Annotated in this window: 59 protein-coding genes, 3 tRNA genes and 1 pseudogene; 18 read left to right on the forward strand and 45 right to left on the reverse strand. The window is 68.6% G+C overall.

The annotated features are described in order from the left end of the window. From QM597_RS06675 to QM597_RS06690, 4 genes and pseudogenes are all read left to right on the forward strand, one after another. Positions 1-182, forward strand: a pseudogene (locus QM597_RS06675) (ABC transporter ATP-binding protein); the annotation flags it as partial. Further along, on the forward strand, positions 179-946 hold the full coding sequence (locus tag QM597_RS06680) for an ABC transporter permease subunit (RefSeq protein WP_415004091.1): 768 nt from the start codon (positions 179-181) through the stop codon (positions 944-946). The pseudogene QM597_RS06675 and the gene QM597_RS06680, both read left to right, overlap by 4 nt. Before the next feature lie 141 nt (positions 947-1,087). Continuing rightward, entirely contained in the window at positions 1,088-1,261 is a 174-nt protein-coding gene (locus QM597_RS06685; RefSeq protein WP_415004092.1) for a hypothetical protein, read from the forward strand. Positions 1,262-1,478: 217 nt separating this feature from the next. After that, the gene (locus tag QM597_RS06690; protein WP_415004093.1) at positions 1,479-1,991 is read left to right on the forward strand and encodes a hypothetical protein; all 513 of its coding nucleotides are present in this window, start codon (positions 1,479-1,481) and stop codon (positions 1,989-1,991) included. A gap of 14 nt (positions 1,992-2,005) precedes the next feature. Here QM597_RS06690 and QM597_RS06695 read toward each other — a convergent pair whose 3' ends face one another. After that, positions 2,006-2,128: a hypothetical protein gene (locus tag QM597_RS06695; protein ID WP_415004094.1), complete on the reverse strand. Its 123-nt coding sequence runs from the start codon at positions 2,126-2,128 to the stop codon at positions 2,006-2,008. A gap of 46 nt (positions 2,129-2,174) precedes the next feature. Continuing rightward, positions 2,175-3,353 carry an NAD(P)/FAD-dependent oxidoreductase gene (locus QM597_RS06700; protein ID WP_415004095.1) on the reverse strand — a complete coding sequence of 393 codons (1,179 nt, stop codon included), beginning with the start codon at positions 3,351-3,353 and terminating at the stop codon, positions 2,175-2,177. 75 nt (positions 3,354-3,428) lie between these two features. Here QM597_RS06700 and QM597_RS06705 point away from each other — a divergent pair, with 75 nt between their 5' ends. Next, positions 3,429-3,743, forward strand: coding sequence for a hypothetical protein (locus QM597_RS06705; RefSeq protein WP_415004096.1), 315 nt, complete (start codon positions 3,429-3,431; stop codon positions 3,741-3,743). Positions 3,744-3,927: 184 nt separating this feature from the next. Here QM597_RS06705 and QM597_RS06710 read toward each other — a convergent pair whose 3' ends face one another. Then, positions 3,928-6,036: a DEAD/DEAH box helicase gene (locus QM597_RS06710; protein ID WP_415004097.1), complete on the reverse strand. Its 2,109-nt coding sequence runs from the start codon at positions 6,034-6,036 to the stop codon at positions 3,928-3,930. 240 nt (positions 6,037-6,276) lie between these two features. Between QM597_RS06710 and QM597_RS06715 the strand changes: the two genes are divergently transcribed. Continuing rightward, complete coding sequence (locus QM597_RS06715; protein WP_415004098.1) at positions 6,277-6,897, forward strand: hypothetical protein; 621 nt, start codon at positions 6,277-6,279, stop codon at positions 6,895-6,897. Between the two features lie 37 nt (positions 6,898-6,934). On the opposite strand, the gene QM597_RS06720 is transcribed toward QM597_RS06715, so the two are convergent. Further along, on the reverse strand, positions 6,935-8,092 hold the full coding sequence (locus tag QM597_RS06720; RefSeq protein WP_415004099.1) for a YibE/F family protein: 1,158 nt from the start codon (positions 8,090-8,092) through the stop codon (positions 6,935-6,937). Between the two features lie 43 nt (positions 8,093-8,135). Then, positions 8,136-8,720, reverse strand: coding sequence for a GNAT family N-acetyltransferase (locus QM597_RS06725; protein ID WP_415004100.1), 585 nt, complete (start codon positions 8,718-8,720; stop codon positions 8,136-8,138). A gap of 77 nt (positions 8,721-8,797) precedes the next feature. Here QM597_RS06725 and QM597_RS06730 point away from each other — a divergent pair, with 77 nt between their 5' ends. The 4 genes from QM597_RS06730 to QM597_RS06745 all read left to right on the forward strand — a co-directional run bounded on the left by QM597_RS06730 (position 8,798) and on the right by QM597_RS06745 (position 11,566). After that, positions 8,798-9,310 carry a DoxX family protein gene (locus tag QM597_RS06730; RefSeq protein WP_415004101.1) on the forward strand — a complete coding sequence of 171 codons (513 nt, stop codon included), beginning with the start codon at positions 8,798-8,800 and terminating at the stop codon, positions 9,308-9,310. A 657-nt stretch (positions 9,311-9,967) separates the two neighbouring features. Beyond that, positions 9,968-10,615, forward strand: a complete 648-nt coding sequence (locus QM597_RS06735) for a tyrosine-type recombinase/integrase (protein WP_415004102.1) — start codon at positions 9,968-9,970, stop codon at positions 10,613-10,615. Positions 10,616-10,719: 104 nt separating this feature from the next. Further along, positions 10,720-10,908, forward strand: a complete 189-nt coding sequence (locus tag QM597_RS06740) for a helix-turn-helix domain-containing protein (protein ID WP_415004103.1) — start codon at positions 10,720-10,722, stop codon at positions 10,906-10,908. Further along, complete coding sequence (locus QM597_RS06745) at positions 10,898-11,566, forward strand: hypothetical protein (protein WP_415004104.1); 669 nt, start codon at positions 10,898-10,900, stop codon at positions 11,564-11,566. Before QM597_RS06740 ends, QM597_RS06745 begins: the two co-directional genes overlap by 11 nt. On the opposite strand, the gene QM597_RS06750 is transcribed toward QM597_RS06745, so the two are convergent. Both QM597_RS06750 and QM597_RS06755 read right to left on the reverse strand, forming a co-directional pair. Beyond that, on the reverse strand, positions 11,533-11,745 hold the full coding sequence (locus QM597_RS06750; protein ID WP_415004105.1) for a hypothetical protein: 213 nt from the start codon (positions 11,743-11,745) through the stop codon (positions 11,533-11,535). The genes QM597_RS06745 and QM597_RS06750 overlap by 34 nt on opposite strands. Then, on the reverse strand, positions 11,742-11,891 hold the full coding sequence (locus QM597_RS06755; RefSeq protein ID WP_415004106.1) for a hypothetical protein: 150 nt from the start codon (positions 11,889-11,891) through the stop codon (positions 11,742-11,744). Before QM597_RS06755 ends, QM597_RS06750 begins: the two co-directional genes overlap by 4 nt. Positions 11,892-12,209: 318 nt before the next feature. Here QM597_RS06755 and QM597_RS06760 point away from each other — a divergent pair, with 318 nt between their 5' ends. Further along, positions 12,210-12,623: a hypothetical protein gene (locus QM597_RS06760; protein ID WP_415004107.1), complete on the forward strand. Its 414-nt coding sequence runs from the start codon at positions 12,210-12,212 to the stop codon at positions 12,621-12,623. A 33-nt stretch (positions 12,624-12,656) separates the two neighbouring features. Here QM597_RS06760 and QM597_RS06765 read toward each other — a convergent pair whose 3' ends face one another. From QM597_RS06765 to QM597_RS06860, 20 genes are all read right to left on the reverse strand, one after another. After that, positions 12,657-12,863, reverse strand: coding sequence for a hypothetical protein (locus QM597_RS06765; RefSeq protein ID WP_415004108.1), 207 nt, complete (start codon positions 12,861-12,863; stop codon positions 12,657-12,659). 244 nt (positions 12,864-13,107) lie between these two features. Continuing rightward, on the reverse strand, positions 13,108-13,542 hold the full coding sequence (locus QM597_RS06770; protein WP_415004109.1) for a hypothetical protein: 435 nt from the start codon (positions 13,540-13,542) through the stop codon (positions 13,108-13,110). Then, positions 13,542-14,180 (reverse strand): M23 family metallopeptidase, encoded by a 639-nt coding sequence (locus tag QM597_RS06775; protein WP_415004110.1) that lies wholly within the window; start codon positions 14,178-14,180, stop codon positions 13,542-13,544. Before QM597_RS06775 ends, QM597_RS06770 begins: the two co-directional genes overlap by 1 nt. Before the next feature lie 4 nt (positions 14,181-14,184). Then, entirely contained in the window at positions 14,185-14,580 is a 396-nt protein-coding gene (locus QM597_RS06780; RefSeq protein ID WP_415004111.1) for a hypothetical protein, read from the reverse strand. 12 nt (positions 14,581-14,592) lie between these two features. Beyond that, on the reverse strand, positions 14,593-16,203 hold the full coding sequence (locus tag QM597_RS06785) for a hypothetical protein (protein ID WP_415004112.1): 1,611 nt from the start codon (positions 16,201-16,203) through the stop codon (positions 14,593-14,595). Beyond that, positions 16,200-17,651 (reverse strand): hypothetical protein, encoded by a 1,452-nt coding sequence (locus tag QM597_RS06790; protein WP_415004113.1) that lies wholly within the window; start codon positions 17,649-17,651, stop codon positions 16,200-16,202. Before QM597_RS06790 ends, QM597_RS06785 begins: the two co-directional genes overlap by 4 nt. Positions 17,652-17,780: 129 nt before the next feature. Next, on the reverse strand, positions 17,781-18,095 hold the full coding sequence (locus QM597_RS06795; protein ID WP_415004114.1) for a hypothetical protein: 315 nt from the start codon (positions 18,093-18,095) through the stop codon (positions 17,781-17,783). A 1-nt stretch (position 18,096) separates the two neighbouring features. Further along, positions 18,097-18,480, reverse strand: coding sequence for a hypothetical protein (locus QM597_RS06800; protein ID WP_415004115.1), 384 nt, complete (start codon positions 18,478-18,480; stop codon positions 18,097-18,099). Positions 18,481-18,483: 3 nt separating this feature from the next. Further along, positions 18,484-18,906, reverse strand: a complete 423-nt coding sequence (locus QM597_RS06805) for a hypothetical protein (RefSeq protein ID WP_415004116.1) — start codon at positions 18,904-18,906, stop codon at positions 18,484-18,486. A gap of 10 nt (positions 18,907-18,916) precedes the next feature. Continuing rightward, positions 18,917-19,273, reverse strand: a complete 357-nt coding sequence (locus QM597_RS06810; protein WP_415004117.1) for a hypothetical protein — start codon at positions 19,271-19,273, stop codon at positions 18,917-18,919. A 1-nt stretch (position 19,274) separates the two neighbouring features. Then, positions 19,275-19,673 carry a hypothetical protein gene (locus tag QM597_RS06815; RefSeq protein WP_415004118.1) on the reverse strand — a complete coding sequence of 133 codons (399 nt, stop codon included), beginning with the start codon at positions 19,671-19,673 and terminating at the stop codon, positions 19,275-19,277. A gap of 2 nt (positions 19,674-19,675) precedes the next feature. Next, on the reverse strand, positions 19,676-21,178 hold the full coding sequence (locus tag QM597_RS06820) for a hypothetical protein (protein ID WP_415004119.1): 1,503 nt from the start codon (positions 21,176-21,178) through the stop codon (positions 19,676-19,678). A 3-nt stretch (positions 21,179-21,181) separates the two neighbouring features. Then, the gene (locus QM597_RS06825; RefSeq protein ID WP_415004120.1) at positions 21,182-22,243 is read right to left on the reverse strand and encodes a phage portal protein; all 1,062 of its coding nucleotides are present in this window, start codon (positions 22,241-22,243) and stop codon (positions 21,182-21,184) included. Positions 22,244-22,266: 23 nt separating this feature from the next. Further along, positions 22,267-22,479, reverse strand: a complete 213-nt coding sequence (locus QM597_RS06830; RefSeq protein WP_415004121.1) for a hypothetical protein — start codon at positions 22,477-22,479, stop codon at positions 22,267-22,269. Continuing rightward, positions 22,476-23,795 (reverse strand): hypothetical protein, encoded by a 1,320-nt coding sequence (locus tag QM597_RS06835; RefSeq protein ID WP_415004122.1) that lies wholly within the window; start codon positions 23,793-23,795, stop codon positions 22,476-22,478. The genes QM597_RS06830 and QM597_RS06835 overlap by 4 nt, the downstream gene beginning before the upstream one ends. A gap of 64 nt (positions 23,796-23,859) precedes the next feature. After that, positions 23,860-24,198, reverse strand: a complete 339-nt coding sequence (locus tag QM597_RS06840; RefSeq protein ID WP_415004123.1) for a hypothetical protein — start codon at positions 24,196-24,198, stop codon at positions 23,860-23,862. Next, the gene (locus tag QM597_RS06845) at positions 24,195-24,578 is read right to left on the reverse strand and encodes an HNH endonuclease (protein WP_415004124.1); all 384 of its coding nucleotides are present in this window, start codon (positions 24,576-24,578) and stop codon (positions 24,195-24,197) included. The genes QM597_RS06840 and QM597_RS06845 overlap by 4 nt, the downstream gene beginning before the upstream one ends. Further along, positions 24,571-24,909, reverse strand: coding sequence for a hypothetical protein (locus QM597_RS06850; protein WP_415004125.1), 339 nt, complete (start codon positions 24,907-24,909; stop codon positions 24,571-24,573). The genes QM597_RS06845 and QM597_RS06850 overlap by 8 nt, the downstream gene beginning before the upstream one ends. Positions 24,910-25,408: 499 nt before the next feature. After that, positions 25,409-25,657 carry a hypothetical protein gene (locus QM597_RS06855; RefSeq protein WP_415004126.1) on the reverse strand — a complete coding sequence of 83 codons (249 nt, stop codon included), beginning with the start codon at positions 25,655-25,657 and terminating at the stop codon, positions 25,409-25,411. Beyond that, a complete protein-coding gene (locus QM597_RS06860) occupies positions 25,654-25,878 on the reverse strand; it encodes a hypothetical protein (protein ID WP_415004127.1) in 225 nt (74 codons plus the stop codon). The genes QM597_RS06855 and QM597_RS06860 overlap by 4 nt, the downstream gene beginning before the upstream one ends. A 132-nt stretch (positions 25,879-26,010) precedes the next feature. On the opposite strand from QM597_RS06860, the gene QM597_RS06865 reads away from it, so the two are divergent. After that, the gene (locus tag QM597_RS06865; protein WP_415004161.1) at positions 26,011-26,319 is read left to right on the forward strand and encodes a helix-turn-helix domain-containing protein; all 309 of its coding nucleotides are present in this window, start codon (positions 26,011-26,013) and stop codon (positions 26,317-26,319) included. On the opposite strand, the gene QM597_RS06870 is transcribed toward QM597_RS06865, so the two are convergent. The 12 genes from QM597_RS06870 to QM597_RS06925 form a co-directional block, all read right to left on the reverse strand. Beyond that, positions 26,278-26,350 (reverse strand) — tRNA-Arg (locus QM597_RS06870). The two genes, QM597_RS06865 and QM597_RS06870, sit on opposite strands and share 42 nt — an antisense overlap. A gap of 86 nt (positions 26,351-26,436) precedes the next feature. After that, positions 26,437-27,708 (reverse strand): PucR family transcriptional regulator, encoded by a 1,272-nt coding sequence (locus QM597_RS06875; protein ID WP_415004128.1) that lies wholly within the window; start codon positions 27,706-27,708, stop codon positions 26,437-26,439. 5 nt (positions 27,709-27,713) lie between these two features. Beyond that, positions 27,714-29,126, reverse strand: a complete 1,413-nt coding sequence (locus QM597_RS06880) for a phytoene desaturase family protein (protein ID WP_415004129.1) — start codon at positions 29,124-29,126, stop codon at positions 27,714-27,716. A 31-nt stretch (positions 29,127-29,157) separates the two neighbouring features. Then, the gene (locus QM597_RS06885) at positions 29,158-31,059 is read right to left on the reverse strand and encodes a DUF3556 domain-containing protein (protein ID WP_415004130.1); all 1,902 of its coding nucleotides are present in this window, start codon (positions 31,057-31,059) and stop codon (positions 29,158-29,160) included. Positions 31,060-31,133: 74 nt separating this feature from the next. Then, entirely contained in the window at positions 31,134-32,597 is a 1,464-nt protein-coding gene (locus tag QM597_RS06890) for a class I adenylate-forming enzyme family protein (protein WP_415004131.1), read from the reverse strand. Positions 32,598-33,216: 619 nt separating this feature from the next. Beyond that, a complete protein-coding gene (locus tag QM597_RS06895) occupies positions 33,217-34,413 on the reverse strand; it encodes a hypothetical protein (protein WP_415004132.1) in 1,197 nt (398 codons plus the stop codon). Between the two features lie 44 nt (positions 34,414-34,457). Further along, positions 34,458-35,246 (reverse strand): hypothetical protein, encoded by a 789-nt coding sequence (locus QM597_RS06900; RefSeq protein ID WP_415004133.1) that lies wholly within the window; start codon positions 35,244-35,246, stop codon positions 34,458-34,460. 139 nt (positions 35,247-35,385) lie between these two features. Further along, positions 35,386-35,475: transfer RNA gene (locus tag QM597_RS06905), tRNA-Ser, on the reverse strand. Positions 35,476-35,549: 74 nt separating this feature from the next. Further along, positions 35,550-35,999 carry a hypothetical protein gene (locus tag QM597_RS06910; protein ID WP_415004134.1) on the reverse strand — a complete coding sequence of 150 codons (450 nt, stop codon included), beginning with the start codon at positions 35,997-35,999 and terminating at the stop codon, positions 35,550-35,552. Positions 36,000-36,155: 156 nt separating this feature from the next. After that, a tRNA-Ser gene (locus tag QM597_RS06915) sits at positions 36,156-36,245 on the reverse strand. Positions 36,246-36,301: 56 nt separating this feature from the next. Continuing rightward, positions 36,302-37,354 (reverse strand): hypothetical protein, encoded by a 1,053-nt coding sequence (locus tag QM597_RS06920; RefSeq protein WP_415004135.1) that lies wholly within the window; start codon positions 37,352-37,354, stop codon positions 36,302-36,304. Positions 37,355-37,365: 11 nt separating this feature from the next. Further along, on the reverse strand, positions 37,366-38,148 hold the full coding sequence (locus QM597_RS06925; protein WP_415004136.1) for a carbon-nitrogen hydrolase family protein: 783 nt from the start codon (positions 38,146-38,148) through the stop codon (positions 37,366-37,368). Positions 38,149-38,205: 57 nt separating this feature from the next. Between QM597_RS06925 and QM597_RS06930 the strand changes: the two genes are divergently transcribed. The 3 genes from QM597_RS06930 (at position 38,206) to QM597_RS06940 (ending at position 40,494) form a co-directional block, all read left to right on the forward strand. Beyond that, positions 38,206-39,177 (forward strand): NAD(P)H-quinone oxidoreductase, encoded by a 972-nt coding sequence (locus QM597_RS06930; protein WP_415004137.1) that lies wholly within the window; start codon positions 38,206-38,208, stop codon positions 39,175-39,177. A gap of 225 nt (positions 39,178-39,402) precedes the next feature. Further along, the gene (locus QM597_RS06935; RefSeq protein WP_415004138.1) at positions 39,403-39,921 is read left to right on the forward strand and encodes a bacterial proteasome activator family protein; all 519 of its coding nucleotides are present in this window, start codon (positions 39,403-39,405) and stop codon (positions 39,919-39,921) included. A 42-nt stretch (positions 39,922-39,963) separates the two neighbouring features. Continuing rightward, complete coding sequence (locus QM597_RS06940) at positions 39,964-40,494, forward strand: WhiB family transcriptional regulator (RefSeq protein WP_415004139.1); 531 nt, start codon at positions 39,964-39,966, stop codon at positions 40,492-40,494. Between the two features lie 129 nt (positions 40,495-40,623). Here the strand turns inward: QM597_RS06940 and QM597_RS06945 are convergent, their stop codons facing one another. The 3 genes from QM597_RS06945 to QM597_RS06955 form a co-directional block, all read right to left on the reverse strand. Then, positions 40,624-41,409, reverse strand: a complete 786-nt coding sequence (locus QM597_RS06945) for an HAD family hydrolase (protein ID WP_415004140.1) — start codon at positions 41,407-41,409, stop codon at positions 40,624-40,626. Then, positions 41,406-42,683, reverse strand: a complete 1,278-nt coding sequence (gene serS / locus QM597_RS06950) for a serine--tRNA ligase (protein WP_415004141.1) — start codon at positions 42,681-42,683, stop codon at positions 41,406-41,408. The genes QM597_RS06945 and serS overlap by 4 nt, the downstream gene beginning before the upstream one ends. A 324-nt stretch (positions 42,684-43,007) precedes the next feature. Next, a complete protein-coding gene (locus tag QM597_RS06955) occupies positions 43,008-48,815 on the reverse strand; it encodes a hypothetical protein (protein WP_415004142.1) in 5,808 nt (1,935 codons plus the stop codon). A gap of 524 nt (positions 48,816-49,339) precedes the next feature. On the opposite strand from QM597_RS06955, the gene QM597_RS06960 reads away from it, so the two are divergent. From QM597_RS06960 to QM597_RS06970, 3 genes are all read left to right on the forward strand, one after another. Then, on the forward strand, positions 49,340-49,549 hold the full coding sequence (locus tag QM597_RS06960; protein WP_415004143.1) for a hypothetical protein: 210 nt from the start codon (positions 49,340-49,342) through the stop codon (positions 49,547-49,549). After that, entirely contained in the window at positions 49,540-49,932 is a 393-nt protein-coding gene (locus tag QM597_RS06965) for a hypothetical protein (RefSeq protein WP_415004144.1), read from the forward strand. The genes QM597_RS06960 and QM597_RS06965 overlap by 10 nt, the downstream gene beginning before the upstream one ends. A gap of 199 nt (positions 49,933-50,131) precedes the next feature. Next, positions 50,132-51,742 carry a phosphatase PAP2 family protein gene (locus QM597_RS06970; protein WP_415004145.1) on the forward strand — a complete coding sequence of 537 codons (1,611 nt, stop codon included), beginning with the start codon at positions 50,132-50,134 and terminating at the stop codon, positions 51,740-51,742. A gap of 205 nt (positions 51,743-51,947) precedes the next feature. Here QM597_RS06970 and QM597_RS06975 read toward each other — a convergent pair whose 3' ends face one another. From QM597_RS06975 to QM597_RS06985, 3 genes are read right to left on the reverse strand one after another with little or no spacing between them, the layout of a single operon-like run. Next, the gene (locus QM597_RS06975) at positions 51,948-52,283 is read right to left on the reverse strand and encodes a hypothetical protein (protein ID WP_415004146.1); all 336 of its coding nucleotides are present in this window, start codon (positions 52,281-52,283) and stop codon (positions 51,948-51,950) included. 31 nt (positions 52,284-52,314) lie between these two features. After that, entirely contained in the window at positions 52,315-54,798 is a 2,484-nt protein-coding gene (locus tag QM597_RS06980) for a glycoside hydrolase family 65 protein (protein ID WP_415004147.1), read from the reverse strand. After that, positions 54,795-55,538 (reverse strand): HAD family hydrolase, encoded by a 744-nt coding sequence (locus tag QM597_RS06985; RefSeq protein ID WP_415004148.1) that lies wholly within the window; start codon positions 55,536-55,538, stop codon positions 54,795-54,797. The genes QM597_RS06980 and QM597_RS06985 overlap by 4 nt, the downstream gene beginning before the upstream one ends. Positions 55,539-55,639: the final 101 nt, after the last annotated feature.

Below are 55,639 nucleotides of genomic sequence, written 5' to 3' on the forward strand. Positions count from 1 at the left end.
CCCCCGGCGGCGGCACCGCCGTCCTCGCCGACGCCGATGCCGCCACCGTCGGCCGGGTCGCCTTCGACGCCGGCCTGCCCCTGACCGAACTCCGCTCCGCCGACAGCGCGGGGCTGGAGGAGATGTTCCTCGCGCTCACGGCCGACAGCCAGCGCGACCACCTGGAAGGAGCGGCCGCATGAGCACCGCGACCATCGAACCGATCCCCTTCACCCGTCTGCTGAGCATCGAGCTGCGCAAGATGTTCGACACCCGCTCGGGCTTCTGGCTGATGGCGAGCATCGTCATCCTGTCCGTGCTCGCCAGTGTGGCGACGCTGATCTTCGAGGACCCCGCGCACCTCGTCTACGAGGACTTCGCCACCGCCATCGGCGTCCCGATGTCGATCATCCTGCCGGTGGTGGGTGTCTTGTCGGTCACGAGCGAATGGAGCCAGCGCACCGCCCTGACGACCTTCACGCTCGTCCCGAGCCGAGGGCGGGTCATCGCCGCGAAGTTCGTCAACGTGGTCCTGATCGGCATCGTCTCGATGGTGGTCGCCATCGTCGTCGGTGCCCTCGCCAACCTCGTCGGCAGCGCGATCGCGGGCATCGACCCGGTGTGGGACAGTAGCCTGCGCGAGATGGGTCAGATCGCCCTGGCCGGAGTGGCGGGGATGCTGGTCGGCTTCACCCTCGGCGTCGTGGTGCGCAGTTCCGCAGCGGCCATCGTGGCCTACTTCGTGTTCAAGTTCGTGCTGCCGGGCATCTCCGGTGCACTGGCGAGCGTCCAGCAGTGGTGGTTCGATCACAGCGCCTGGTTCGACCTGAACTCGGCCATGTTCCAGCTGTACGACCAGCACCTGAGCGGGACCGAGTGGGCACAGTTCGGGGTCACCTCGATCATCTGGGTCGTCGTGCCCCTGGCGGTCGGCCTGCGTCTGCTCCTGCGGGCCGAGGTCAAGTAGCGCCGGCCGCGAGCCGACCCACGGTCGGTGCGCGCCTCCCCGTCGGTCCCCCGCAGCAGCGGGCGCGCTGCGGCTCGTCGGAACCGGGCCGTATGGGCCGCCGGGCTAGGGTCGGGACCAGACATCCATCGAGGAGGAATCATGCCGAAGTGCCGCAAGAAGTCCGGCAAGGCCGAGGCCGCCGTGCCGAAGAAGAAGCGCTCGAAGTTCAAGAAGCTCGTCTTCGTCGGCATCCTCGCCGCCGTCGGCGGGGTCGCCTACAGCAAGGTCAAGGAGCAGACCACCGGCCCGGCGTACACGCCGCCCGCAGGCTGAACCGCCGCACGTCGAAGGGTCGCACTCCTGCGAGGGGTGCGGCCCTTCGGCATGCGCAGGGAAGCGCGGCTGAAAGCCGGACACGCAGGCCGCGACGTTTTCCACAAGATCGGCTTCCAGGGGATTTCTTCGTCCACAGGGCGCGAATCCGGACTCGCGTCAGCGCCCGGTGCGCGCTGTGCTGGTCAGACCTCGGTATCGGTCACAGAATGGAGAGATGAGCATGGACCTCGACACCTGGGTCTCCCTGATCGTCGTCATGTCCGGACTCGCCGGACTCGCGGCCTTCATGCACCACAGCACCGAACGGCTGCGCGTCGAATTGACCGGCGAGATCGCGCAGGCGCGGGCCGAGGCGCGCGAGGACAACCAGGCGCTGCGCCGCGAGTTCACCTCGTCCCTCAGCGAGACCCGAACCGACCTCGGCGGACAGATCGACCAGGTTCGGACTGACCTCGGCGGACAGATCGACCAGGTTCGGACTGACCTCACCGGACGCATCGACGGCGTCCGAACCGAACTCACCGAGCGCATCGACGGCGTCCGAACCGACCTCACCGAGCGGATCGACCATGTCCACGCCGAACTGCTCGAACAGATCCAGCAGGTACGCAGCGAGGCGCGGGAGGACGACCGGGCGCTCCGGGCCGAACTCGCCTCACACCTCACGCTGTTGTACGACGCACTCCTGCGGCGGCAGTTCCCCGCCGGCACCGCGCGAGAAGCCTGAGCGACCGGTGACGGTCAGGCGGCGTGACCGGCGCAGCGCTGCTCGTCGGGAACGCCCGCCAGCGCCTCCTCGATGTGTTCACCGCAGCCGACCCACGTGGCCTTGCCGCATTCGCCGCACACGATCTTCTGGCACATGGCTACTCCCTCATTCGCTCAGCCGGTCCGATCCGGCCCGACCAGTCTACGAAGCCGTCGCCGCAGCGAGACTCTCGATCACCTGCGGCCGCCACTGCCCCAGCAGCCGCGGAATGCCGAAGGTCGTCACGGCCACGAGGTGCTCACCGCAGTAGTGGCCGCGCACGCTCTGCGGCTCGACGTCCTCACCGCTCACCCACTCCTCGCGGTCGGCCAGCTCCGGCCGGCCGAAGACCTGCACCTTGAGATCGAACTGATCGGACCAGAAGTAGGGCGGATTGCGCTTGGCTATCGGCCCGCCCGCGATGGTCCGGGCGACGATCGACGCCTGCTCCCCGGCCACCTGCCAGTGCTCGCGGCGCACCGGCTCCCCGAGGACCGGATCGTGCCACGCGGCGATGTCGCCGGCGGCCCAGATGCCCGGCAGCCCCTCGACCCGGCCGAACTCGTCACACTGCACGCCCGCGGTGACGTCGATGCCGGTGCCGGCGAACACTTCGAGGTTCAGCTCGGCACCAAAGCCCGCGACCGCGACATCAGCCGACAGTTCCCGGCCGTCGGCGAGCACCACGATGGCATCCCCGTCGCGCGCCTCCAGCCGCTCGACCCCGACACCGGTGACGAGTTCGACGCCGTGCTCGCGGTGGACCCGCTCGATCCGCCGGCCGCATTCGACGCCGAGGGCACCACCGAGCAGGGTCGGCTGCAGCTCGACGACGGTGACCGCCAGGCCCGCAGTCCGGGCCGTCGCGGCCACCTCCGCGCCGATGAACCCCCCGCCGAGCACAAGCAGCGATCCGGCCTCGGCCAGCGCGGCGCGCAGCGCCCGGGCGTCCTCGCGGGTGCGGAGCGTGAAGATGTCGTGGCCGTCGAGCATCGCCGGGCGGCGGGCGGCCGATCCGGTGGCGACGATGATCGCGTCCGCAGCGACGGTCTCACCGTCATCGAGCGCGACCTCACCGGGCCGGACCAATGCCGCGCGGGCCTCGCGGACAGTCACGTCGAGCGACGCCGGTTCCTCGCCGCGGTACAGGCTGATCCGGGCATCGTCGTACTCGCCGGACAGGTACTGCTTGGACAGCGGCGGGCGGTCGTAGGGGGCTTCGTCGCCGATGACCGTGACCGTTCCGCCGTATCCCGCACCGCGCAGGTCACGGGCCGCGCGCCATCCGGCGACCCCGGCTCCGACGATGACGACCGACTCGGGCTGCTGCTCGTGGCTCACGCCCGACAGTCAAGCACGCGCGCGCCGCGTAGGCTCGGGCGCGAGTTGTCCCCGAACAGGAGCCAGGCCAAAGCCATGTCCCAGAACCTCACGGCCGAGGAGCGCGCCGCCGAACTCGCCTCGCTGGACCGGGTGCGCCGCCGTGTGCTCGCCATCGGCTTCTTCACGGTGGTGATCCACGGCGTGCTCGGCCTGATCGGCGGGGCGCACGTGATCCACGGCGAAGGGCGCACCAGCGGCGCGGTCGTCCTGCTGGTCATGTCGGGCATCGTGGCTCTGCTCATGGTCGGGATCATCCGGGTGATCCTCAAGCGTTCGCCGTTCGCGCCGCTGTGGTTCCTCGTCGGGCTGATCCCCACTGCGGTCGGCGTTACCTGGGTCCTCGGCTGAGAACGTCTGCCAGTAGGCCCCGCTGGCTGAGGCGCGCGGATAAACGCCGGCTGAGGTGCGTAGGCCGCTTGCGGCCGGAGCCTCGAAGCCTGCGGTGGTAGGTCATTTCGAGGTGTGCTGCACTCGCACTGGGGGCACCTCCCGCTTGCGGGGGACAATGACCGGGCCGGCCCGGCGGGATCTCCTAACGGGCCTGGAGGGCCTGGGTGAGCAGCGCGACCAGGGTGTCGAGCTGCAGATCGGCCGAGGACACCTCGGCGTCGGCCCCGTCGAGCGCCCGCGCGGCCAGGCCGGCCTTGCGGTCGATGAGCCGCGCGATGCTCGTGTCGATGGTCTGCGCCGCGATGATGCGCCAGGCGGTGACCGGCTCGTCCTGGCCGATGCGGTGAACCCGGTCGATGGCCTGCGTCTGCTCGGCATCGGTCCAGGACAGTTCGGCGAGGACGAGGTTGGAGGCGACCTGCAGGTTCAGGCCCACGCCCGCCGCCGTCAGCGAGCAGACGATGACCTTGACCTCGGGGTCCTCGACGAAGGCGTCGATGCTCTGCTGGCGCACCGTCGAGGACTGGTTGCCGCGTACCGAGGCGAACTTCAGGCCGCGCTGGGCGAAGACCTCCTGCGCGGTGTCCATGACGTCGATGTGCTTGGCGAAGAAGACCACCTTGCCGGTCTGGCGCGCCAGCTGGGCGGCGTAGTCGGCGGCAAGCGCAGCCTTGGCCTGGCCGATCCGGCGCATCATCGTGAAGACGTTCTCGGCGTCGTCGGCCGGAGTCTCGTCGCGAACCAGGATCGCCACATGCTCGACCAGCTGGTGATCGATGCCTTCGGGCCGCTCGGCGCGCGCGGCGATGGCGTGGTCGTAGCGCGACAGCAGGCGGCGCACCAGCTCGCGTTCGGCGTCGCGGATCGACCGGGCGGCCTCGCCCTCGAGTTCGACCGGGATGTCGGCGATACGGCGCTCGGGGATGTCGGCGGCGACGTCGATCTTGCGGCGGCGCACGATGCCCAGGTCGATGACCGCGTGGCGCGCGGCCGGGTAGAAGCCCGGATCGAGCGGCGTCAGCCCGGTCTGCTCCAGCGCCGCCATGAGCGCGGCGCGCGGCTGCTTCTCGTCGATCCAGCCGAGGAACTCCCAGATCGCCCGGAAATCCTCGATGTCGTTGATGAGCGGCGTGCCCGTGAGCGCCAGCATGAGCGGACGGGCGACGCGCTGGCGCAGCCGGTCGGCGATCTGCAGGGCGTGCTGGGAGCGCTGCGAGGACTTGTTCTTGATGAAATGCGCCTCGTCGAGCACCATGCCGCGAAAGCCCAGGTCGCCGAGCCAGCCGACGTGCCGGTCGAGGACCTCGTAGTTGACGATGACGATGTCGGCGAAGCCGTCGATGTCGTCGCCGTCGCCGTGAATGACGGTGGCCTTGCGGCGCGGCGTCCAGATCTCGGCCTCGCGCGCCCAGTTGGCCTTGACGACATTCGGGACGACCGCGAGCAGCGGGTAGGCGTCGGCCGCGTGGGCCGCAAGGAGCGACTGCGCGGTCTTGCCCAGGCCCGGCTCGTCGGCGAGCAGAAAGGTGCGATGTCCCTCGCGCGCGGCCTCGACCACCTCGGCCTGGTGGCGCATGAGCGGCAGCCCGCCCGGTGTCGTGAACTGGGTCGGCTCGGGCAGGTCCATGCAGGCCGGGGCACCGGCACTCGCCCGCTCGAACGCCGACAGCAGCGGGCCGATCAGCTCCCAGGTCGACAGTCGCTGCGTCTGGGGAGTCGGCGGGGGCGGCGCGGAGAAGTCCGGTGCCATGAAGGGGTTGGCGAGCTGGCGGGCCACGACCGAACGCGGCAGGACACGGCGTTCGGAGCGCGCGGCGGCCACCTCGTCGGTGACCGGATCCGGCTCGGGTTCGGCCTCCAGGCCGGCGGCCTGCGTCATCTCCCGCTTGAGCATGCGGACCTCGTCGGAGGGCACCGCGTCGTCGGCGAGAAGGTCAAACAGATGCGGCTCGCGCGCTGCAGTCTTGGCCAGGATCATGGCGACGCCGTCGAGCCGCTTGAGCAGGTCGGCCCGGTTGGCCTCGCCGATCTCCGGATCGTTCTTGACCCGCTGGCGCTCCTCGCGCACGAGCAGGGCAATGGCCTGGAAGCGCGAGCGGATCGAGGTGCCCCGGCCGCGCTGCACTGCGGCCTCGACCTCGCGGACGCTGCGGGCGAGCACCGGAAGGATGCCCTGGTTGTCGATCTCGCGGCGACGGCCGGCCGTCGCCGAACCACCGGAACGACCCCTGCGTTGACCTCGATTGGCCATGAGAGGACTCCTCCTCACAAGATGCGGCACAGCGCGTGCGCAGGCCGCATCGATACGGAAATCGGTACACGGCACCGCTGCGCGGTCAGGTGCGCCACGGGAATCGGGGCCGAGGAGAGCCGGCTGCGATCATGCGAGTGAGCGCCGTGATAGTGCGGGACCCCCGACGGGCCGAGCACCGCAGATGAGTGTACGCCACGGCGGGTCGGCTGACGATCCCCGCCGCGAACGCGGTCACGAGTGGCTACGCTGACCCTCGGCGGCGAGCGCCGCCGTCACGACCTGGGGAGTGATATGCGCTTTCGTCATTGGGCGAGTGCGGCGGCCTGCGGCCTGCTGCTGGCCACGACCGGTTGCGGGGGCGGCAGCGGCACGCCCGCCGCCGACGCCAAGGAGGTCTCGCTCGATCCGGTGCCCTCGTGCAGCTCGATCGACATCGGCCCGGTGTTCGACGGTTTCGGCGGCCTCGATCCGCAGATGCCGGTGAGCAACGCCTCCATCGGCTCGTCGCGTGGTTGTGAGTGGACTCCCGTGGCCGACGACGTGGGACTGCGCGCCAAGGTGGTCGTCGGCGAGCATGACGACCTGTCCGACGAGGCCATCCTCGAGTACGCGCAGAGCGAGTGGGCCGAGGCGACCGGCGGGGAGCCGTGGCCACAGGAGGACTACCGGCCCGGCGAGCACGGCTGGTCGTACGGCATGACCAGCACGGTCCCGATCATCAGCATCCTCGAGTCGCACTGGCTGACGCTGGTGACGCCTGACGGTGCCCTGCGCTGCCACTTCTGGGGCTTCGACGATCCGAGCGTCGCCTGGACCGCCTGCGACGCGATCCGCGACGCCGTCACGACCCAGGGCTGACGACGCCCCTGAGGCATCCCGCGAAGGAGGGACCCTCTCAGCCGGCGGGGGCGTCACCACGGCTGCGAGTGGCGGCGTATGCCGCGAGGGCGGTGGTGATCGGTACCGCCGCGATGAGACCGAGCGTCGCTACGACGCTGCGCACGATCTCCTGGGCGATGAACTGGTGGGTGATGACGTCGGCGACCGAGGAGTTGTCGGCGACCGTGATGACGATCATCGGCAACGAGGCACCCGCATAGGCCAAGACGATGGTGTTGACGACCGACGCGATGTGCGACCGGCCGACCCGGCTGGCGGCTGCGTAAAGCGGCCGCAGCCCGTAATGCGGATTGGCGCGGGCGAGTTCGTCGACCGTGACCGCCTGCGTGACGGTGATGTCGTCGAGAACGCCGAGGGCACCGATGACGATCCCGGCGGTCAACAGCCCTTGCATATCGAGTTGTCGACTTGTCTCCACCGCCATCGACAGATCATCGGTGACGCCGGTCAAGTGCAGCGCGCCCACCGCCAGTGACGACAGCAGCGCCGTCAGCGCGAAGGCCGCGATCGTGCCGACGACCGCGACCGTGGTGGTGAGCGAGAAGCCGTGGGTCAGATAGAGCACCGAGAGCATGATCGCCGCCGCCCCGACGAGGGCCACGAGCAGCGGCGAGGACCCGGCCAGGATCGCCGGGGCGATGAAGAACAGCACGAGGCCAAAGGTGACCGCCAGGCCGACGAGTGCCGTCGCCCCCTTCCACCGCCCGAAGGCCACGACGGCGGCACAGAAGGCTGCGGCCACCAGCCACAACTGGTGGCCCCGCTGATGGTCGACGATCCAGTAGCCGGTGTCCTCACTGCCGATGCTCGTCACCAGCACCACATCGTCACCCTCGGCCACTCGCGGCGTCCCCGAGCCGTTGGGCAGCTCGGTCTCGACCGAGCGGTGATCGGCAAGGTCGACCGTGGCGGTCCCGCAGCCGTTGACGTCGACGGCCGGCTCGATCTCGCACGGCTCCCGCTGGATGTCGGTGATCCTGCCCTCGACTTCGGCCGCCGCGGTGGCTCCCGGATCGGCCGGCCCGTCGTGCGGCCACAGCCAGATCAGTGCGATCAGCGTCAGCAGGGCGATGGGCGCGATGACGGCAAGGGCGGCCCGGCGCATCGCCCTCGTGTCGGCAGCCGCGTGCTTGTGGTGATGCATTCCGGTCATCGCGTCTCCTCCGAAGCCACGCGCCAGCCTGTCACGCCCACGCTCACGTGACGAGACTGCGGCGCATCACCAGCCGGGGCATCTTGGAGGCCGTCGCGTCGGTGACTCCGACGACCTCGAAACCGGCCCGCTCGTACATCGCCCGTGTGCCGACGAAGGCCATGGTCAGGTCCATACGGCCGGGCGGATCGACCGGATAAGCCTCGACCGCAGGTGCTCCCTGGGAACGCGCCCACGCCACGGCCCCCTCGATCAAATGAGCGGTGACGCCCTGTTTGCGCCGGCCCCCGCGGACGACGGTGCAGATGATGCTCCACACCGGCACCTCGTCGACGGGCCGGATGAGCTTGCTGGTGACCAGCCGGGCGATGTCGGCGCGTGGGCTGATGTGGCACCACCCCACGGCCTCGCCGTCGCGATAGGTGACCACGCCCGGTGGGATCTCCCGCGCGCACAGGGTGCGCATGGCCTGCTCGCGGCCGCCGAGGCCGGCGACCTCACGCGCCCCGAGGCGGTGCGACACGCACCAGCAGTGCGTCTCGCGCCGGTTCGGGTTGACGACGTCGGCAAAGTCCTCGAACCGGTCCGGGGTCACCGGGTAGGTCTGCCACACTGCCGTCGTCGTCATGGGTTCAGCATCGCACCCGGCACCGACAAAATCCCGGGCATGTCGCGGCCGGGCTAGCGGAAGCGTAATCTGCGGCCATGAACGGACTCTCTGACGCAGCAGACCTCGACGCAGCACTGCTCGCCCTCCGCGTGGTGGTCGGCGTGCTCATGGCCATGCACGGAATGCAGAAGTTGTTCGGACTGTTCGGCGGAGGCGGGCTGGCCGGCACCGCCGGTTGGTTCTCGTCGCTGGGGTTCAAGCATGGCCGCACGGCAGCGATGCTGGCCGGTATCGGTGAGATCGCGGGCGGTCTCGGTTTGGCTGCTGGCCTGCTCACTGCGGCTTCGGCGGCCGTGTTCATCGCGGTGATGACGACCGCCGCCATCGTCAACCACGCCGACGGCGGATTCTGGTCAGTCTCCAAGGGCTGGGAACTCAACCTCTATCTCATGGTCATCGCCGGCTTCGTCGCCGCAGCGGGGCCGGGACGCTGGTCGCTCGACGCCGCGCTCGACCTCACCGCCTACGGCGCCGTCCACGCTGCGGTCTCGGCCGTGGCGGGCGTCATCGCCGGCTCCCTCACCTGGGTCCTGCGCCGCCGCATCTGAGATAGGCGGACCTCGGTCCCTGAGGTGCGAGTTTGCGAACCTCGAAGGAACCCCGCTCACGGCAGCCTTCGCCCTTCGAGGCTCGGCTGCAGGCGGCCTCACACCTCAGGGACCGGCTCACTCGTTCCTCACGGGTCCTGAGGTGCCGCGAGGAACGAGCGGCATCGAAGGGCACACCTCAATGACCTACTGGCCCCGGCCGATATGGAGAGAGGCCCCGGAGGAAACTCCGGGGCCTCTCTCGTCTTACCGCAGCGCGCCCGTAGGGATTCGAACCCCAACTTCTGATCTGGACTTTTCGCATGTCGGCGGCACAGTGATGTCGCTCGACGCTTACCGGGCCGCGAGGGTCGCGGCATGAGCGGCTACGACTGCCCGGCCTGCCTTGTCTGGGTGCCGTTCGGCGAGCGGCAAGGCGTCGCAGCGGCTCGTCGTCAATCGACCGATTCGGAAGCGAGCCGATGAGCCGTCCTGTGATCCTGCTGGGTCGTAAGTTTCCCGGTCGTGAATGACTGGCATGGCGCGATTAGCGCATACACGACCTATCTCCGGGCCGGTGGCTCGCCCGACACGACCGTGACGACGCGGATGCAGCATCTACGGCAAGCCGCGAATGGCGTCGGTGGGGGTCCGTGGGTTGTAGAAACGACTGATCTCGTGAGGTGGTTCGCCGCGCAGGGGTGGGCACAGGAGACGCGGCGCGGCGTGCGCAACAGCCTCATGGGCTTCTACAAGTGGGGTGCGGCGCAGGGGTTGACGACGCTCGATGTCGGCGCGGCGCTGCCGCGTGTGAAGGCTGCGGTGCCGACGCCCCGCCCGGTAACCGACGAGGCGTACCGGTTCGCGCTCGCGCAGGCCGACGAGCGAGTGCGGCTGATGATCCGCCTCGCGGGCGAGCTGGGCCTGCGTCGCGCCGAGGTCGCGGCCGTCCACTCAGACAACGTGGTCGAGGACATGACCGGCTGGTCTCTGATCGTCCGGGGTAAGGGCGGCAAGACCCGCATCCTGCCGCTGTCGTCCCGACTTGCGCGCGAGCTGCGTGCGCTGCCCGAGGGCTGGGCGTTCCCGTCCCAGCGAGGCGGGCACCTCACACCTCGCTGGGTCGGCACGCTCGTGGCCGAGGCCCTGCCTCCGGGCTGGACCATGCACAAGCTCCGACACCGGTTCGCCACGAAGGCCTACGCCGTGGACCGCGACGTGTTCACCGTCCAAGACCTGCTGGGTCACGCCTCACCGGCGACGACCCGCGTGTACGTGAAACTCCCGCAGGACTCCCTGCGTCGAACCGTGGAGGCACTGTCATGAACACTCGGAATGCCGTCAAGCCCGGCTTGACGCCGAAACGTACGAGGGAGACTCCGGAATACCTCGGGGCCGCACGGCGGTTTATCCGGGCCGGAGGGCGCCGGGTGGCTTCGGGTGATGAGGCCGATCTGGCTGACTTGCTCGGCTTGCGGGCGACGGTTGAGGAGGCCATCGAGACGGCAGTCTTGGGCCTGCGTGCTCAGGGCCACTCGTGGGCCTACATCGCTGCCGGGCTCGGGGTCACGAGGCAGGCCGCGCAGATGCGGTACGCGAAGGCGTGCCGTGACCAGTGACCGTGTGTGTGCGTGGTGCCGCGATCCGATGCCGGTGACGTTGCGCGCGGATGCGGTGTGTTGTTCGGTGCGGTGTCGTCAGGCTCGTCACCGGTTCACGCGCGGCGTGGGCCGGGCGGGAGCCGTCGCGGATGGCCAGCCGCTACGCCTTGCGTATGCGGACCCGCCGTATCCGGGCAAGTCGCGGCGCTACTACGCCGATCATCCGGACTATGCGGGCGAGGTCGAGCACCAGGCGCTAATCGAGTCGCTGACCCAGTTCGACGGGTGGGCGCTCTCGACTTCAGCTGCGGCGCTGCCCGAGGTGTTGGCGTCGTGCCCACCAGGTGTGCGCGTCGGCGCGTGGGTGCGCGGTGAGAGGCCTGCGCGTAGTGCAGGACCTCTAAACGCTTGGGAGCCAGTCATCTACTGCGGCGGTCGGGCCTACCCGTCGCGCGTCGACGCGCGACGGGTAGACGCTCTCGTGCATTTCTCCCGCCCGCGTCGGTCCGATCCGCTGCGGGTGGTTGGCGCGAAGCCTGCCCGGTTCTGCCGGTGGATTTTTGACTTGCTCGGCGCGATGCCGGGAGATGAGTTCGTGGATGTGTTTCCCGGGTCCGGCGGCGTGATGCGGGCGTGGGAAGTCTATGCGTCGTCGTCGGCCGACAGCGACGCTTGAGGCTTGCGGGGTCGGCCGCGACCGGGGCGGTTGGCTACCCATGTCTCGATGGTCTCGGGTAGCCAGCCGCGTGCGCGGCCGATCAGCGCGTCAGGCTCGGGCAGGTCGGCCGAGCCGAGGCCACCGGTTGTGATGCCGAGTCGGGCGGCGATGTCGCTGTAGGAGAGGTAGCGGATCATTCGCGCTCGCGGGGCAGTGAGGTGACGATGAGCACGCTCACCGCCAGCATGAGAGCGCCGGAGGCGATGCGGTTGACGTCAATCAGCGTGAGGATGCCGGTGACGAGTGCGAGCGTCGCGGCGCTCTTGAGCATGGTGGTGTCCATAGTGGTTAGCATGGCAAACTGACTGAGTGGGGAGGGAGCCACCTGTTTTGGCTCCCTCCCCCTTTCGGCTAGTCCTTGCCGCGCTTGGCGCGGATCAGACTGGCGGCTGCCGCCACGAGCGCCGCCAGTGCGGCGATCAACTTGGCGAGCGCCTCAGTCATATCGGTCATGCTTTCCTCCCTTCGTGGGGTCGGTTTCCCTAACAAGAACAATAGTAGCATTACTATCATTCTCATGCAAGGGGTGCCGACCCCCCCCGAAGGGAAGTTTCTTCTGTGGTGGTGACCTCAATGGTGACGTAGCCCGTAGAGTCTGTGCATGGGACTTTTCCGTAAGAAAAAGCCGGCCAGGCCACTTCTGTATCAAGGCAAGTTGATCGAGGTTCAGTTACGGCCGAAGGAAGGTTCGTACCCCGAACGTGACGCGGTGCTCGGCGACCGGGGACGCCGGAACTTCTGGTGCGTACTGTCGACTCGCACGGTTGCCTCGGGCAAACTTGCCGGCACGACAGAGGTCGACGTCGCGGTGACGCCGGAGGGTTCCAAGCGGTCGATCATCATCGGTCGCGTGGTTCAGAAACAGATGGAAGACGACCCTGCCCTGCTCGCCGCGCTGAACAGCGGCATCAACGCCGCGACGGTCTTCCTGGCTCGGGACGGTCGAGACGGAGAGATCACCGCGCTGCTGCGGTTGGGACCTCACCGGTACATGCCGCGACCGTACTGGGAGTGAGCATCAAGCCGACCACGGCGGAGCGCTGAGGCACTACCGGGGCGGCACGTTTTCGCGGGCGACCCGGAGCAGTGCGGCGAGCACACCGAGAGCGGCCACGGCCTCGTCGTGGGTGACGACCCCGTACACCGCCAACAGAGCGCAGACGGCAGCGGCGATGTCGTAGAGCCACGCGCGGCGGGCAGGGGTAAGCCACGTGGGCGTCAAACGGACGCGCGTGGGGGCGCGGTTGTCAGCCATTGGGGCCTCCTGCTTGTAGGTGGTGGTCGAGCCGGACGGTGAGGTGGTCGACGCGGGCGGTGAGGTGGAGGGTGTCGCGGCGGGCGAGCCGCCCCCTCGGCGCGGAGGCCGCCGATGTCGGCGGCGAGGTGGTCGAGGCGGGTGAGGGTGTCGGCGTCGTGGCGGCGCTGTCGGCCGAGGATGACTGAAAGGATGGTGGCGCACGCGCCGATGAGGGCCACAGCGATGGCGGCGAGTGCGTCGATCATGTGAGCACCCATCCGTGTCCGTCGACACTGATCCAGCCGGCCAGGTTGTAGCCCCACTGATCGTGTATGGCCTCGATGGGCACGAGGCCGATTCGGCTGCGGGTGGGGAGGTCGGTGGTGTAGACGTGGCGGCCGTCGGCGGCCATGATCGCGGCGTGGCCGTGGTCGCCGCCGGTCCATAGCACGAGAGCGCCGGGCGGGATGACGCGGGAGCGGCGGGCCGAGCGGGTGCGGGTGACGTGGCCTCGGGCGGCGGCGCTCGCCCAGTAGGCGACGGCGTCGACGGCGTGCGGGGGCACGCCGTAGATCTCGTAGGCGGCCCAGCGGAGGCACCAGCCGGGCGGGTAGGAGCGGCCAAGCCAGGCGGCCGCTCGGGCGACGGCCCGGCCCCGGTGGGGCGCGTAGCGGCGTAATTGAGCGGCCGGGGGCACTATGCCGTCTCCTTGACAAGTTCAACGACAATCTTTCGCGCAAGCTCGGCAGTGTCGACTGGCGCGGTGGCCAGGCGGTCTATTTTGGCGTTGAGCACGTCGCCGTAAAAGACAATGGCGGACAACATTTCTTGAACACTTACCTCACGAGACTTGCCGTTCTGGGTAAGAGTGAACTTGGCGGTAAGGATGCTAATAAGGTCCTGATTGTTGAGCGGCATGTCATTCTCCTGATTGTTGGCGTAGTATTCGCGGGGGTTTATTGCGGTTTTGCCGGCGGGCCAGGTCTCGTAATGCAGATGAACGCCAGTCGCGGAGCCGCTCGCGCCCATCTGACCGATGGCGGTGCCGGAGGTGACGCGCTGGCCGACATGTAACGGAGAGGCGGCAGCGAGGTGAAAGAACCGAAATCGGTCGCCGTTATCTGCGCGGACCTCAACCCAGTGGCCCGCGCCGCCGGCCTGGTAGGCGTTGACGGTCACCACGCCGGAGACTGGGGCGACGATGGTCGACCAGCCGGTGAGGTCGATTCCCCGATGGGGCTTGACCACGCCCGTTATTGGGTGTTTTCGTGTGAGATTGAACTCGCTCGACACGTGCGGGATTGTCGTGCTGCCGTTGGGCCAGAGGAGCGTCATCGGGTCAGCCCAGCGAGAACGAGAATCCGCCGGCGATTCCACCCGCGCCGGGACACTCGACAGTACCGTCCGTGTTGACGAAAATATTCCGAGTACCGTCATTGTATGTACCGGTGAAGAATTGCCGCGTGGACGGCCGGAAACCGGTCGGGAGCGTTGCAACGACACTGCTCGTCCCGGATTTGATCGCGGCGTAAATATCGACATACACGACGCCCGCGCGGCGTCGGTAGCGTACGCCGGTCGACATCGAGGTCCAGCCGGTCGCGAGCGTCGCGGTGGCCCACGCGGTCGGAGCCAGGTAGGAATCGACGGCGGCGGCGAGGGCACGATCTGACGCGGCCCCTTGAGCGATGGGGGTGGAATCGGGGGGCGTGGGGAATCCGAGCGACGTAGCCATACGGGGGTCCTTTCAGGCGGTGAGACGCAGGTCGAGGTAGGTGAGGGTCGGGTCGATGCCGGTGTGGGTGACGGTGCCGACTGGCGCGGGCCGGGCGGCCAGGGAGGTATAGGTGACGGCTCCGGAGTCGGCGGCGGGTGGGAGGGTGCCTGGCGCGAGTTGCAGGTCAGCGCGCAGCTGGCCGGCCTCGAGTGTGATCGTGGCGGCGACGAGCAGCCCGGCGATGACGCCCCGGCCGGTGAGGTCGACATCGAGGGCGACACCGTGGATGACGACCTGGCGCAGCAGCACGGCGTCGTCGGATTCGGGGTGTGCGGGGGCGAGCATCGCGCCGATGGCCGTGTACTCGGCGGCCGTCATGGACTCGGAGCGCACCGTGAGCGCGTCGTATACCCATTCCGCGCTTGTCGCGGCCTCGTCGGGTTGGTATGCGGCGGTGAGGCGGGCGCGGACCTCGGCGTTGTCTTCGGCCGCGCCCGCCGGGCCGCCGTAGGCGTCGGCGTAGTCGAAGGCGAGGACAATGCGCGTGTCGACTGAGCGGGATCGTGGGGCGGTGGATGCGCCGGGGGCGGTGATTTCCAGCGTGGTGTCTCCGCGCAGCACTGGCGGGTCGGCGGGGTAGGTGACGTACCGACCGGCGATGACAACGGTGTTGACCTGCTCGTCGCGCGCTTTACGGGCGGTGGCGGGGATCGTCACATGCCGGGCGTTGATGACGGCGATCCCGGCGGGGATGTCGGGGGCGTCAAGGGCGAGAGTGACAACCCCGTCGGTTGTCCGGTAGGCGAGAGTGAAGGGCATCAAGCTGGCGGCGGGTGTCGTGCGGTCGATGCGTTGTGCGAGGAAGCCGACCGGTTCGGTCATGTCGGGCAGGTTTCCGGTGCCGTCGGCAAGCCATCCACAGGGCACGTACTCCCCCGAATCTGGCGCGGAGGTGGTGTAACGCCAGCGTAAGGCGGTGAGATGACCGTCACTGTCCGGAGCGCCCGCGAGAATGCGCGACACCTGGGCATGTGCGTTTTCGTCAGGCACCTCGGTCCCGTCCAAGGTCAAAGCAACGCTGTCATCGGTGAGAATGGCGGCGATGCCGGCAGTCACCCACAGGTTGATTCCGGCGCGCTGTTCCGCCCACGCCGACAGCCATCGAGCCGGTGACTGGTACTCGGGGACGATCCCGGTGGCCGAGAGGGGCCAGGGGCCGGCGGCGGGCATGCGCGCGCGGAGATCGGAGAGCAGGTCAGTCAGCGTCAGCCTGGCGCGCACCGGCCACTTGTGACTGGGGATGAGCTCGACTTCGGGTTCGGCGAGCCGACCCACGAAATCAACCACACCAGCTTTGAGGACGGTCACGATTTCGCCGGTCACGTCGACCAGATCAAGGATGACGCGGTATAGGTCGCCCGGTTGCAGGTCGGGCAGGTCGGCGGCCGTCCGGGCGGCCAGCCCGAATTGAAGCGTGGCCGGATCGAGCGGATTCGGGACACGCTCGTCGGTAAATCCCCATTTATAGGTGAAATTGTCTGTGACGACCAGCCGCGCGGCCGGATCGGTGGGGATGCCTTGGGTTACGGTGGCGACCCATCCGGTGTCTAGACCGGTGATGGTGACGCGGGCGCGGTTCACGAGGCGGCCCCGAGTTGCACGTCACGACGCCGCAGGATTTTGCGCACCTGGTCGGCAGTTGACGCCGGGTCGATTGCCCCGTTTATCACGATGACCACGCCGGGCGCGGCCTGGCCGGTGCCGTAGGGCAGGGCAAACCCGGCCCCGGTTGGGCCGCCCTGGCCGCCGTATGACGAGTACGCGACACCACGGCCACCGCCGCCTGGCTCGCCGGGTGGCGGGCCGCCGAGGCCGACCCATCCGGCCGCTGATTTGAGCCATCCGGGCGGCTTGGGCCATTTGATTTTCCCGATCCAGGAAACAAGGTCACTGATCCAGCCGACGAGTGTCTGAATCGGCCAGGTCACTGTGTCGATGTAGCCGACCACGAGGCTCTTCATTGTGTTCGCGGCGGCGGGAACCTTTTCGCCGAGCCACGACGCAACGGACTTCACTTTGTCCACGATCCAACCGAACGCGGCCGCGCAGGCCCGCCCAACAGCATCCACGATGTTGCGGAACGTCTCGGATTTCTGGTAGGCGATAACGAGGGCCGCGACGAGCGCGATGACGGCCAGCACGATCAGCATGATCGGGTTGAGCGCGAGAACAGCGTTATAGGCGGCCTGGATCGCGGTGAGTGCCTTGGTGATGGCCGCATAGGCGGTCACGGCCGCGTTCACGGTGACGACGGCGGCGGCGAGCGCGACAAAGGTCGCGGTGACCGCGATGACGGCGGTGCGGTTGCGGTCAATGAAGCCAGACAGTCCGGCCATCTTCTCCCCGGCGGTGCTGATGATCGGCAGCAGTACGGTGCCGAGCGATTCGGCGGTCTCGCTGAATGCGAGCTTGGCGCGCTGCCACTTCCCGGAGGCGGTGTCGGCGGCGGCCGCCGCGCTGCCGCCGGTCGTGCGGGCGAGTTCGGCCATGATCTTGTCCATGTCGCCTGACGCGAGAATGGCCTTGTCCATACCGGGCACGAGTTTGCCCAGTGAGGTGGTTTGACCCCCGTACGCCTTGGAGAGCGCATCAGAGACCGATTGGAGGGGTTTGCCGGTCGCGGTGGCGACATCCATCGCCACCTTGAGCGCGCTTTGGGCCGTGGACACGTCGCCGGTGGCCCGCACGAGAGCGCCGAGCGAGGGCCGCAGTTGGTCGTCGGCGATCCCGGTGGCGCGGGCTTGGGCGTCGATCCATTCTTCGGTCGCGGCGATCTGCTTTTTCGACGCTCCGGCGGCGTTGGTCATCGACTTCGCAAGGACGGCCTGCTGGGCGGCGTCTTCGGCAGCCGATTCGCCCATCTTCCAGGCGGCCGCGCCGACGGCGGCGAGCGCGACCGACGCGGCCGCGCTCGCCTTGGACAGGTTCGACTGCCACGACGCGGCCGCTTTCGAGGACTCGTCAAACCCCTTGGTCGCGTTTTTGGCGTCGCTGATGATCTTGATGAGTAGCGTTGCGGCTTTACCCATGTGCGGCTTCCTCCTGGGCGATGGCGGCCTCCCGGAGGAGGTCGAGGGCGGTCTCGATCACGTCGTCGTCTTCGTCAAACCACGGCACGCCGCGCGCAGACAAGGGATGGTGAAACAGGCCGAGCGCGATCAGATCACGTGCTCGTCCTGCCCGGTAGGGTCCGCCGGGGGAGCGTCGTCCTCGCCGACCATTTCGGCGGTGATGCACGCGGTCTGGAAGTCGTCGAAGTCTCCCTCGAAGGCACCCTCATCGGACAGGGAGCGCCAGGTGAGGAAGGTGACCCACAAGAACGGGGCATCGGAGGCGACAGGCCAGCCACGTCGGGCGCGGGTCAGGTCGAACGCGACGCGGGCACGGGACTTGACGACCACGGTGCCGGCACGTCCGTCGGCGAGGTCGTAGCGGATTTCCATACGCTTGGGAAGGTCGGGGATAGTGGACATTTCAGGCTCCTTGGATGCGGTTGAGGATGCGGTTGAGGGCGATCTCGAAGAGCGTCACCCAACGGGGTTCGGTGTCGTGCGCCGCCGGGATAATGAATGGCTGGGCGGCAATGTTGCGGTCGGGCCATCCGAACTCATGCACGCCGGCGTAGGGGACGGATTTCTTGCCAGCACGGATCATCGACTCGGTTTTCGAGGCACCGGGCCGGACCGACGCGGCGAGGCGGCCCGTAGCGCCGACCGGCGCGTTCGCGCGGGCGACGGGCGCGACGATCCCGGCAGCAGCAGCGTGCGCCTGCTTCAGGTCGCCCAGGTCGTCGCCGGCCTGCTTGAGAGTGCGGCGCAGTTCACGTCCGCCCTTGACGCGCAGAGTTGCTGATGGCATCGGTTACGGCTCGCCGGGAACGTCGCCGAGCGTCGGGATTCCGACGCACGGGAACTCGAAGTCGGCTTCGGCGATCTCCTTGACCGCCCCGCCGATCTTCGTGCGGCGAACCTTGACCTCACCGGACACCTGCCGCTCGGTGGCCGAGTTGGGGATGAACACGAACGGCACCACGGTGCCGGCGTTTTCCCATGTCCAGGTGGTAAAACCGCCGCCGGTGAGGTCCTGGATCGCGGTGCCGGTGAGCTTGCACGATTCTTCATCATCGCCGGGCAACTCCTCCCCGGACAGCACTGGGAGGGGGTCGCCGTCGGAGACCTCCGGCTCGATGGCGATTTCCTTGACCTGCGAGGAATACTCGGCAGTGTCGCCCGGTTCGCCGAAGATGATCGAGCCGGGACCGGTCTTGTAATACTTGATAGCCATTTCTCTTCCCCTACGGAATGATGTCGGTGGTGGTGAAGCGCAGCGCGAACAGTTCGCGCTGCTGGGATGGGACGGCCAGCCCGACGAGCGTGACTGGTTCGGAGGGCACGTACCCGGCAGCGATGAGACCGGAGTGCATCGGGGCCAGATCGGCGAGGGCGCGGCGTTGGGAGTCGTGGCCGGAGACCAGGTAGAGGCGTGTGACGATCTCGCAGCGCGTCAGGTCGAGGCCGCCCGCGTCGATGGTGTCCAGGCACACCCAGATTCCCGGCGGGTTGACCTCCTCCAGGTCGGCAGTCGCACGCACGAACCCGTCTGCCCGTAACTGGCTCACATAATCGTCGAGAAACGTCTCCAGGGCGGTCATGTCAGGCCACCGTCGGGGGTGCGTAGTCGCCGAGGCGCAGCAGCATCGCCACGTCGGGGTCATTGCGGCGCACGTAGACCACACCGGAGTCACCAAACGACGTGACGCCTTCGGCCGAGTTGCGGCGGCGGAAGATGCGCGCGGCCAGCAGCGTCGCACCCTGGGTGAGGCGCGGCGGCCACGTCCAGGAGGCCGGGAGTGGGTCGGGCAGGCCCGGCAACAGACCGTCGACCACCACCGGCAGGCCGACCACGAAAGCATTGACCGCGTTGACGGCCAGTTCCAGGGCGGCATCGTCGGTGTGGTCGGTCGGGTCGATGCGCAGTTGGGTGCGGACGGTGGCCTCGGTGGCCGGACCCTCGGGGAGTCCGGCCACCGCCGCCAGCAGCGTGAAGGCCACGATTAGCCCTCAATCGCGGGGGCTTCGTAGCCGACGGAAGCGATCCCGAGGGGGTGGTGCTCCTCGATGGCCCAGTAGCCGAAGAACGCCTCGTCAATGCCGCCGTTGGTGAGGTGCTGGGCGCTGACGCGGATCGGGGAACCGGGCAGCGTGCGGACGGTCGCGGCCTGCTTGACACCGGCCAACACGGTCCCTTCGGGAACGTCCGGGGAGGACTTGATCGACTCAGCGCGCAGGCCGAACATTTCCAGGAACGCGGGAACGCCGTTCTTGTCGATGTCCAGCAGCGTGAACCAGTCCTCGTCATTGACCAGCACGAACGTCGCCGCGCCGACGCGGCGGCGCTTCAGCGCGAAGATGGCGCGGGCGGCGGCCTTCAGAAGCGTCGGCTGATCGGGGACGCCCGTCACGGGGACATCGTTGGCGAGGATCCAGTCCCGAACCTTCGCGTCGAGCTTCATCGCCCACGACTCCCGGACAAACTCGACGTAGCCGCGCAGAACGTCGGCGTACTGGTCTGGAAAGTCATAGAAAGCACGGTCGAAGTCGTTGCCGACCGCCATGCGGGAGGCGGTCCAGGCCGACGGTTCCACCTCGACGGTGGTCGTCGGGATCGCGGCCTTGTCTCCGGCGTAATCCTTGATCTCCGGCTTGGTCTTGAAGCGCCAGCCCTTGCCCTCCAGCGCGGTCAGCGGACCGGAGTTGAGCAGCGGCGTGAACTCGGGGGCGAACGCGAGGCCGGACCACAGTTCACCGGACCAGGCGGGCTGGTTGACGATGCCCCGGAAGCCGGATTCGACGACATCGCCGAGCGCGGCGGTGATGGTGCCGAAAGAGGGGTTGGCCGAGGAGTAGGCGGAGACGATGGCACCAAGGAACGTGTCCAGCGGGTTGGCGCGCGGGTTGGTCGTGGCGGTACTGGTCGACGGGTGCGGGACGCCCGGCGGGACCGCCGGGAGCGCGGCGGCGGTCACCTCGACACCCGCATTGGACTCCGGGGCGGGGGTGTCGGGGGTGTCGGGGGTGTCGGGGGTGTCCATGTGTTCTCCTTGGGGTGGGGTCTGGGATGCGGCGATGGTGTCGATGCGGGAGTCTTCGTAGGCGGGGATGCCGACCTGGCCGATGGCGACGACTTCGGCGTCGGTGATTTCGTCGCCGACGATCACCGCGTCAATGACGTCGAAACTGAGGCCGTCGCGGGAGCGGTCGGCTGCCTCACTCAGGGCGGCGTCGCCGTCGGGTCCGTCGGCGACGCGCAGCGAGGCGCGGATCGCGGTGCCGTCGTCGGTGACGGCCTGGAGGTGGCCGCGGGATGCGGCGCGGTCGTGCTCGCGGGTGAGTTTGACGCGGCCGAGGTCGTCGGGGAACCGCAGCGCGCCGGGGCGGACGCGCAGGCGTCCGCGGGAGGTGCGGCCGGGGACGCCGTAGCGGACGACGTTCCCGGCGAGCGTGCGGCTGGAGGCCGATGCGGTGATTCGGTCCTCGGTGAAGATGCTCAGGCGCATGGGTCAGTCCTCGGTGTCGGGGCCGGTTGGGGAGGGGGCCAGGTCAGTGATCTCGGTGGTGTCGAACGCGATCCGCTGGCCTGCTGGAACCACGTCATCGAGCGACAGGCGCGCCGCGATGGGCGTCATGTAGAGGGCCGTGTCGAAGTCGACAAACTCCTGGTTTCGGCCGTTCGTGGTCTCGTAGTTCAGCGACGCTTTGGGGGCGGTCGCGTCGAGCCGGGACGCGCCGACGCCGATGACGCGGGCAATGTCGAGGCTTGCGGCGTTGCGGGCTTCGATGAGCAGGTCAGCGCCCGCGCCGGCGCCGAGTTCGCGGACCTCGATAGCGGCGCTGGAGTAGCCGACGGCCGCGCCGCCGGCAGCCCGGCGGGCCGTGCGCCAGTCCTCCAGGAGGGCGCGGCGTTCCTCGCGGGTCATGTCCTCGCCGGAGGTCTGATGCAGGTCGAGCGCGGGGATCGGGTTTTCGAGCCGTTCGCGCACGATCTGATACATGCGGCGGGTGTCGGCGAGCGCGTCGACGCCGTAGGACAGCACACCCTCATGCAGGCCGGGGATGAGGATCACGCGGTCGTCGGGCACTTGGGCGCCGTCGATCTCGACGTGGTTATCGGCGTTGATGGTCCAGCGGTCCCGGCCGATGCGGTCGGCATACAGGGGGAATCCGTCAGCGCCGTTGACCCGCCACCACAGGGACCAGCCCGAAAAAATGAGGTCGTCTACCGTCCAGGCGACCCGGTGCTGCCAGGAGGTCGACGAGCCGGTGCGCAGGGTCCAGGGCGCGGCACTGTCAGGTAGCGGCTCGCCGCCTCGGAACGGCTTGAGCGGGCACCGGCAGATGGTGGACACGATGAGGTTGCGGGCGCGGGCGACGGCGGGAATCCGCATGGCCGCCGCGCGGGTGTTGACGGGGGTGCTCGCGCCGAGGATGTCGTCTACGACGATCCGGTTGAGGTCGCTGGGGCCGGACCAGGGCGACGCGAACGGCAGGGAGGCCGGATCGGCGACGAAGGTCGCGATGTCGGCTTGGGTCTGCTTGATGCGGCGCATAGATCGGATTCCCACAACCCCAAGCCTCCGGGGGCGCGTTACATCTCCAAGTCCGTTCCCTTGGCGCGGTGGCGGCGGACGCGGGCGGCGGTGATAGCCCGCATGTGCTCGGGGCTGGGTTCGGGGTGTGCTCGGTAGATGTGGGCCATAGCCCAGGCGTCGGCTTCGGATTGATCGTTGAAGAGTCGGCGTGCGCCGCAGGGGCGACATCCGGCCACGACGGAATGGGCGGTGCGGTCGTACCAGATCATGCGGGGGTTCCTCCGAAGTCGATCACGGGTTTGCAGATGGGGTCGAGGCCGTCGAGGAGGTGACCGGCGACCATCTGGCAGACGGCGGGGCTGATGTCCCCGGTAGACAGGCGGCGGGAGGGGACGGTCGCGTCGGACACGGCGCGGGTGACCAGGCCGGTGACGGCATCAGCGAACGCGGGCGTGCCGTCGTGCGACAGGGTGCGGGTGGCGATGCGGGTCATCCAGCGGGAGAACGACGAAGCCAACTCGCTGGCAGTGGTGGTCCGCACGTCCAAGCCCCGGCGGCGGAGTTCGGCGGTCACCGCGCGCGCCGGGCCGCCGTCGTCGGCACCTACGACGGCCGGTTTGAGGCGGGCGGCGAGGGCTTGTACTTCGTCGGCAAGCCATTCGACCCCGGCGTCACGGCGCACGATGCGCGAGTGCAGGACGCCGGCGAACGCGCCGCGACGGGGTGCCCAAGTGAGCATGAGGGTCGAGGCCGTCAAGTCGTGGGCCACGTCGTAGGTGAGGGCCAGCGCGTCGCCGTCACCGATGGTGTCGGTGCTGGCGAGGTCGGCCCATACCTCAGCAGAGATGAGGTGGCTGGTCGTGCGGGTGGTGCGGTTGCCGTAGGCGCGCACGAACTCCGGCCGGGGCATCTGCTCAGCGGCAGCCGCGATGTCGTCCACGCTGATCGTGTGCCCGACAGCCGGGTGAAACAGAGGCCAGGTGGTGCGGTCGAGCACATCGACGCCCTCGCCCGCGCCGTAGTCGATCAGCGCAACGCCCGCAGCACCCGCACGGCCTTTGTCGATCCATTCGTTGAGGAACGTCGATTCAACGGTGCCGCGCGTGGACACGATGTAGAGCTGCCGGTCGCTGATCGTGGCCTGAGCGGGGATCACGGCACCCAGGAGGAGTTGCCCGGCCACCTCGTCCAGGCTGAACGCCTCGTCGACCATCACGACGTGCGGGGTGTAGCCGTGCAGCGATTCGGGGGTGGGCGCGAAGGGCGCGAAACGGCTGCCGGTGGTCTTGTGAGTGATGCGCGAATCTCCGGCGGAGCGGCGCACGGTGAAGCGGGGAGCGGCAGCGGGGTCGCGCTCGATGGCCTCCACGAGCTGCTGCCAGCGGGCGCGCGCGTCTTTACCGGTCTGTGCGGTGTAGTACACCTCACGGCCGATGCGGCTCATCATCTGCTGCATGGCGATAGCGCGCAGCAGCGTGGTTTTCCCCGACTGACGGGGCACGCTGATAACGACAACCTGGTAGGCGTAACGACCGCTGGGGAGCCGTTCGAGAGCGATGTCAGCGGCGGCACGCTGCCAGGGCATGAGTGGGGTACCGAGAAGGTCGGCGACCTGAGCGACCTGGCCGCCTTCGGTCGGCCGGTCCGGGTTACGGGGTGTGCTGAATCGAGGCCCCACGGGCGAGGTTCCGCTCGAAAGCGGTCCAGGGGTCGGCATCGTCGTCACCTCCCTGAGCGGTCGGCAGCACGGCGAGAGTGGCGAGTAGTTGCGCGTGCAGATTCGCCACGGCATACGCCTTCGCGGTCGAAGCGGCCGCGATGTCGTAGGCGCGAGAGATGGACAGCAGCGACTGGCACAGCAGCGCGTCACGCTCGCTGATGAGGCCCGAGGCGTTGAGCGCGGTGATGGTGCGCCGGGCGGCGACCTCCACAGGTCCAGGCGGACGGGCGGCGACTTCCAGGCCCGGCAGTGGTGTCGGCTCACTCATGCTTCACCTTCCCGGCTCTCTTGGGTCGGCAACGTTTTTTTGCTGACGTTTCGGGAGAAAATGGACGGCGGACGCGGGGCTTCCTGTCGGTCGTGATCCTCAAAAAAGGCGGCCGGGTCGACGCTGATCGCCTCGACGCGGGCGCGGAACTCCGCGAGGAGGGCGGGCGTGAGGGGCCGGTCTTGGCGGCGCGAGTTGCAGCGGTGATGGGCGGGACGGCAGTTGTCGAGGATGTCCAGGCCGCCGCGTGCGAGGGGCACGAGATGGTCACGGGTCGTCGCGCCGGGACGCTGGCATAGGTGACAGGTCAAGCCGTAGGTGTCGAGGACCAGGGCGGTCATGGCCGAGGAGGCGCGCCCGCCGGCGTGATGCTTACTCATCGGTGCGGTAGTCCGACGCGAGGGCCAGCCGCTCGACCTGTGCGGCGATAGCACGCGCATACCGGTGACGGGTTTGCTCGCTCATGGTGAGCGTGTCGAAGTGCAGCAGGGCGGCATCGTGGGCGAGGTCGGACAGGCTGACCAGATCGAGGGTGAACAGCGGCCCGGCCTGCACGGGGAGCGCGGGGGTCGCGGGTCGGACGGGCAGGCGGGTGACCGAGGACGGGAGCCGGTCATCGGGAGCCGCGTCGCGCAGGCGCTTGATCGCGGCGGTCATGTCGTAGCCGGACTCTTCGAGGCGGGCGAGGCGCTTGCGGGTTTCGGGATGCATCGGGGTTCCTATCTCACATGTGACGTTTCTTGGGGTTGGTGGGTGCAAGTTCTTGCAAGCCACTTGCAGGCCCGTGACGCCCACCGCAGAGCCAGAGGGCAGGGAGGTGGAGGGCGGGGGACCCCCAGACCGCGAAAGCCTGGGCGTCCCCCATGCGTGTGGCTTGCTGCCACCGCGTCACCGTCGGTTGGATCGGCTTCGGTTTGGGAGACCTGCCGTAGGTACGAGCTACGGCAGCGGGACCGGGATGTTCAGCGCGTCGGCTACCACTGCCACGTGGTCCCCGCTCGGGTCCGCCTTCACCGGGTACGAGCACGCTGATCGAGATGTGTGCCACCCCCCCGGCGTGCGGGAGGGGTGGGCACAGTTGCCCCTCTAACGGGCGACGACACCGCGGGCGAGGCGGCTCACCCGTCTTCACCCTGCTCGGGTGCCCCACGGGCGCACGGGACAAACCCGGCGGTCGGCCTCGCCCTCGCCTCGGGCTGATTCGGGCGAGTCACAAGCCCGCCTCCGCGCGCACGTAATCGCGCCGCGCGATATACAACTCACGCAGCGGCAGCGGCCCGGCTTCCGTTGCGGCATCAACGGCTCCGATGGCGGCGGCGGTGAACAGCAGATCGGTGGCATTCGCGCAGTCGTCGACGGCGCGGATCGCCGCCCACAGCGCGTCCTGATACCCGTCACTCGCCGCGAGGAAAGTCCGCACGGACTCCGGTACCCCCGCCGGGAACACCCCGCCGCTCACGCCACAGCCTCCGGCAACACGACGCGCAGCGCGCCCATGAAGTCCCCGGACACCCCCGCATCCGCCGCGAGACCGAGGGCGAGGTCCAAGGCCATCGTCTTGACCGGCTCCGGATCAGTCCCGTACTCGATCACCGCCTCAACCAGGCCGTACGTCGCCGACACCCACTCAGCCAGCGCCACCGCCATCGGGTGAATCACATTGTTGTCATTCGTTGCCATAGTGCGACAGTGGCTCATATCTGAGCCACTGTCAAGTCTCTCGTCTCATTTGCGAGACAAAGTCCTCAGACCTCGGTTAGAGTCTCGACCATGACCACAAGCACACTTGACCGCCGCGACCTCGCACGACAGATGAGCGAGAACATCGCAACGATCCTGTTCCGACTGCACTGGTCGCAGCGCGACCTCGCCATCTCCACCGGCATCAACCGAAGCACGCTGTCGCGAAAGATGGGCGGGGCCGGGGAATGGAGCCTCAGCGAAGTTGAAGACATCGCGGCGGCGACGTTCGTCACCCCCAATGAACTGATCGGCGATCTTCCGTCATACGAGGTGTGGGCGGCGCGAATGACCGAAGCCCCCGCCGGGGTGGCGGGGGCTTCGGCTGTCTTACCGCAGCGCGCCCGTAGGGATTCGAACCCCAAACCTTCTGATCCGTAGTCAGATGCTCTATCCGTTGAGCTACGGGCGCATAGCCCCACGTGCCGTAGGGCTTCGAAGAGTCTAGCCCAGGGGGTGAGCGATCCCCGAATCAGGTCCCCCCGACGCCTCCCGGCCTCAGCCCGTGGCCGATGCGCGCAGCACCGACGGGCCGAGATAGTGGCACGCCTGCAGCGCCAGTTCCACGTCGAGTCGCCCCTGATCGAGCGGGTGACCGAGGATCGACCGCGCCTTCTCCAACCGGTACTTCAGCGTGTTGCGGTGGATCACCAGCGCCTCGGCCGTGGCGACCTGATGGCTGCCGTGCGAGAAATACGTGCGCAGCGTGTCGCGCAAACCCGAGTACGGCTGGGCGTCATAGGCGAGATCGCCCAGCACCTCGCGCACCCAGGCCCGCAGCGACTCCATGTCGTGCGTGAGCATCGAGATCGCGGCGATGCCCTCGTCGGCGTAGTTGACCACGTCCAGCCCCGCCACGAGCGCCACCGAACGAGCCGCCTCGGCCTGCGCATGCGTCCGGCGGAAGCCCTCGACGCCCCCGCCGGGCAGCCCCAGCGCCGCACGGCCACCCGGGATCTTCGCCAGCTCACGGCGCACCTCGTCGGAATCGACCGTCGCCCGCGTCCGGCCCCGCGGCAGCCACACCCAAGCCGTCGAGCGGTCCACCGCCGAGAACATCGGCTCCCCCGCGCCCCCGGCCGCAAGTCGACGCACGGCACCCTGCAGGTTCCGCAGGGCATCGCCGTCGTCGTCGGCCCACACGACCATGCCCACGTGATACTGCCGCAGCCCGTAGCGCGTCTCGGCCTCGAAAGCCTCCCCCGCCGGCGCGTCACCGCCGGCCAGCACCGCATGCAGCATCGCCGTGCGCACATGCCCGGCCGTGGTGTTCCACCGCTGCTGCTCGGCCTCGTAGATGTCGAGCAGATACAGGCAGATCCAGTCGATGTACTGATAGATCAGCCCCGACATCTGGTGGACGACGCGCAGCTTCAGCTCCGAATCACAGTCCAGCCGCTGCGCCTCCTCGAAGCACTGAGCCATGAGGTCGTCCTGGCCCATGTGATAGGCCCGCACGAGCGAGTTGGCCGGCACCCCCCGCTGGGCCAGCCGCTCGGCGTACTCGACCGCAGCCGTCGCCGGACGCAGGTTCGCCACCGGGATGTCGTTGATGAGCATGTGCAGGATCGTGCTGACGTTGGCCCCGATGCTGGCCTCCAGCAGCGTGACGAGCCGCTGGTCGTCGTTGAGGTAGTCGATGTGCGACAGCAGCTCGGTCATCGACTGGGTGATCTCCCGCTCCCGCTCGTTGAGCCGGCTCGCCACGAGCGACACGAGCCGACGAATCTCGTCGTCCTGGGGCACCAGATCGGGGGCCGGCGTGCGCATCGCGACTACCTCACGCTGTCGAGCGCCGAGCGCGCCGCGAGATACCCGCACATGCCGTGGGCACCCGGCCCCGGCGGGGTCGCCGCCGAGCACAGGTACACGCCCGGCACACCCGTCGAGTACGGGTCGAGCGCCACCCGCGGCCGGAACACCAGCTGGCCGGGATTCGTCGCGCCTGTGGCGATGTCGCCCCCGACGTAGTTGGGGTTGTCCGCAGCGATGCGCCGGGTCGGCCGGGCCGTGTATCCGACGATGCGTTCACGGAAACCGGGTGCGAAACGCTCGATCTGCGCCGTGATCGCCTCGGTCGCGTCCCCGGTGTAGCCGGCAGGCACGTGCGCGTAGGCGTCGATGGGGACCACGCCGCCCTTCCCGCGGCTCGGGTCGGCGTTGTGCTGCTGCATGAGCAGCACATAGGGGCGTTCGGGCATGACGCCGCGCCAGGTGTCGCGCTCGGCCGAGGCCATCTCGGCGAAGGTGCCGCCCACATGGACGGTGCAGGCCGTGCGTGTCGGCTCGTGCTCCCACGGGACCCCGCCGTCGACGGCATAGGCCACCTGGAAGGCCGCCGTGCCATGCCGGAAGCGCCGGTAGGCGCGCGCGACGCGGCGCGGGAGGCGGTCGCCGAGGATGTCGGCGGCACCCGACGGCGCGGTGTCGAGCAACAGCAGGTCCGGCTCGCCGAGCTGATCCATCGAGGTGACCCGCACGCCGGTCTCGACCCGGCCGCCGTGCTGCTCCAGCAGCGCGATCATGGCCTGGGCGATGGACTGCGAGCCGCCGACCGCCACGGGCCAGCCGTAGCGGTGGGCAGCGGTGCCGAGGGCGGCACCGATGGCCGAGGAGAACGGCGTGCCGAGCGGCCGGAAGGCGTGCGCCGCCACCCCGCCCCACAGCGCGCGCGCCTCCTCGGTGCGGAACCGGCGGCCGAGCACCGAGGCCGGCATCGCCGCGTAGGCACCGAAGCGGCCGAGCACGAGGGGATGCGACGGCACGTGCAGCATCGGCTGCAGGAACTCCTCGCCGATCTTGTCGAAGCGCGCCGTCAGCGGACCGAACATGCGCCGCCACGACCCGGCGTCGCGGCCGAGTCCGGCAGCGGTCTCCTCGACCGACTGCCGGACCACGGCGCCGCAGCCGCCATCGAGCGGATGGGCGTACTGGACCGGGGCCCAGGCCCACTCCAACCCCGCTTGCGTCAGGTCGAAGCGGCGCGTGAAGGCGTTGTCGAGCGCCAGGGGGTGCGCTGCCGAGCACTCGTCGTGCAGCAGCCCTGGCACGGTGACCTCGCCCGACCGGGTGCCGCCACCGGGGGTGTCGGCCGCCTCGAGAACGGTGACCTCCACCCCCTCGGCGGCGAGGGTGAGGGCGGCAGCGAGACCGTTCGGCCCGCTGCCGACCACGACGGCTGTCGTCACGGATATACCCTCTCGTCGTTCGTCATGGCGTTCAGGCTCCCGCGCTAGCGGCGAGCCTGGACTCCCAGCCAACGTACTGCGAACCGTCCGACGGAGCGGTGTAACCCGGCTTCGTCCAGGTGACCACGTGCTTGACCGGGCCGTTGGGCAGCCACGGCTGCTCCTCGACACAGTCGGCGACCTTGAAGGTGCCCCGCTCCACCACACCGAGCGCGGCATCGATGACGCGGTACTCGACGTAGTCCTTATGGATCGGGTTGCTCTCGTGGAAGGCCACGACCAAGTCGCCCGGCTCGTAGTTGCACAGCTTCTGCACGGCGGCGATCAACCGGTCGTCGTGCAGGTGGCCGTCACCGAAGTTCCAGCCGGTCAGCGCGTTGCAGATGAACTCCGCCTCGCGGATCACGTAGTCGTCGATGCTCGGCGTGTGACGCATCAGCAGCGACATGAGGCCGCGACCCATGTAGTGCATCATGCGGAACGAGACGCCCTTCTGGATGAAGATCTCCGCGACCTCCTCGCCGTACAGCGCGGCGACCTGGTTGACCTGCATCTTGGAGGCCTTCTTGATGTTCGCATCGAGGCGCTCCTCCATCTCCCGGTTGCGGAAGGCCCACAGGCCCGAAGCCCAGTTGCCCGCGTACTGGCGCATGGCGACCAGGAAGGAGATGTGCTTCGGGATGACCTCGCCCCAGATCGGAAAGAGGCAGCCGGCGACGACCGCAGCGATCAGGACCGGGGTGCTCGCGTCGCCGAGACTGAAGGTGATGCCGCCCCAGGCCTTGTCCGTGAACGCCGGGTGGCCGACGAACAGCCAGAACGTCGCGAGCATGAAGAACAGGTTCCACTCCAACGGCACCGCAATCGGGTAGGTCGAGATGATGAAGAGGTGGAAGACCATCATGCCGAGCGCGGCCAGGATGGTGATCGTGGAGTTCGTCGAGAACAGCAGCGTCAACGGCAGGACGATCTCGGCGATGGTGCCGGTCACGTGCGCCATGAAGTGCGTGAAGCCGGACGGACGCATGTCGTTCGGGTAGTTCTTCCACGCCTTCTTCTTGATCGAGCGCGGTGCCCACGGCGTGTTGGTCAGCATGACCGCGACGGTGAGGCTGAAGTGCTTGCCGATCTTGGAGATGCCGGCCCACACCCACACGCAGACGATGAGGATCTTGAGCGCAACGATCATGTCGACGTAGCCGAGCAGCGCGAAGCACAGGATCGGCGGCAGGTACTGCTCGGAGCGCGCTGCGAGCCAGACGACGCTGTCGCGCAGTCCGGCCAGGCAGATGATGGCGACGAGGGCCAGCAGCAGGTACGGGTTGACGATGTTGATGGTGAGCGCTTCGTTGTCGAGGCTGCCGCCGATGAGGCCCTGACCGTTCTTCAGCGTCGTCAGGCCGAGGAAGGAGTCGCCGAAGACGCCGCTGAGCACGAGCGCGCCCGACAGGATCGTCGCGGCCCAGTAGAGACCAGCGTCGACCACCGTCCGATGAGCGCCCGCCGTACCGGGGATCTTGTCCGGCCACGGCGGATTGCGCAACGTGCCGGTCTTGCCCCAGTAGAGGAATCCGCCGATGAGCGGCTTGAACTTGAAGGCCAGGGGACCCATCGTGCCGCCGAAGCCGAGCAGCTCCCAGAAGACCGTGAAGAGCATGATCTTCATGTAGAGGACCGGCTGCACGAAGGCGTACGTGAAGCCGAGTTCGGAGGAGATATCCCGCAGCTCGGACGTGGTGAACCACGCGAGCGCGAAGCCGGCGAGCGCGTAGAAGACGATCTTCGGCACGTAGAACATGAGGTGGATCTGCTTCGGAGTGCCGAAGCCGAACTCACCCCAGTGCTGCACGAGCGTCTTCTGCCTCTGCAGCGTCGGGATCGATCCGAACGTTGCCGGATCGACGGGCGGCATATCCGCGTCTTTCAGTCCCATGAGGGACTCCTTTCTGCCCGCGCGAAGGCAGGGCGGTCCGGCACGAGAAGGCTCTCGCGCAGTAGGGGAGGGATTCAGGCCGAGGGTTGGAGGCTCCGGCGCAGTGAGGGTTTGTCGATCTTGCCGACGGGGTTCTTCGGCAGCGCGTCGACGATCTGCAAGTCGACGGGAACTTTGACCCGCATGAGTCGTTCGCGGCAGTGCGCCAGGAGGTCACCGGCGCTCACCGTCGATCCGGGGTAGAGGACGACGCGGGCGACGGGCACCTCGCCGAGCACCTCGTCGGGCCGGCCGACGACGGCCACCTCCAGCACGCCCTCGACCTCGGCGATGGTCGACTCGATCTCCTTGGGGTAGAGGTTCTCGCCGCCGCGGATGATCATGTCCTTGACCCGGTCGACGAGGGTCAGGTAGCCGTCCTCGTCGAGCCGGCCGACGTCGCCGGTGTGCAGCCAGCCGTCGGCGTCGATGGCGCTCGCGGTGGCCTCGGGGTTGTTCAGGTAGCCCTTCATCACGGTGGGGCCGCTGATGAGGACTTCGCCGGCCTCGCCGACCGGCGCGCGTCCGCCGAGCGAACCGGCGATCTCGATGCGCTGGCCGGGCAGGGCCGGACCGACGGTGCCGAGTTTGCGCGGGCCGTCCAGCGGGTTGCAGGCCGAAGCGCAGGTGCCCTCGGTCAGGCCGTAGCCCTCGAGGATCGTGAAACCGTAGCGCCGCTGGCTGGTCTCCAGCAGTTCCTTGGTGACCGGCGCGGCACCGCAGACGACGAAGCGCAGCGAGGAGGTGTCGGGCTGCACGTCCTCGGGCAGGGCGGCCAAGATGGCGTAGATCGTCGGCACGGCAGAGAAGTACGTGGGCCGCAGCCGCTCGACGTCGTCGAAGAAGCGCGACGGGGAGAAGGTGCCGGTGATGGTGACCCGGCCGCCCGCGCGCAGGGGCGATAGCGCGCTAATCATCAGGGCGTTGACGTGGAACAGCGGGAGGATCAGCAGGCAGTGGTCGGCGGAGGTGATCTGGAAGTGCTCGCAGGCGATGCGGGTCATCGCGTCGGCGTTGGCGTGCGTGAGCATGACGCCCTTGGGGCGGCCGGTCGATCCGCTGGTGTAGATCAGCAGGGCGAGGTCGCCGGGCTGCAGGTCGACCGGGGCGGCATGCTCGGCGCCCTGCGGGGCGAGGTCGTCCACCCCGATGCCGGGGAGGCCGTCGACCGGGCTGGTGCCGTCGATGGTGACGACGAGCTTCGCGCCGGAGTCGCCGAGCTGGTGGCCGGCCTCGGCGGCGGTGAAGGCGGGGTTGACCGGGGTGGCGGTGGCGCCGAGACGCCAGGCGGCCAGGATCGTCAGCAGCAGTTCGGCCCGGTTCGGCAGCATCGCCGCCACCACGTCACCGCGACCCAGGCCCGCCTCGGCGAAGCGGGCGGCCACGGCGGCGCTGCGCTCCTCGAGTTCGGCGTAGGTGAGTTGCACCTGGTCGTCGGCCAACGCAACAGCATCAGCGGCGTGCTCGGGGTGCTTCCACGGCAGGTGGCCGAGAGTCATGGACGTTCTCCTGTGGTCGGTGTGATTCACGACACTAGAGAGATGTGAGCCAGATCACTACGGCCCGAGACGACCAACTGTGACCCAGATTTCGTGCATGCTGCACAAGACGTCGCGCGCGTCGTTCACCATGACCGAACCCGAAGGGCAGGATGTGCCGGTCGCACGAGGCACGCCGGCCGCAGGCCCTCCTTCTCCTCTTCGCTCAGGAGTCGGTCGATCGTCTCGTGCTCCAGTCGGACGATGAGCCGGAGGAAATCGGTGCCGTCGTCGGTATCCGCCTGTTCCAGAGCCTGCAGGTAGGCGGGGCGGTCCTTCAGTAGATCGGAATCGGCAGGTACCCGGATCGCTTGAGCAAGATATTCATGGCCAGACGTCCAGTGCGGCCATTACCGTCGATGTGCGAGCGCAGCACACCTCGAATGACCCGCCCACGGCAGGCTTCGTTCCTCGCGGGTCCTGAGGTGTGAGGAGCTTGCGACGAGCCTCGAAGGGCACACCTCAGCCAGAGGCTCGACTTTGGTCAGCACCAGCGAGGTCTCACCGGCGAGCACTTCATGCCGCCCGTCGTCGTCTTGCACCCAACGAACACCTGATCTGGCCTTCTCGCGCACGCCTTTCACATCCGCACCCCACGCACGTCGTACTCGAACAGCGCCTTGTTGGAGTTGCGCTTGCGGATCGTCTCAATCTCGACATTCTCGAACCCGAGCGCCTTCAGCATGTCCGCGTACCACTGGTGCGCTGGGACCTCATGTTTGTAGAAGGTCGAGTTGCCGATGATGTACGAGACGCTACCGCCCACCTTCACAGCGTTCTTGATTGCCGTGAAGTGCTGCCACATATCGTGGTGGTACTTGTGAACGTAGGTCGCAAGAAGAGGACCGTTCTTGCCCCCGTCCGCAGCGATCTTGGCTGTTACGACAGCGATCTGGTCATCGATGGGCGTCTCGACCTCAGGCGTCCATGAGTTCAGCTTGCTGGTGGCCGTGCCCCACGTCCCACCGATGGCACGCCAGTCAAGGTCGCCGGCATCCGAGGCTATGTCGAGGTAGCCCAGCCAGTACATGTAGGGGCGCAACTCCCTGATGTACGACATGCGGTTGACGTAGGGCGGTGAGGTCAGAACGAGGTCGGCTTCCTTGATGTTGCTGAAGCCCTCGCGGGAGTCTCCGAGGTGAATCTCGCCTTCGCCAGACAGGTCAAACTGAGCCGACTCCACAACATGCGCCAGCTCGTGTGTGAACGTCGCAACGGTGGCCTCGACCTCACTCACGTCAAACACGAGTCCTTCTCCGGACGGGTCCTTGAAAGACATGGACTGGTGGTTGAAGGCCGCGTTGCTCCTGGCGATGAGCGTCCGGCAGAACGCCACATCCATCAAGTCGCGTGGGCTGTCACCGTACGAGTCGATAGCAGCGCGAAGGACCTTCAGCGCGTGGAGGTTGCCGACGCTCCACCACTTCTCGATCTTGAACAAGGTGGGCTGCCACAGATCTGCGTCTCGGTCGGTAGCCAGCGCGAGGGAGGCAACCTGTTGGCCCGCATCAACCGTGTCGAGTAGTTCGCCTGCGGTGTAGTGACGCACCTTCGCCCGACCAAGCCAGATCAGGAAGGGGTTGACGTCCACTGACTGACCGAGGTGACCGAGTTCTGCTGCCGCCAGCGGCGTGGTTCCGGTACCGGAGAACGGGTCGGTGATGACCGATCCGGCTGGCAGGTGCGCGATGCGCTCGCGAACCAGTCTGACCCCGTAGGCGGGTGTGAGCCGGAGCCAGCCGTGACGACCAACGCCCATGTTGGCTCGGAAGGTCATGTGCTCGTTCCTCGTGAGGATCGCGCGGTCCAGCGTTGGCGTGCTCACTTGGCCTCCAGCAGTTTCTCGAGCACCTCTTCAGTACCGGCACGGAGCAGTTCAGCGTTACGCTCGAAGAATCCGATCAGGTCGTAACCCACCACCGAGGCGAGGAAGCCGTAGGTGCTGGTATTCGGATCGGGGTCAAGGCTGCCCATCAGCACCGACCAGCGGCCGTTCAGGTAGCGAGCACGCACCCCTTGGTTCATCTGCCTGGACATGATGACGAGCACCGGCAGGTAGCCGTGCCCGAGCGCCTGAGCCGCGTTGGCGAGATCGCCGTTCTGACGCTTGCTGTCGGCACTCTTGTAGCCCTGCCGAACCTCAAAGACCGCACCGCCGAGGTCGGCAGTGATGTTCAGTCGCTTGCGTTGGGCGTCAATCCACTTCTCGATGCGGTTGACCGCAGCACTGTCGGCCACGTCGCCAAGATCGACTCGCCCATCCAGCGACAGGACCCGTGCCTTGCCGCTGGACGAAGTCGGCAGCGCCTCGTAGGACCACGTCACCTGATCGTCGGCAAGACTCAACTCGTCCTTGAGAACGGCCCTGAACAACCGCTCGCAGCCGATCCCCAACTGGCGGTAGATCGAGGTCATGCCTCCGGCAGCCTTGTGGGCTGCGAACATCTGCGGCGAGTCGAGGCCGATCCAGTGGTACAGCGGGTCCGAGCCATACAGAACTGCGAACCCTTCGAGGTCTACCTCATCCGAGCCACCCATCTTGGGCAGATAGTCCGCGCTTGTCTGCAACGGTTCCAGCAGTAGTGCGCGATAGCGGGCGTCTCGATCCACTCGTTCATCGTATTGGCCGCTTCTCTACTTGACGTATGACTAGCCGCCATCGCGGCTGTTGTCGCGGGGCAACGCCCGGAGGGGCAAGAGAAAACCCCCGACGGGCTAACGCCCGCCGAGGGTTCCAATGTGACTCATGTGGCGGAGATGGCGGGATTTGAACCCGCGAGAGGGATAAACCTCAACCCGCTTAGCAGGCGGGCGCACTAGGCCACTATGCGACATCTCCTCGTTGCCACCCGCGAGCGGCAACCCCGCCACGATACCGGCCCGCGACACCACCCGGCCAACCGGCCTCACCGCTCACGCGAAGCGACGGTATCCGTACGCCGTGTTGAGCCGGTCGTAGACCTCGCGAGCCAGCCGGCGACGATCAGCCGGCTCCAGCAGCCGCAGCTCGATCCGGGCCGTGTCATCACCGCTCAGCACGAGGAAACCGGACTCGATGGCCACGTCCTCGACCTGCTTCCACGCCGCCCTCGCCCGCGGACGGCCCACCGTGAACCCCTCGGCATCCAACCGGATCAGCATGGGTGGCCGCCAGGCGAATCGCGCCGCCATCGCCACGCTGCCCAGCGCCAGCACGCCCACGACCGCCGTCGCCGCGATCCGGACGGGCGTGTCACCGGCGAGCAGGAAGCCCGCGAACACCAGCAGGCCGGCCGCGATGAGGAACGCCCCCACCGCCACGAGCGCCGGACCCCGGCCGAGTCGGTAGACCGAAGGGTCGGACTGGGGCATCGCCTCACTCATCTCGATCCTCCACACGCACGTCGGCCAATCCGATCCCTGAGGTGCGACGGAGGAGCCTCGAAGGGACCACCATCGCGAGAGTCGTCCTTCGAGGCTCGCTCGTTCCTCGCTCGCACCTCAGGACTCGACTCCGCGCATGCCGACCCGACACCGCAGCAGAGGGGGCGGGATTCGAACCCGCGGCTGACCTATGAAGCCAGCGACCGCTTTCAAGGCGGTTCCGATCGGCCACTCCGGCACCCCTCCTCCCCCGACCCGCGCAGGCCAGGGCAAGTCCCGATTCTTGCACGCCCCCCGGCGGCTCAGCGCAGGCCCGACCACCGGGACGGCTCAACCCGTCGCGCCGGCTCGATGGCCCGCGCCGCGCGCGCCGAACTCGGTGCCATGACGAACCGCGACACCAGCCAGCCAATGACAAAACCGATGGCCGCCGAGTACAGCGTCGACAACCCGATATAGGACGGATAGGCCAGCGGCGACACGAGCGCCGCAGTGACCGAACTCGTCGCCAGCACCGCGAACACCAGGATCCACCAGCCCTCGCGCCGCTGGGAGCGCAGCCGCAGCCCCACCACCAGCGCCGGAAAGCCGACGAACGTCTGCACCGGCCGCGGCACCCCGCCGACCGTCGTGCGCAGTTGGTAGATCGCACTGTCGATGGTGTTGATGACCGATGTCGACCCGTAGCTGCGCACCGCATAGGTGTAGACGACCAATAACAGCGACACGACCGCGACCATCGCCAGCACCGCCAGGTGATTACGGCCCAGACCGTGCAGGCCCTCGCCGAGCGCCCACACCAGCCCCAGGACGACGATCAGCGACACGCCGCCGACGGCCACCACGAACACCACCGTGTTGACCTGGGCGTTCCAGGCGGCCACCCCCGCACCCGCGCCGCCGGCGATCAGCAGGCTCACGAGGTATTCGCGCACCGTTGCGCCGAAGGACCGTGCCGGGCACGTCAGGACCACCGCCAGCACGCCACCGACTACTCCGGTCGCCACTGCGGCCACGGCCACCGCGCCGGCGGCCTCGGTCACCACAGCAGCCGTACACAGCAGCGCCACCAGGCTGACCCAGATGCGCATGTGACCGCCGGCACGGTAGACGAGCATCACCGTCAGCGCCACCGTCAGCAGCGCCGCGGACGGGCGGTAGATCGCACTCGGCACGTCGACGGCGATCAGCGACAGCAGCGAGCCGGCCAGCCCGACTGCGCCCGCAGCGGCGACCAACGCGCCGACACCGACAACCGAACCGCGCGAGTGCAGCCGCGGGGGGCGCACCGGCTGCTCGTACTCGGGCAGCACCGAGGCGTCGAGACGCCGTCGACCGGTGGTGGTCCCACTCATCGTTCGGCTCCTTAGCGCAGGCGGATTCGGCGGTTGGCCAACGACGGATTCGTCTCCCGCGTGCGCTCGATGACGGATCGGTCGCAGGCCGCGAGGATCGTCTCGTTGCCGCCGGAGGCCTCGACCACGATAGATCCCCGCGGATCGGCCACGAGGGAGTGCCCGGTGTAGCGCTGCCCGCCCTGCCCGGTACCGAGGACGTAGACGGTGTTCTCGACGGCTCGCGCCACCAGCAGCGTGCGCCAGTGCGCCAGCTTGCCCTCCCCCGCGACCCAGGCTGCGGGCACCGCCAGCACATCGGCCCCCTGGTCGACCAGCAGTCGCGCCAGTTCGGGGAAGCGCACGTCGTAGCAGGTCATCAGGCCCACCCGGAGGCCGGCGACGTCGATGACCACCGGCGCGACCGGTCCGGGCGAAAGCCGGTCGGACTCGCGGTAGCCGAAGGAGTCGTAGAGGTGGATCTTGCGGTAGGTCGTCACGAGCGAGCCGTCCGGGCTGATGACGACGAGCGTGTTGAACGGCCGGGTCAGCGCGTCGATCCGCTCGAACATGCCCGCGACGACGGTGGCATCGAGTCGGCGGGCGTGTTCGGCCAGGAGGGCGACGAACGGGCCGTCGAGCGGTTCGGCCACGCGCCGCAGGTCCAGGTCGGGCGGACCGAAGTCGGCCATCGTCGCCTCGGGCAGCACGACGAGGTCCGCACCGGGGCGGACGGCCTTCAACCGGGCGGCGACGAGGTCGCGGTTGATGGCCGGATCCGTCCCGCTCGCCAGCTGGACCAGAGCGACTTTCATGCGCCCACGCTAGTCGCTTGAAACAGCGGCGGCGAGCGCTTTCCGTAGGCTCGACCCATGCGTGCCGTCATCGTGCCCGAACCCGGCGAGGCCGACGCCCTGCGCGTCACCGAGCTGCCCACCCCCGAACCGGCTGCCGGGGAGGTGCTCGTGCGGGTCGCCGCCGCAGGCGTCAACCGAGCAGATGTCCTGCAGCGGCGGGGTTTCTACGATCCGCCGGCCGGTGCGACGCCGGTGCTCGGCCTGGAGGCGTCCGGGACCGTCGCGGCGGTCGGCGAGGGGGTCGACGCCTCCTGGATCGGCCGCGAGATCGTGGCGCTGCTGGTCGGCGGCGGCTATGCCGAGTACGTCGCCGTGCCGGCCGGGCAGGTGGCCCCGGTGCCGGAGGGTATCGACCTCGTGACCGCCGGCGGCGTCATGGAGGCCGCAGCGACGGTCTGGTCGAATGTGGTGATGGTGGGTCGTCTCGTGGCCGGTGAGACCTTCCTCGTCCACGGCGGAACCAGCGGCATCGGCACGATGGCGATCCAGGTCGCGAAGGCCCTCGGCGCGCGGGTCGTCACGACGGTCGGCAGCCAGGAGAAGGCGCAGGTGTGCCGCGACCTCGGCGCGGACCTGGTCGTCAACTACCGCGAACAGGACTTCGGCGACGCGCTGAAGGAGGCGGGCCTGCGCCCGGACGTCATCCTCGACATCATGGGCGCGAGCTACCTCGACGCGAACGTGCGTGCCCTGGCGACCGGCGGCCGGCTGGTCGTCATCGGCCTGCAGGGCGGCATCAAGGGAACGCTGGACCTGAACCGGCTGCTGATGAAGCGCGCCTCGGTCACCGCGACCTCGCTGCGCGCCCGGCCGGCGCAGGAGAAGTCGGCCATCGTGGCCGAGATCGGTGAGCACGTCTGGCCGTTGATCGCCAGCGGCACCGTCCGGCCCGTCGTGCATGCGCGGTTCGGCCTGGACGACGCGGCCGAGGCGCACCGGGTCATGGAGGCCTCGACCCACGTCGGCAAGCTCCTCCTGCTCCCCTGACGCCGGAAGCCGGTCTCCTGCCATTGAGGTGCGCCCTTCGAGGCGGGCACGGGGCACCCTCACGCCTCAGGGACCGGTGGCCGAACCTGGTCCTTGAGGTGCGAAGCGAAGCGAGCCTCGAAAGGACCACCGCCCACCTGGGGCAGGTCCCTTCGAGGCTCCTCGTTCCTCGTCGCACCTCAGGGACCGAGATTCACCTACCGACGGGCGTTCTAGGCTGGCGGCATGAGTGAGACCCCCATGACCATCGAGCCGGACGGAACCCCGGTTGCGGTGCCCGCCACCGCCGACGAGCCGGCCGCCGACACCCCTCTCACCGATCTCGTCGAGCAGCCCGCGAAGGTCATGCGCATCGGCGGCATGATCCGTCAGCTGCTGGAGGAGGTCAAGGCCGCGCCGCTGGACGAGGCGAGCCGCGCCCGGCTGCGGGAGATCCACGAGCAGTCCATCGCCGAACTCAAAGACGGTCTCGCGCCGGAGCTGGTCGAGGAATTGTCGCGGCTGAGCCGCCCGTTCGAGGCCGTCTCGCCCACCGAGGGCGAGTTGCGTATCGCCCAGGCGCAGCTGGTCGGCTGGCTCGAAGGACTCTTCCACGGTATCCAGGCCGCGCTGTACGCCCAGCAGGTCCAGGCACAGTCGCAGCTGCAGACGATGCGGCTGGCGCTGCCGTCGCCAGACGGCTCCGAGAGTGCTCAGCCGGAACAATTCGGAAACAATGGTTCCCAAGGCGGCATGTACCTGTAGAATCGTCAACAATTCGATCGGTCCCAGGGAAGAGGGAGCCCAATGACCATCGTCGACGATTCTGTCGTACCCGCGTGCGCAGACGATCCGACCATTTTTCTCGACGAGACGCTCGGGGTGCGTCAACGCGCCGCCGCGCATCGGCGCTGTGCTGCGTGCCCGATCTTCACCGACTGCCTATACCGCGCGGTCGTCGAGGTCAACGTCTCGGGCTTCGTCGCCTGCACGACCGAGTCCGACCGGGCGGCCCTGCGCCGCCGGCTCGGGGTCTCGGTCAGTGACCACGAGTTCGCCATGCTCGGGACGGCGCGGCTCGGCAGCGGGCCGGTGGACCACGAGGCGGTGTTGACGGCACGGCGGACGCACCCGGGCGATACCTGTCAGCAACTCGCCGAACGGCTCGGCTGTTCGACCTCGACGGTGAAGCGGCACCTGCGCCGGGCGCGGCAGGAGCAGGCCGGGGGCGAGGCCCAGGCCGCCGCGCCGCAAGCGAACCGTCGCCCGAGCGTCGATGAGGTGCTGGACGCCTTCGGCGAACTCGAGTCCGGCCGCCGCCTCATGCGCGTCAGCTGATCTCCGGGCGGAGGTCCCTTCGCCCTTCGAGGGCGCTCGTTCCTCGCGCCACCTCAGGGACCGGGTAAGACACCGGTCGTTGAGGTGCGAGGAGCTTGCGACGAGCCTCGAAATGACCAGCACCGCGCCTCAGAGGTAGCGGCGGAGGACGGCGTCGGCACCGTCCTCCTCGACGGTGCCGGTGACCTCGTCGGCGACCGCGATCAGCTCCGGCGGTGCCTGGCCCATCGCCACCCCGTATCCGGCCCACCGCAGCATCTCGACGTCGTTGTTGCCGTCGCCGATGGCCAGCACATCGCCGCGTACGATGCCCAACCGCTCGCACACGAACTCCAGCCCCGAAGCCTTCGAGATGCCGACCGGAGCGATGTCGAGCCATGCCGTGTAGCCGATGTAGTAGTTCGTATCGGACAGGCCGAGGTCGGCGACCATCGCGTGAAACTGTTCGGTGCTGTGCTCCGGCGAGCGTACGACAACGCGGGTGACCGGCTCGGCGACCAGTTCGTCGATGCTCTGCACGGTGATGGCACCGCCCAGCTCGTGATCGGGGAACTCCCGGTTGACCCGGTAGCCGACGCCCACCTCCTCGACCGCTATGCGCACCTGCGGCATGCGCTCGACGATGGCGCGCACCGCGTCGGAGGCGTCGAAGGTGACCGCGCGCAGCACCTCCAGGGGCCGGTAGCCGAAGACGAGAGAGCCGTTGCTGCCGACCGCGAGGCCGTGCTCGAAGCCGAGTTTGTCGGCGACATCGATGACGCCCGGCACCGACCGGCCGGTGGCGAGGACAACCTCGATCCCGCTCTCACGCAGCGCCCGCACCGTCGCACGCAATGTCGGCGACAGCTCGTTGCCCCAGGTGACAACGGTACCGTCGACGTCGAGTGCGACCAGGCGCGGCCGCCAGTCGGTCACGACACAGGCTCCAGCACGGGTCCGAGGAACGGATGCAGGACGGCGGGCAGCCGCACCGAGCCGTCGGCCTGCTGCCCGTTCTCCAGCAGCGCGACGATGGTGCGGGTCATGGCGCACAGGGTGCCGTTGAGGGTGGCCGCCGGGGTGGTTCCCGCCTCCGCGCCGGCCCCGCGCACCCGGATGTCGAGTCGGCGGGCCTGGTACTCGGTGCAGTTCGACGTGGAGCTGACCTCGCGGTACCGCTCCTGCGTGGGCACCCAGGCCTCGCAGTCGAACTTGCGGATCGCCGAGGCACCGAGGTCGCCGGTGGCCACGTCGATCACGCGGTAGGGCAGTTCGAGGGAGTCGAGCCATTCACGCTCCCATCCCAGCAGCCGCTCGTGTTCGGCGAAGGACTCCTCGAGTGTCGTGTAGGTGAACATCTCCACCTTGTCGAACCAGTGGACGCGGAAGATGCCCTTGGTGTCCTTGCCGTGCGAGCCGGCCTCGCGGCGGTAGCAGGGGCTGAAGGCGGCGTAGCGGCGCGGCAGCGAGGCGGCGTCGAGGATCTCGTCGGAGTGGTACGCCGCGAGCGGGACCTCGGAGGTGCCGACGAGGTACAGGTCGTCTTTGGGCAGGTGGTAGACGTCGTCGGCCGCCTGCCCGAGGAAGCCGGTGCCCTCCATCGCCTGCGGGCGCACCAGGGCCGGCGGGATCATCGGGGTGAAGCCCCAGCGCGCGGCGGTGCTCATCGCCAGCTGGATCAGCGCGAGTTCGAGTTGCGCGCCGACCCCGGTGAGGTAGTAGAAGCGCGAGCCGGAGACCTTGGCACCGCGTTCGACGTCGATGGCACCGAGCATGCGGCCCAGTTCCAGGTGGTCGCGCGGGGTGAAGCCCTCGGCGGCGAAGTCGCGGGGGGTGCCGACGACATCGAGAACCACGAAGTCGTCCTCACCGCCCTCGGGTGCTTCGTCGGCGACGAGGTTGGGCAGCGAGCGCAGCAGCGTGTTGTAGGTCTGCTCGCCTGCGGCTCGTGCGGCGTCGGCCTCCTTGACCTCGGCGCTGAGGGCCTTGGTGCGCTCCAGGAGGGCGGTCTTCTCCTCGCCCTTGGCCTGCGCGACCTGCTTGCCGAGTTGCTTCTGCTCGGCGCGCAGGGCCTCGAAGGCGGCGATGGCCGAGCGGCGGCCCTCGTCGGCAGCGACCAGCGAGTCGACCACCTCGGGGGACTCGCCGCGGCGGCGCAGGGCGTCGCGCACACGGTCGGGATCGTCACGGAGCAGGCGAGGATCGATCACTGCGCCAGCCTAGCGGTTTGCCGTCCGCTGGTTGCCCGCCCCGGTGGAGGTCCCTTCGCCCTTCGAGGGCGCTCGTTCCTCGCGCCACCTCAGGGGCCGGGTGAGTGCCGGTCATTGAGGTGCGAGCTTGCGAGCCTCGAAATGACCCCACCACCCGCCTGAGACAGGTCCCTTCGAGGCTCGGGCGCGAGGCGCCCTCACACCTCAGGGACCGGCGTACCCGGTGGCTGAGGTGCGACGAGGAACGAGGAGCCTCGAAGCCACCAACCCAGGCAGGTCCCTGCGCCCTTCGCCCTTCGAGGGCGCTCGTTTCTCGCTCGCACCTCAGGGGCCGGGCCGGCGGCGGGGGTGGTGGAGGACGACCGCACCCGAAAGGAACAGCATGAGACCGAGGGCAATCAGGGAGCCGTCGGCAATCGCGCCGGTGCCGGGAAGCGACGAGGAACCGGTGGTCGTGCCGGTGCTGTGGCCGCCGTCGCTGCTGCTGTCACCGCCGTCGGTGCTGCCGTCTCCGTCCCCGTCGGTGTCGGTATCGCCGTCATCGTCGGGATCGGTGGGATCAGCGGCATCGGCCGCCTGGTGTCCGGTCACGTCGGCCGCGTTGGTCGCGGTTCCGGTGACCGTGCCCGTTCCCGAGACGGTGGCAGTGTTGAGGTACGTGCCCTCGACAGCGGTCCCGGTGAAGGTGCAGGTGATCGTCGCGCCGACCGGCAGCGCCGAACCCCACACGGCTCCGTCGGAACGGGTGCAGGCCCCTGGATCGAGTGCCACGTTCGGATTCTGGTCGTCGGTCAGGGTGAGGTTCTCCAGCGGCTGCTCACCGGTGTTCGTCAGGACGTACACCCAGGTGACGAGATCACCGGTGACCAGGTTGCCGGCGAACTCGACTCCGTTGGTCGTCACCTCGACGCTCACCCCCGCGCCCGGCGGCGGCGCGAGCGCGACGTACCCGGTCGGGTCGGTGTCGTCGACGGCCGTCGCCGTGTCCGCGCCGATACCGGTGGCGGAGGCGGTGTTGACGTAGGTGCCGGTGGTGGCGGTGCCGGTGAACGTGCAGGTGATCGTGCCATCCACGGGCAGCGGGTCACCCCACGTGCCACCGTCGGAGCGCGTGCAGGCGTCTTCGCGCAGTTCGACGTCCGGGTTCTGGTCGTCGGCCAGCGTGAGGCCGGTCAAGGCCTCGCCACTGGTGTTGGTCAGGACGTACGTCCACGTCACCGGGTCGCCCGGCGTCAGGCCGGAAGCAACGTCGTCGACCCCGTTGGTCGACGCGACCACACTGATTCCCGGAGTTTCGGTCGCCTCGGTGGAGTAGCCAGTCCAGTCCGTCGCGCTGACACCCTGGCCGCTCAGCGCACCGGTCGCCGATGTCGTGCCGGTGTTGAGTCGCATCGCGTCGTCGGCCGTGCCGGTGAACGTGCAGGTGATGCGCTCGCCGACGGGCAGGGGTGTGCCCCAGACTCCCCCGTCACTACGGGTGCAGTCCGCCTCGTCCAAGGCAACTCCGCTGTTGACGTCGTCGGCCAGCGTGATGCCCAGCAGCGGCTCGCCTCCGGTGTTCGTCAGCACGTACACCCACTCCACCGGATCGCCCGGCGGCACATCGGCGGCGAACTCGGCACCATTGGTCGTGACCTCGATACCGATCCTCGGTGCCAGGCCAGGGGCCGTGACCACGCTGTGACCGGTCCAGTCGCTCGCGGCCGTGTCGGTACCGGACTGCTCGCCGACACCCGTCACGGTGGCGGTGTTGACGTAGATGCCGTCCGTCGTGGTCGCGGAGCCGGGATACGTGCAGGTGATCGTGTCACCGGGTGCCAGCGGATCGCCCCAGGTACCCCCGTCGGAGCGGACACAATCGGTCTGACTGAGCGTGACCGCCGGGTTCTGGTCGTCGGCCAACGTCACGTCCGTCAGCGACTCGTTGCCGGTGTTGGTCAGCACGTACACCCACTCCACCGGAGCACCCGCAGGCAGGCCCGAAGCGAACTCGACTCCGTTGGTGGTCACCTCGACGCCGAGCGACGGAGCCGGGTCGACCGTGCTGTAACCGGTGCGATCCGTGGCCGTCGCCGTCTGGGTCGAGAACTGGCCGATGCCCGTCGCGGTGGCGTTGTTGAAGTAGGTGTCCTCGCTGGCCACACCCGTGAACGTGCAGGTGATGGTGGCACCCACCAGCAGCGGCTCTCCCCACTCGCCCGAGGACCGGACGCAGGCGGTCTCGTCCAGCGTGACGGCCGGGTTGCGGTCGTCGGTCAAGGCGAGCGATTCACCCGTCAACGGCTCACTGCCGGTGTTGGTGAGGACGTACACCCATTCGACCGGGTCGCCGTTGTCGAGGTCGCTGTCGAAGTCCACCCCGTTCGTGGTCACCGTCACATCGACTTCCGGTGTCGGTGCCCACTGCTGCACCGCCACGACCGCCGTGTTCGATGCGGTCACCGCGTCACCCTTCGGCGGATCGCCGGTCACCGTGGCCGCATGGTCGTGGGTGCCCACCGACCATCCTGGGACCCAGGTGCACTCCACGACCCGCTCTTCCCCGGCGACCAGCGTGCCGAGGTCGAACTCGGTGCCGCAGTAGAAATCGACCGCCGGGTCGGTGATCGTGACATCGGTCAACGCCACCGCGCTCGTGTTCTTCACGACCCACCGGTAGCGGACCGGCGAACCCGAGGAGTAACCCACCGCGTCACCGGCCGTGTCGGCGTCGGCGAACACGCCGCTGCCGGCCTCGGTCTCGACCTGCTTGACCAGCGAGATGCCCGGATCGACGACGTTCACCGTCGCCGTATCGCAGTCGTCTTCTGCGGGGTCGTCCACGACGCAGTTGCCGACGGCCGAGTCGAGGTCCTCGACGTTCATGCCGCTGGCCTGTGCGAGGTTGGTGTGCTCCCCGGTCGCGTTGACGACCGCCCGGTAGGTGAGGGAGGCATTCGAGCCGACCGGCAGGTCGCCGACGTCCCAGATGCCCGTGCCCGGATCGAAGGTGCCTCGGGTCGGCACGGCCGAACCCGGAACGAGCGTGAAGCCCGAGGGCAGCACATCGGTGACCTTCAACCCGTAGGCGGGGGCCACGGCCGACGTCGGGTCACCGTTCTCGTCGACGTAGGAGGCCGCGCCCGTAACCGAATCGATGACGACCTTGGTGTCGTGGCTGGCCTTGACGGTGAAGGTCACCTCTTCTCCGGCCACGACGTTCTCGCGGTCGACGCTCTTGTCGAGCGACACGTCGGCCTGCGGCACGGCCAGACCCACCTTGGGCGGTTCGGACGGCAGCAGGGCGGTGCTGTCGTCGACTCGGTTCGCGGCGACCGCGACCGAGTTCCACGCGATCTGGCCCGCGTCGGGCAGCGGATCGGGTTCGGCCACCGGCCAGGTGAACGCCGCCTCCTGGCCCGCCGCGAGGCTGCCCGCAGTGAGCTTGAACCGCAGGGCCGTGACCGTGGACAGATCAGCCGGTGGCGTCGTAGACCAATCGTTATCGCAGGACGCGGGCCACGGAGCACCGTCCAACAGACCACGGACCTCGTCGCGGCACGGGTTGTCCGAGGTGGAGTAGGCGACCTGCCAGGTGCGGCTGGCCGCACCCGTCGCGGTGTCGGTGACGGTCACCGGACCGGTCAGTTCGGGCCGGAAGTCTGAGCCGCGCGCCCGATCACTCATCACGCCCGACACGCCCTTGTCGCCGGGCGTCGGCAGCACGTCGTAGAGAACGACGTCCTTCAGCGCGACCGTGCCACCGCTGCGGACGCGCACGCGGTATTCGGCGCTACCGGGGTTGTTCGGGTCGATCATGCCGACTGCGGGGAACTCGGCGAACTGCGTATCCCCGCTGCCCTTGACGCCCTTGAACGCCTGCAACAGCGGCCCCGGCGTCGCATTGGTCACCGACGCCGACGCCCCGCAGAACGGAGCACCCGCCGCTACGTGTTCCGGGTTGGCCGTGTTCGGGGTGGTCGGCGCGACACCGGGACCTGCTGCGACCCATCCGAGCGTGCTGCCTATCCAGCCGTTGTAATTGACGGCACTGCACGCGTCGATGTCGGTGCCGGGGAGGACCACCTGCATGTTGTTGACCGTCGTGCCCGGCGGCCAGCCGCCCGGTACCGAGAACGTGGCCCACAAGGAGGTCGGCGACGTCGATGCCAGATGCAGTGCCCCTGCCGGGATCGAAATGCGGATCAATGTGCGCCCCGAACCGTTCCAGTTCGGAATCTGCTCCAACGTGTACGCCGACTCCGGCACCGGCGTATCCGCCGGACTCGACACTTGGTTGCTGCCGTTGAGGGCGATGCCCCTCGGCCACTCCGGGCCATAGGGACGGTAGACGAACGATGTCAGCGTCGCCGAGGGGATGCCCGCCGGCAGCAGGTCGGTGATCGTCACCGGACCGGAATAGCCGCCCTCCATGTTCGGCCCCATCACCCCGGCCCTCAGGGTGAAGGAACTGCCCGAAGCCGAGTACGTGGCGGACTTGTAGGCGTTGACCCGCACCTGATCGGTCGCCACCATGCGGCCGATCTGGGTTCCGGTCACCACGGGAGTGCTAGCCCCCTCCACCGTGCGGGTGAAGTACCCCACATTATGAATCCGCTGCCCGTTCGTGAGCGATCCGTCCAGGTGGCCCCATAGATCGAAGGAGGCGGTGCCGCCCGACGCGCTAAGAGCGATGTTGCGGATGCGGACCTCCGCGACCACATCACCGTCGGCCACCAGGACGTGTGCATACCCGTCTTCGCTCTCCGGTGGCAGGAACTCCTTCTCCGTGCCGTCGGGAGTCACGTAGTAGTACTCGGCGCTTGAGTCGCTACCGGTGATATAGGTCCGCCCTACAGCCCAGATGTGATAAGCCGGGTGCTGACACAGAACGCCGGGAGCATTGGGCAGGTACATGTTCTGCGTCGCGTCGTAGTTGTCCAGACACGGCACCGGGTCCACGATCTCACCGACTGCGGGCAGCACTGAGGTGTTGGTAATCGACAACAGGAACGAGCCTTCGTAAGAGCCGCGCGGGTGGCCGGAAGTACTGGGGAAGTTGAACTTCGGGAAGGGGTACGGCTCCATGATCTCCGCCCAATCGCCGGCCCACGTAGGCATCGCGGTACTGGTATTGCACGTTCCTTGGGTGATGTTGCCGGTCATCAGGGGCGTAATGGCCCTCTTGCAGAACGACCCGGAGTTCCCCGGTGCTCCGAAGGTGTGGTTGCGCGAATAGGTGGCCGTCAGCGGTGTCGTCTCACCGATCGGGGTACCCGTCGCGATCGCGGTGTTCGTCACACTCTGACCTGCGGCGAACGTCGCCGACGGATACTTCACCGTCACCCAGTACGGCCCGGCTGGCTGACTGCGGTACCCGCACGTGGGCAGACCACCATCGGTGGTCCACGTCACCGTGTTCGTCGTCGCGTCGTACACGCCACCGGAGGAGGCATCCACGAACACCGCACCCGCTGGCAACTGATCCACCACCGTCATCCCCGGCTGCATGTACAAGGCTCCGGTGGACCCCACCGACGTACACGGACCCAACCGATAGGTCAGGTCGTAATCGCGAGGCATCGGGGCACCATCGGCGGAATTGGCCGGCAGGCTCTTGTGGACGGTCAGGTTCGCGCTCGCCCGGATCGTGGCCGACGCCACACCCGACGTCACCGTCTGGGTGTTGTCCGCACCCACCGTCGCCTGCAGACTCAACACCGTGCCGTCCGGGGTGTAGCCGTTGACCAAGCCGGTGTTGATATCGGTCTGGATCGACGCCCCCGCCGGGAACGACGAGATCAGATTGATCGTCAGCACGTTATTGGAAACGCTGTATCCACTGATGTAAGGGTGCGCACCCACCGAGGTGGTCATGCGGCCCTCCGGCAGCGGGATAACGACCTTGCCGCCGTCACAACTCGGCGACGTCAGCGCCGCGCACTGCAGACTGAGCCGGAAGGTCACCGGCGCGCCGGAGAGCTGCTCGGCCGCGCTGATCCGCTGGAGCTGGATCACCCAGGTGTTGCCCGGATCGGCGTCGGAGCGGTCACTCGTCCCGAGTATCGCCGCACCGGCCAGCAGCATCATCCCCAGAGCGACATAACGCCGCCACCGATCCGGCAACCGCACCTGCACCGCATGCACCGACATCCAGCCCGCTCCTCGCTTGAAGGCATAACACACTGACACCTCTCAGCGCGTTCACAGCGTAGGGACACCCCCCCCCGCCGTCTACGCGAAAATGCAAATTGCACCTCATTACCCACACCTCACTAGTCCGAACGGACTATGTGACCTGACCGACCCGAACCAGAACCAGGGCTTCCCGGTGGCTGAGGTGCGACGAGGAACGAGGAGCCTCGAAGCCACCCCAACCGGCAGGGCAGGTCCCTTCGAGGCTCGGGCGCGGGGCGCCCTCACACCTCAGGGACCGGGGAGCCGGAACCGGTCATTGAGGTGCGAAGCGAAGCGAGCCTCGAAATGACCACCACCAACCCGAGGCAAGGCCCTTCGAGGCTCGGGACCGAAGAAACCCGGTGGCTGAGGTGCGACGAGGAACGAGGAGCCTCGAAGCCACCCCACCGAAACGTGGACTCGTGAGACGGGACAGATCGAGGACCAAACTTTGTCGCCCCGACTTGACTTGATAGTTCTAGTCGCACTAGACTAGTCTCGTGAAGACAAAGGCGGCCATCAAGAAAATCCGCGAGGCAGCCGAAAAAGCGGGCCTGGAGTTCGAGCAGTTCGAACGCAAAGGCCACACCGGCATCCGCGTCGGATCGAAGAAGACCACCATCGGCCGTCACACCGAGACACCCGACGGCATGGCGGAGAAGATCTACCGCCAACTCCAAGACGAGCTAGGACAAGGCTGGTGGCGATGATGCACCACTTCACCTCGACCGCAACCCGCGAAGGCCGCTGGTGGGTCGTACAGTGCGACCAACACCCCGGCGCGCTGTCCCAGGTCGCGCGACTCGACCAGGCCGCCGAGTATCAGCGCGAGGCGATCTCCTTCGTCACCGACCTACCCGAGGATCAGATCACCGTCAAGGTCATCCCACGAATCGGCGACGACATCGCCCGCACGGTCGATCAGGCGCAGCGTGACCGCGCCGAAGCCGAACGCCTCGCGCAAGCCGCCAGCGAGAACCTGCGCCGCGCCGCCCGCGAACTCCACGCCCAGGGCCTGTCCCTGCGTGACATCGGCGTCGTGCTCGGCGTGTCGTTCCAGCGCGCCGGGCAACTCGTCAAAGACGCCGCATGACGCACCTGCTCGCCGTTCGGCAGAGGGAGATCCCTTCGCCCTTCGAGGCTCGGGACCGGGGCGAACGCGGCGGCTGAGGTGCGACGAGGAACGAGGAGCCTCGAAGCCACCCCACCAGCGGGGAAGGCCCCGGACCGCGATTCGATTACGCTGACGGCGACGCGGCACGCACCGGGGCGAGCCGAAGAAGGAGAACAGCGTGCCAGTCGACCTGCGCCGGGCCGAACCGAGTTACCGCGGCGTATTCGGCGTCGTCCTGGGCTGCCTCACCCTCCTCGTCGCCCTGCTGACTATCGAGGTCACGTCCGGCTGGGACCCCTTCGGCGACTTCGACCGCACCCTCACCCGCCGCGCCACCGATGCCACCGACAGATCAGGCCTGCTGCTCGACCTCGGCAAAGCCCTCGCGGTCGCCTTCAACACCTGGCCCGTCGTCGCCCTCGTAGCCGCCGTCATCGCCTGGGCCGCATGGCGCCGCGAATGGGGCATCGCCGCCTGGATCACCGTCAGCGGCCTCGTCGTCGTCCTCGGCAACCCCGCCCTCAAAGCCCTCGTCGACCGCCCCCGCCCCCCGCAGAACGGCGACGTCTACGAGATCGGCGGCTGGTCCTTCCCGTCCGGACACGCCGCAGGTGCCGGACTGCTGCTCGTCATCGCCGTGATGCTGACCATCGTCACCACCGGACGCGGCCTCAAACGCCGCCTGCTCATCACGCTGTGGGCGATCCTCGCCGCCGCCGTGGCCGCGAGCCGGGTGTTCCTCGGCGTCCACTACCCCACCGATGTCGTCGCCGGACTCGCCTTCGGCAGCGGCGTCACGCTCGCCCTGTGGCTGCTGCTGGCCACCGACGCGACCCGGCTACCCTCCGAACTGGCCATGCTCACCGGCACCGGCGGCAAGAAGGCCGCAGTCGTACTCAACCCCGCCAAGGTCGGCGACGTCGAGGAGTTCAAGAACCGCGTGCGCGCCGCCGCGAAAGCGCACGGCTGGAGCGAACCGCTGTGGTTCGAGACCAGCGTCGAAGACCCCGGCTACGGCCAGTCGCTCGACGCCCTCGCGGCCGGCGTCGACCTCATCGTCGCGGCCGGCGGCGACGGCACCGTGCGCGCAGTCTGCGAAGAGGCCGCCCGCACCGGCGTCGCGGTCGGCGTCATCCCGCACGGCACCGGCAACCTGCTCGCGCGCAACCTCGACATCCCGCTCAACTCCCGCGACGCCCTCGACGTGGCCTTCGGCGGACAGGACAAGGCCATCGACCTGGCCCGCTACCGCACCGATTCCGGCGTAGACACGTCCTTCCTCGTCATGGCCGGCCTCGGCATGGACGCGATGATTATGACCGGCGTCGACGACGACCTGAAGAAGCGTGTCGGCTACCTCGCCTACTTCGTCTCCGGCCTGAAAGCGCTGCGTTTTCCCGGCATGAAGGTGACCATCACCGTCGACGACGGCGAGCCGCAGACCATGCGCGCGCGGACCGTCGTCATCGGCAATGTGGGCTTCCTCCAGGGCGGCATCCCGCTGCTGCCGGAGGCGCGCATCGACGACGGGCAGCTCGATGTCGTGGTACTCGCGCCGCGGCGCTTCCTCGGCTGGCTCGGCATCGCGTGGAAGGTCATCACGCGGCGCAAGCGCAACACCGAGCGGTTCGCCCGGTTCACCGGCGCGCGCGTCCACATCCAGGCCACCTCCGACACCCCGATGCAGCTCGACGGCGATCCGGTCGGCGAGGGCACGGAGATCACCGCCGAAGTGCGGCCGGGCGTCGTCCTCGTGCGAGTCCCCGTCGTCCCCATCCCCGCCGGCTGAGGCGGGGGAGGTCCCTTCGAGGCTCGCAAGCTCGCGCCTCAGGGACCGGGGCCTCCCGGTGGCTGAGGCGCGACGAGGAACGAGGAGCCTCGAAGCCACCCAACCGGGGGAGGTCCCTTCGCCCTTCGAGGGCGCTCGTTCCTCGCGCCACCTCAGGGACCGGCTCGGGCGCGGGGCGGCCTACACACCTCAATGACCGGGTGTGTCAGTCGAGGGTGACCTCGGCGGCGAAGATCGTCTCCTCGGCCAGGCGCAGCTCGATGCGGTTGGCGTCCTGCGTGATCGGGATGGCCCGGCCCTCCGGCACCCACTTCAATCCGCCCTGATTGCCCACGAGAACCACGAACGCGCCGTTCTCGCGCTGCCCGCGAAACAGCAACGGACCACCAGGGGTCGCCCGGATCACCAACGCCTCACGACTCAATCCGGGCAGGTCCACCCGGACCGTCCCGATTCCACTCCCGAAGACGAACCGGTCGCCTTCGATGACGTGGATCTCACCCCCTGAGCCGTCATACAGGCCCCACGCGACGGAGAACATAGTCCGGATTCTTCCCGATGCCCGCAGGGCCTCAGGTACCGGGGACCGTCGCGGTGATGATCGATCCGTCACCGCGCTCGCGGCCGGGCACCGGAGCGGGCTCGCCGGCCAGCCGCGGACCCTGGCCGGCCAGTGCCACCACCCGCGGCGACCCGGCCGCAACGGTGACCTCCTCGCCCCGCACGATCACCGTCGCCGCGTCGCCGTCCTCCACCGTCAGCTCGACCTCCGCCGGCCGCACCGCGACCCGGACCCGCGTGCCCCGCAGCGTCACCCGGTACACCAGTTCGTCCCACGCCTGCGGCAGCCGCGGATCGACGGTGAAGACCCCGCCGTGATCGCGGAACCCGCCGAAACCGCAGGCCAGCGCGCTCCACACCCCGCCCGTCGAGGCCACGTGAACCCCGTCGGAGGTGTTGCCGTGCCGGTCGGCCAGGTCGACGTACAGCGCCGACAGAAAGTACCGGTACGCCAGATCGGCATAACCCACCTCGGCGGCCATGATCGACTGCACCACCGCCGACAGCGTCGAGTCGCCCGTGGTGATCGGATCGTAGTACTCGAAGTCCGCGCGCTTCTGGTCCGCGGTGAACTGGTCGCCCTGCAGGAACAGCGCCAGCACGACATCGGCCTGCTTGAGCACCTGGAAGCGGTAGATGACCAGCGGGTGATAGTTCAGCAGCAGCGGGCGCTTGTCGAGCGGAGTGCTGTCGAGGTCCCACACCTCGCGTTCGAGGAAGTGGAAGTCCTGCGGATGCACGCCCAAGTGCTCGTCGAACGGGATCGCCATGTCGGCCGCAGCCCGCTCCCACGCGACCACCTCGGCCTCGCTCAGCGCCAGCCGCCGCACGACCCGCTCGTATTCGAGGCCGTCGCGCGCGGCCAGCTCGCGCACGGCCGCCGCCGCCCGCGCCAGGTTGAAACGGGCCATGACGTTGGTGAACAGGTTGTCGTTGACGACCGTCGTGTACTCGTCGGGGCCAGTGACGCCGTGGATGTGGAACGAACCGTCCTCCTCCGAACGCCAGAAGCCGAGGTCGACCCACATGCGGGCGGTCTCGACCAGCACGTCGATGCCCTCGCGCACGAGGAAGTCGAGGTCGCCGGTGGCCTGCACGTACTGGCTCAGCGCATAGGAGATGTCGGCGTTGATGTGGTACTGCGCGGTGCCGGCGGCGTAGTAGGCCGACGCCTCCTCCCCGTTGATCGTGCGCCAGGCGTACAGCGCGCCGTCTTGGGCCAGCTCGCGGGCGCGGCGGCGGGCGTGGTCCAGCAGCGTGTAGCGGAAGCGCAGCGCCGCGCGCGCCAGGTGCGGGGTCGTGTACGTGAGGAACGGCAGGACGTAGATCTCGGTGTCCCAGAAGTAGTGACCGCTGTAGCCCGATCCGGTGACGCCCTTGGCCGGAAAACCGTTGCCCTCGGCCCGCGCGGACGCCTGCAGCACCTGGAACAGGTTCCAGCGGACCGCCTGCTGGATGTCCGGGCGCCCGGGGATCTCCACATCGGAGCGTTTCCAGAAACTGTCCAGCCAGGTGCGCTGATCGGCGTACTGCTGCTCCAGGCCCTCCTCGGCGGCGCGGTCCAGCGTGCGGCGGCAGCGGTCGAGCAGCTCGCGGACCGGCACGCCGCGCGAGGTGTGATACGAGACGACCTTGGTCAGCGTGATCGGCTCACCGGGCTGGGCGTCGACGCGGTAGGTCATCTTGGCCAGGTCATCCTCGACCTGCACGCGCTGGGTGAAGGCGTTGGCCGTGTCCAGGAGGTGATCGGCGGCCACGGCCAGCGTCATGCCGCTGTCGTGCGCGCGGTAGCCGAGCTCGACCCGGCCCTCCTCGACGCTGCCGCGGCAGTGCTGCGGCTCCAGCACCCGCCGGTCGAGCGTCTCGCTCTTGCGCGGGTCGACGCCTTCGCCCATCGCCTTGGCACGCACGTGGTACTCGTCCTCGCCGTCTTGCCGGTTGAGGATCTGCGAGCTGATCGCCACCGGGGCGCGCGCGTCGAGCAGCGTGACCTCGAAGGTCATCACCGCCAAGTGCCGCTGGTGGAAGGAGACCATGCGCGTGGAACGGATACGCACCCGCTTGCCCGAGGGGGTGCGCCACAGCAGCTCTCGGCGCAGCACGCCCTCGCGGAAGTCGATGGACCGTTCGTAGGCGGCGATGTCGGCGATGGGCAGCAGCAGCGGCTCGTCGTCGACGTACAGCCGGATGACCTTGGCGTCGGGGGCGTTGACGATGGTCTGACCGACCCGCGCGAAGCCGTAGGCCTCCTCGGCGTGGTGGATCGGCCAGGTCTCGTGGAAGCCGTTGAGGAAGGTGCCGTGGGCGTAAGAGTCGCGGCCCTCCTCGACGTTGCCGCGCAGGCCGAGGTAGCCGTTACCCACGGCGAACAGCGTCTCGGTGACCCCGAGGTCGCCGGCATCGAAGGCGGTCTCGACGAGCCGCCACTCATCGACCGGGAACCGCGTGCGGTCGAGGTAGTCGTGCGCGGGCGGTGCCTCGTGGGACGGACTCATGGCAGCAGCTCCTCGAGGTCGGTGACGACGACATCGGCTCCATGATCGCGCAGGGCGGTCGCACCCGCGCCGCGGTCAACGCCGACGACCAGCCCGAAGCCGCCGGCGGCACCGGCCTCGACGCCGGAGATCGCGTCCTCCAGCACGACGGCGCGCTCGCGCGGCACGCCGAGGCGGTCGGCGGCGTAGGAATAGGTGTCGGGTGCGGGCTTGCCGGGCAGGCCCTCCTCGGCGGCCAGCGCGCCGTCGACGACCAGCTCGAAGCGCTCCAGCAGCCCGGCCGCAGCGAGCACGGCCGGGGCGTTGCGCGAGCTGGACACGACGGCGAGCCGGACCGGGGTCGGCGCGAGCGCGTCGAGCAGGGCGACCGAGCCGGGGTAGCCTGCGACGCCGCCCGCAGCCAACGCCTCGGCGAAGAGAGCGTTCTTGCGGTGGCCGAGTCCGGCGACGGTCTCGGCCTGCGGCGGGTCGTCGGGGCTGCCCTCGGGCAGGGTGATGCTGCGGGAGGCGAGGAAGGCCCGGACCCCGTCGGCGCGCGGCTTGCCGTCGATGTAGCGGTGGTAGTCGGCCTCGGTGTACGGCTCGGCGATGCCGCGCTCACTCAGACTGCGTTCACTCAAGCCATGCTCGCTCAAGAACGTGGTGAACATGCGCTCCCAGGCGCGCAGGTGTACCTCGGCGGTCGGGGTGAGGACGCCGTCGAGGTCGAACAGCGCCGCGTCGTAGTCGGTCCAGTCCACGCCCGCGAGCCTAGGCGCACCAGATGACACCCGCATGAACGCGGTCCAAGGCAGCCCCGCCGTGCGTCTCACGATGCAGCTCAGATCGGTGTTCGCCGCGC

It is taken from the genome of Aeromicrobium sp. (assembly GCF_047607065.1).
Lineage (GTDB): Bacteria > Actinomycetota > Actinomycetes > Propionibacteriales > Nocardioidaceae > Aeromicrobium.

What these genes read in the sequence shown, in the direction of transcription:
- QM597_RS06680 (WP_415004091.1), top strand. Translation starts at nt 179, where the DNA reads ATGAGCACCGCGACCATCGAACCGATCCCCTTCACCCGTCTGCTGAGC.
- QM597_RS06685 (WP_415004092.1), top strand. Translation starts at nt 1,088, where the DNA reads ATGCCGAAGTGCCGCAAGAAGTCCGGCAAGGCCGAGGCCGCCGTGCCG.
- QM597_RS06690 (WP_415004093.1), top strand. Translation starts at nt 1,479, where the DNA reads ATGAGCATGGACCTCGACACCTGGGTCTCCCTGATCGTCGTCATGTCC.
- QM597_RS06695 (WP_415004094.1), bottom strand. Translation starts at nt 2,128, where the DNA reads ATGTGCCAGAAGATCGTGTGCGGCGAATGCGGCAAGGCCACGTGGGTC.
- QM597_RS06705 (WP_415004096.1), top strand. Translation starts at nt 3,429, where the DNA reads ATGTCCCAGAACCTCACGGCCGAGGAGCGCGCCGCCGAACTCGCCTCG.
- QM597_RS06710 (WP_415004097.1), bottom strand. Translation starts at nt 6,036, where the DNA reads ATGGCCAATCGAGGTCAACGCAGGGGTCGTTCCGGTGGTTCGGCGACG.
- QM597_RS06720 (WP_415004099.1), bottom strand. Translation starts at nt 8,092, where the DNA reads ATGACCGGAATGCATCACCACAAGCACGCGGCTGCCGACACGAGGGCG.
- QM597_RS06725 (WP_415004100.1), bottom strand. Translation starts at nt 8,720, where the DNA reads ATGACGACGACGGCAGTGTGGCAGACCTACCCGGTGACCCCGGACCGG.
- QM597_RS06730 (WP_415004101.1), top strand. Translation starts at nt 8,798, where the DNA reads ATGAACGGACTCTCTGACGCAGCAGACCTCGACGCAGCACTGCTCGCC.
- QM597_RS06750 (WP_415004105.1), bottom strand. Translation starts at nt 11,745, where the DNA reads ATGATCCGCTACCTCTCCTACAGCGACATCGCCGCCCGACTCGGCATC.
- QM597_RS06755 (WP_415004106.1), bottom strand. Translation starts at nt 11,891, where the DNA reads ATGGACACCACCATGCTCAAGAGCGCCGCGACGCTCGCACTCGTCACC.
- QM597_RS06760 (WP_415004107.1), top strand. Translation starts at nt 12,210, where the DNA reads ATGGGACTTTTCCGTAAGAAAAAGCCGGCCAGGCCACTTCTGTATCAA.
- QM597_RS06765 (WP_415004108.1), bottom strand. Translation starts at nt 12,863, where the DNA reads ATGGCTGACAACCGCGCCCCCACGCGCGTCCGTTTGACGCCCACGTGG.
- QM597_RS06775 (WP_415004110.1), bottom strand. Translation starts at nt 14,180, where the DNA reads ATGACGCTCCTCTGGCCCAACGGCAGCACGACAATCCCGCACGTGTCG.
- QM597_RS06780 (WP_415004111.1), bottom strand. Translation starts at nt 14,580, where the DNA reads ATGGCTACGTCGCTCGGATTCCCCACGCCCCCCGATTCCACCCCCATC.
- QM597_RS06790 (WP_415004113.1), bottom strand. Translation starts at nt 17,651, where the DNA reads ATGGGTAAAGCCGCAACGCTACTCATCAAGATCATCAGCGACGCCAAA.
- QM597_RS06795 (WP_415004114.1), bottom strand. Translation starts at nt 18,095, where the DNA reads ATGTCCACTATCCCCGACCTTCCCAAGCGTATGGAAATCCGCTACGAC.
- QM597_RS06800 (WP_415004115.1), bottom strand. Translation starts at nt 18,480, where the DNA reads ATGCCATCAGCAACTCTGCGCGTCAAGGGCGGACGTGAACTGCGCCGC.
- QM597_RS06805 (WP_415004116.1), bottom strand. Translation starts at nt 18,906, where the DNA reads ATGGCTATCAAGTATTACAAGACCGGTCCCGGCTCGATCATCTTCGGC.
- QM597_RS06810 (WP_415004117.1), bottom strand. Translation starts at nt 19,273, where the DNA reads ATGACCGCCCTGGAGACGTTTCTCGACGATTATGTGAGCCAGTTACGG.
- QM597_RS06820 (WP_415004119.1), bottom strand. Translation starts at nt 21,178, where the DNA reads ATGCGCCTGAGCATCTTCACCGAGGACCGAATCACCGCATCGGCCTCC.
- QM597_RS06830 (WP_415004121.1), bottom strand. Translation starts at nt 22,479, where the DNA reads ATGATCTGGTACGACCGCACCGCCCATTCCGTCGTGGCCGGATGTCGC.
- QM597_RS06835 (WP_415004122.1), bottom strand. Translation starts at nt 23,795, where the DNA reads ATGCCCTGGCAGCGTGCCGCCGCTGACATCGCTCTCGAACGGCTCCCC.
- QM597_RS06840 (WP_415004123.1), bottom strand. Translation starts at nt 24,198, where the DNA reads ATGAGTGAGCCGACACCACTGCCGGGCCTGGAAGTCGCCGCCCGTCCG.
- QM597_RS06845 (WP_415004124.1), bottom strand. Translation starts at nt 24,578, where the DNA reads ATGAGTAAGCATCACGCCGGCGGGCGCGCCTCCTCGGCCATGACCGCC.
- QM597_RS06850 (WP_415004125.1), bottom strand. Translation starts at nt 24,909, where the DNA reads ATGCATCCCGAAACCCGCAAGCGCCTCGCCCGCCTCGAAGAGTCCGGC.
- QM597_RS06860 (WP_415004127.1), bottom strand. Translation starts at nt 25,878, where the DNA reads ATGGCAACGAATGACAACAATGTGATTCACCCGATGGCGGTGGCGCTG.
- QM597_RS06865 (WP_415004161.1), top strand. Translation starts at nt 26,011, where the DNA reads ATGAGCGAGAACATCGCAACGATCCTGTTCCGACTGCACTGGTCGCAG.
- QM597_RS06875 (WP_415004128.1), bottom strand. Translation starts at nt 27,708, where the DNA reads ATGCGCACGCCGGCCCCCGATCTGGTGCCCCAGGACGACGAGATTCGT.
- QM597_RS06885 (WP_415004130.1), bottom strand. Translation starts at nt 31,059, where the DNA reads ATGGGACTGAAAGACGCGGATATGCCGCCCGTCGATCCGGCAACGTTC.
- QM597_RS06890 (WP_415004131.1), bottom strand. Translation starts at nt 32,597, where the DNA reads ATGACTCTCGGCCACCTGCCGTGGAAGCACCCCGAGCACGCCGCTGAT.
- QM597_RS06895 (WP_415004132.1), bottom strand. Translation starts at nt 34,413, where the DNA reads ATGACCTTCCGAGCCAACATGGGCGTTGGTCGTCACGGCTGGCTCCGG.
- QM597_RS06910 (WP_415004134.1), bottom strand. Translation starts at nt 35,999, where the DNA reads ATGAGTGAGGCGATGCCCCAGTCCGACCCTTCGGTCTACCGACTCGGC.
- QM597_RS06920 (WP_415004135.1), bottom strand. Translation starts at nt 37,354, where the DNA reads ATGAGTGGGACCACCACCGGTCGACGGCGTCTCGACGCCTCGGTGCTG.
- QM597_RS06925 (WP_415004136.1), bottom strand. Translation starts at nt 38,148, where the DNA reads ATGAAAGTCGCTCTGGTCCAGCTGGCGAGCGGGACGGATCCGGCCATC.
- QM597_RS06930 (WP_415004137.1), top strand. Translation starts at nt 38,206, where the DNA reads ATGCGTGCCGTCATCGTGCCCGAACCCGGCGAGGCCGACGCCCTGCGC.
- QM597_RS06935 (WP_415004138.1), top strand. Translation starts at nt 39,403, where the DNA reads ATGAGTGAGACCCCCATGACCATCGAGCCGGACGGAACCCCGGTTGCG.
- QM597_RS06940 (WP_415004139.1), top strand. Translation starts at nt 39,964, where the DNA reads ATGACCATCGTCGACGATTCTGTCGTACCCGCGTGCGCAGACGATCCG.
- QM597_RS06955 (WP_415004142.1), bottom strand. Translation starts at nt 48,815, where the DNA reads ATGTCGGTGCATGCGGTGCAGGTGCGGTTGCCGGATCGGTGGCGGCGT.
- QM597_RS06975 (WP_415004146.1), bottom strand. Translation starts at nt 52,283, where the DNA reads ATGTTCTCCGTCGCGTGGGGCCTGTATGACGGCTCAGGGGGTGAGATC.
- QM597_RS06980 (WP_415004147.1), bottom strand. Translation starts at nt 54,798, where the DNA reads ATGAGTCCGTCCCACGAGGCACCGCCCGCGCACGACTACCTCGACCGC.